Raw genomic sequence first — 56759 nt, forward strand, 5'->3', positions numbered from 1 at the left:
GCTTCATCGCTCCAGCAAGCGCGATTCAAACTCGCGCTCGTCAATCGTTAGCCGTTAGCCGTTACGCAAGGTTGGATCGACCGCCGCACGCCAGCTTATTGCCTTGGCGCGCTGATCGGTGAAGAAGGCCACCCATTGATTGCGCACCTGCGGATCCGTGCTAGTGCCCTGGCTCGTGTAGCGCTGCGCGAACGCCGCCTGGAAGCCGCAGAAATCGTCCTTCGAGAGCTTGCCGTGCCGATTCGCCACGTACGCGTCGAACAGCGCGGCGTAGACGCCTTGCGCATCGCTGCCGTAGTCGACCGTCTGGGCGCTGCACATTTGCTGCAGCGATACGAACGACGGTGCGCCCATCGTGCCGTTCAGGCTCGGCGAGCTGACGCATCCGGCAAGCATCGCCGCCGCGCCGATCATCAAAAGTCCACGCATGAATTCCCCTCGAAATGGCTGCTGCCGAGAGTATCGTCCGTGGCCGCGCGTTGCGCCACCATCCCGGTTCATGCGTTAGAGCTTTCCCTATGGGAACCGAACTTTACTTTTTCGAATATGTTCATTAAAGTTCGCAAACGAACACTATCGGTTCGATAGATTTTCCTAACAGCTCTTCGGACAGACGCAAAGGACACAGCAGGTGACGCAAGGCTCGAGATACGATTTGCTCGTCGTCGGCGGCGGGATCAACGGCGCAGGCATCGCTCGCGATGCGGCAGGCCGCGGCCTGTCCGTCCTGCTGTGCGAACAGGACGACCTCGCGGCGCATACGTCGTCGGCGAGTACCAAGCTGATCCACGGCGGTCTGCGCTACCTCGAGTACTACGAGTTCGGGCTGGTGCGCAAAGCGCTTCAGGAGCGCGAAACGTTGCTGCGCGCCGCCCCGCATATCATGTGGCCGCTGCGCTTCGTGATGCCGCACATGCCCGATCTGCGTCCGGCGTGGATGATCCGCGCGGGGCTATTCCTGTACGACCATCTGGCGAAACGCGAAATGCTGCCGGGTTCGCGCGGCATCGTGATGCGCAACCATCCGGCGGGCGCGCCGCTGGTCGATTCGATCAAGCGCGGCTTCGTCTATTCGGACGGCTGGGTCAACGACGCGCGTCTGGTCGTGCTGAATGCGCTCGATGCGCAGGAGCGCGGCGCGACCATCCTCACGCGCACCCGGCTGCAAAGCGCGGTGCGCGCCGGCGGCGAATGGCGCGCGCAACTCAAGCGCGGCGACGGCACGCTGCTCGACGTGCGGGCCGCCTCGATCGCGAACGCCGCCGGTCCGTGGGTCGGCGAACTGCTGCACGGCGCCCTCGGACGCGAAGCGACGCACAGCGTGCGGCTCGTGAAAGGCAGCCACATCGTCACGCGGCGCCTGTTCGATCACGATCACGCGTACATCTTCCAGAATCCGGACAAGCGGATCATCTTCGCGATTCCGTACGAACACGACTTCACGCTGATCGGCACGACCGACATCGAATACGGCGGCGATCCGTCGCAAGTCGCGATCACCGCCGACGAAACGCAGTACCTGTGCGACTCGATCAACCGCTATTTCAAGCAGAAGATCTCGCCTGCCGACGTGCGCTGGACCTACTCGGGCGTGCGTCCGCTGCTGGAGGAAGAAGGCGCGGACAACCCGTCGGCGGTGACGCGCGACTACTCGCTCGAACTCGACGCGCCGTCCGGCGAAGCGCCGCTGCTGTCGGTGTTCGGCGGCAAGATCACCACGTTCCGCAAGCTCGCGGAAGAAGCCGTCGACAAGCTCACGCAGGCGCTGCGCAAAAGCGCGCCGTCGTGGACTGCCGGCGCGGCGCTGCCCGGCGGCGACATGCCGAACGCGAACTTCGAACGCTTCCTCAGCGAATTCCGTCAGCAATATCCGTGGCTCGCGGCCGATCTCGCGCATCGCCTCGCCCGTGCCTACGGCACGCGCGTGCGCCAGGTGGTCGGCCAGGCGCGCTGCGTCGCGGACCTCGGCCGCGCATTCGCGCCGGGTCTCTACGAAGCCGAACTGACTTATCTGCGCGATACCGAATGGGCGCGCAGCGCGCAGGACGTGCTGTGGCGCCGCTCGAAACTCGGCCTGCACGTCGAACCCGGCACGCTCGACTCGATCACGCAGGAAATCGACGGCTGGTTCGCAAGAGAACCGTCGAAGCAAAGCGCCTAGCAGAGCCAGGCAAACCCAGGCGGGCATCAGCTTCGACGCCCGCGGCAAAACCGGTTTCTTTTACCCCTCGGCTGGACCAAGCCGGGACGCATCATCACAACTGTTGCAGCCCGCTTAAAACAAGAAGCCGTTCCCGTCGCCGGGCAACAGTCCGGCGATTCATAAAACGCATGGAGAAGAGACAATGCAGGATCAGTACATCCTCGCCCTTGACCAAGGCACCACCAGCTCGCGTGCCATGCTGTTCGACCGGCTCGGCAATGTCGTGTCGACGGCGCAGAAGGAATTCCAGCAAATCTATCCGCGTCCGGGTTGGGTCGAACACGATCCGCAGGAAATCTGGTCGACCCAGGCCGGCGTCGCCGCCGAGGCCGTCACGCGCGCGGGGATGAACGGCACGTCGATCGCCGCGATCGGCATCACGAATCAGCGCGAGACCACCATCGTGTGGGATCGCGAAACCGGTCACCCGATCTACAACGCGATCGTCTGGCAGGACCGCCGCACCGCCGACTTCTGCGACCAGCTCAAGGAGCAGGGTCTGGAGGAAAAAGTCCGCGCGAAAACCGGTCTGCCGATCGACTCGTATTTCTCGGCGACCAAGATCCGCTGGATTCTCGATAACGTCGAAGGCGCGCGCGAAAAAGCGAAGCAGGGCCGCCTCGCGTTCGGCACCGTCGATAGCTGGCTGGTGTGGAATTTCACCAAGGGCGGCCTGCACGTCACCGACGTGACCAACGCGTCGCGCACCATGCTGTTCAACATTCACACGCTGCAGTGGGACAACGAACTGCTCGAAGCACTCGACATTCCGCGCAACATGCTGCCGGACGTGCGCCCTTCGTCGGAAGTGTATGGGCCGACCAAGACCACCGTGTTCGCGTCGAAGATTCCGCTCGCGGGCATCGCCGGCGACCAGCACGCCGCGCTGTTCGGCCAGATGTGCACGCAGTCGGGCATGGTGAAGAACACCTACGGCACGGGCTGTTTCCTCGTGATGAACACCGGCGACAAGCCGATCGAATCGAAGAACAACCTCGTCACCACGATCGCCTGGCAGATCGGCGACAAGATCAACTACGCGCTGGAAGGCAGCATCTTCATCGGCGGCGCGGTGGTGCAGTGGCTGCGCGACGGTCTCGGCATCATCAAGAACGCTGCTGAAATCGAAACGCTGGCGCGCAGCGTGCCGCATACCGACGGCGTGTATCTCGTGCCCGCCTTCGCCGGCCTCGGCGCGCCGCACTGGAATGCCCGCGCCCGCGGCACGCTGTTCGGCGTGACGCGCGGCACGAGCTCCGCGCATATCGCGCGCGCCGCGCTCGATTCGATCGCTTATCAGTCGCTCGACGTGCTGAAGGCGATGGAAGCCGATTCGGGCATTCGCATCGGCGAATTGCGCGTGGACGGCGGCGCTTGCGCGAACAATCTGCTGATGCAGTTCCAGGCGGACATTCTCGGCGTCGACGCCGTGCGTCCGAAGGTCGCCGAAACCACCGCGCTGGGCGCCGCCTATCTGGCCGGTCTGGCAGTCGGCTACTGGAAAGATGTGGACGAACTGCAAAGCCAGTGGGCGCTCGACCGCCGCTTCACGCCCGCGCTGCCGCACGCCGAAGTCAAGTCCAACCTGGACGGCTGGCAACGCGCGATCCGTGCCGCGAAGGCCTGGGCCGACACGCCCTGATCCCGGCGACACAGCATTACTTCTCCAGACCCGCTTTCGACATAACGAAGCCGCCAATCCTGCGGCTTCCCTAACAACTATATTTCGGATACCCAACCATGCATCCTTATATTGCGGAATTCATCGGCACCGCGCTGCTCGTGCTGCTCGGCAACGGCGCGGTCGCCAACGTGCTGCTCGCGCGCACCAAGGGCAAGGGCGCGGACCTGATCGTGATCGTGATGGGCTGGGCGATGGCCGTGTTCATCGCCGTCTACGTCACCGCATCGTTCAGCGGCGCGCATCTGAATCCGGTCGTGACGATCAGTCTCGCGCTAGCCGGCAAATTCGCGTGGGCCAAGGTGCCCGGCTACGTCGCCGCGCAGATGCTCGGCGGCATGGCGGGCGCGTTGCTCGTGTGGCTCGCTTACCGTCAGCACTTCGAGAACGAAGCCGATGCCGACATCAAGCTCGGCGTGTTCTGCACGGCGCCGGCGATTCGCAGCATCCCGCATAACCTGCTCACCGAAATGATCGCCACCTTCGTGCTGATTCTCGGCGTGCTGTATCTGGCGTCGCCGCAAGTCGGCCTGGGTGCGCTCGACGCGCTGCCGGTCGGTCTGCTCGTGCTCGGCATCGGCATTTCGCTCGGCGGCCCGACGGGGTACGCGATGAGCCCGGCGCGCGATCTGTCGCCGCGTCTGATGCACGCGCTGCTGCCGATTCCGGGCAAGCGCGGCAGCGACTGGAGCTACGCGTGGATTCCGGTGCTGGGTCCGCTGCTCGGCGGCGCCGCCGCCGCGGCGCTGTACATGTATCTCCACAGCGCGCATTGAGCCGCGCGGCCTGGCCGCGCACTGAACCAGTTTGCGTACCACGCAATCTGCCCGCGCACCGCGTCTCACGCACGCGGACCGCGCGGGTCAGCGCCGGGACGACACACCCACGAGGGCCGTCCCGGCGTCGATGGAAAGCGGCGGCGCCGCGCACCCGGCGCCAAAGCACGTATCATGATGCTTTCCATCTACGCGCATGAACCGGCTATTGCCGTGTTCATGCGCGTTTCGCTTTCCGTTTTTCAGGCATGATCGACCACCTCATCTGTGACTGCGACGGCGTGCTCGTCGACAGCGAAATCATCGCCGACCGTGTGATGCTCGACACGCTCAGCGCCCACTTCCCCGGCCTCGACTTCGAACCCGTCGTCAAGACGGCCTTTGGCCAGCAGATGTCGCGCTTTCTCGAAGGCATCGAGAAGACCTTCGATATCGCGCTGCCCGCCGATTTCCTGAATACCGTCGAATACAACGTCGAGCTCGAACTCGCGGCGTCGCTCAGTCCGATCAACGGCGTGCGCGAGGCGCTGCAGCGCGTCGTGCTGCCGGCGGCCGTGGTGTCGAACAGCCGCATGGCGCGTGTGCATGCGTCGGTGCGGCGCGCGGGCCTGCAGCAGATTTTCGGCGAGCGTGTTTTCAGCGCCGAACAGGTCGCGCGGCCGAAGCCGTATCCCGACGTCTACCTGTTCGCCGCGCAGACGCTCGGCGTGGCGCCATCGCGTTGCGTGGTGGTGGAAGACAGCGTGGCGGGTTTGAACGCGGCGCGCGCGGCGGGCATGAAGACGATCGCCTTCGTCGGCGCGAGCCATATTCCCGACGGGTACGCGGACGCGCTGCGCAAGATGGGCATGACGCGCATCATGAAGCATATGGATGAACTGCCGGCGCTCGTCGAAGCGGGTGTGCGCGGTGATTTCGGCGACGTGCAGTCGTAGGGGATGACGCGTCAACGGGCTGATTTGATCAGCGCGCTGATTTGCATACAAAAAGGCCGGCTCTGATGTTGATCAGAGCCGGCCTTTTGCGTTGAAGCAGACGTCAACGCCGCGCGTCGCGTCAGCGTCGTGCCGCGTTGCCGTCTTGCAGCCAGGCCTGCGCTACTTCGCGGCACGCAGCCTGTGCGCCTACGCCTCGTCGGCCACGCATTCGCGCGCCTGCGCCAGCGCCCGGCGAAACTCCACCAGCTCGGCGATCGTCAGCATCGGCAGATTGTGTTGCGCGGCGAAGCGCTCCACTTCCGCGCCGCGCGTCATCGTGCCGTCGGCGTTCATCAATTCGCACAGCACGCCGGCCGGCTTCAGACCCGCGAGAATCGCGAGATCCACCGTGCCCTCGGTGTGGCCGCGACGTGCCAGCACGCCGCCCGGCATCGCGCGCAACGGGAACACGTGGCCCGGCCGGACGATGTCGGCGGGTTTCGCCGAGTCGGCGATGGCGGCGCGGATCGTCGTCACGCGATCGAGCGCCGACACGCCGGTGGTGACACCGTCGCGCGCTTCGATCGAGACCGTGAACGCGGTGCCGTGACGGCTCTCGTTGTTGACGGCCATGGGCGGCAACTCGAGCGCGCGGATCCTGTCGTCCGGCAGACACAGACAGACGATGCCGCTGCATTCGCGGATCAGCAACGCCATGGTTTCGACGGAGAGACGCTCGGCCGAAACGATCAGATCGGCTTCGTTCTCGCGGTCATGGTCGTCTTGCAGGACCACGGCGCGGCCATCGCGCATGGCTTGCAATGCGGCGGCGATACGCGGCGGAACGGGTTCGGTGGCGAGCAGCGGGAGGTCGGCGAATGCATCTTCGGCAATCGTCGATGGAGCAGGAAAAGTAGCAAAGGTCATGATTGAAACGCTCATCGCAAAAGTTGGGCGAAAAACGTTTCAGGGCATTGCAAACAGACAAAGACGCGCCGGCGAACGCCGCACGCAGCGACGCTCGCGCACCGCTCCAACCCGCGAGCGGCGCAACGGAAACGCAGATGACTATCTGCACATCTTCTTCCATCCGGACTGTGACCGTCGGCTCTGGCTTCTCACCAGATCTGCTGACCCCGCTGCGTGTTTTTCGATTCGTTGCCGACTCGAACGATCACGCGATGCGGGCGCTCGCGGGCTCACCGGCTCGCGCTTGTCGCGCTGCCGGCATACCGCCGGTGGGGAATTTCGCCCCGCCCTGAAGACGCACTGATTGCCGGATCGACCGGCCGGCAAAGCATACAGGAGTCACACCGCGCCTGCAGCGCAACCCCCACGGTTCAGACGGATATCTCTAAATGCTCGCGAGCGTATCCGTCCGGGTTAAAACGAGAAGATAGCGATCAGACGGGTGCAACCTCGCGCGCCGGTTCGCGGATCGCGTCGTGCGATGCCGGCGCTTCCCTGACCGGGTTCGGGGCAACCTCGCGCGCTGCTTCGCGCGCGCTTTCCTGCGATGGCGGCACATCCCAGCGCGGCGGCGTTTCCGCCTTCAAGGTCACGCGAAACGCGCGCGCTTCGGTGTCGCCGGGATTGCGTAGGCTATGCGGCTGGTCGGCGTCGAACACGATCGCGTCGCCGGTGGCGAGCAACTGGCGCTGATCGTGCACGCTGACTTCGAGCGTGCCCTCGCTGACGACGAGGTTCACCGTCGTGCCCGGCGCGCGGCGCGTGCCGGCTTCGGTGTGCAACGGCGCAATGCGCAACTCGTGGAACTCGGCGGCGGTCGGTTCGGCGTCCGGATACAGCGGGCGGGCCGAGTAGCGTCCATTCGAACTGACGACACGCGACGAGCGGTCGGCCGGCAAATGCTCGAAACCGTTGGTCGCGTGACGCCGCAGGAACGCGGCCACCGACACTTTCAACGCGGCCGCGACCTTGCACAGCACCTTGATGGACGGCACGCTGCGCGCCGACTCGATCTGCGCGAGCATTGCACGCGACACGCCGGAAGCACGGGCGAGCGCATCGAGCGACAGTTGGCGCTCGGCGCGCAATCGGGCGAGATTCACGCCCACCAGATGTTCGAGTGCATCGAAAGGTTCGGCGGCACGCGGCGACGCTGCGGGATCAGCCGCGGGATCGCGAACCAGCGCAAGCGGGGAATGCATGTTTGCCTCCAGGAGCGCCGCCGGACGGCGGGCAAAGCGATTGGTGGAAGCAAGATAGCACCGCGATTCGCCATGCCCAACGAAGTTATCTTCACACTGTTATCAGCATTGCGGAGGATGACAAATCCTCAAGCCCCCTGCGCCACTGCCGCGCGCGGCGCATCCATCCGCGCGGCGAACCACGTCAGCAACAGCGCCGCCACGCTGACCGCTGCCGCGACCCACGGCAGCGTATCCAGCGCATAACCGTGGTTGATCACCAACCCGCCCAGCCACGCGCCGCCCGCGTTACCCACGTTGAATGCGCCGATATTCAGCGTCGATGCCAGATTCGGCGCGGCCGCCGCTTTCTCCACCACGCGCATCTGCAACGGCGGCACGGTCGCGAACGCCGCGATCCCCCACACGAAAATCGTGATCGCCGCCGCCACCTGCGAATGGCTGGTGCGCGCGAAAATCGCCATCACCACCGCGAGCGCGACCAGAATGCCCATCAGCGAAGGCATCAGCGTGCGGTCGGCCAGCTTGCCGCCCACCGTGTTGCCGACCGTCAGCCCCACGCCGAACAGCACCAGAATCAGCGTCACGCCGCGCGGCGAAAAACCGCTCACCTGTTCGAGGATCGGCGCGATGTACGTGAACACCACGAACACGCCGCCGAAGCCGAGCACCGTCATCGCGAGCGCGGTCCAGACTTGCGGGTCCTTCAGCACGCGCACTTCGTGGCCGAGCCCCACCGGGCCGGCGTCGTGCCGGTTCGGCACCAGCGCCGTCACGCCCGCCAGCGACAACACGCCGAACGCGCTGACAATCCAGAACGCCGCGCGCCAACCGAATTCCTGCCCGACGAAGGTGCCGAACGGCACGCCCAGCACGTTCGCCAGCGTCAGCCCGGTAAACATCAACGCGATCGCGCTGGCGCGCTTTTCGGCCGGCACCAGCGAAGCCGCCACCACCGCGCCGATCCCGAAGAACGAGCCATGCGCGAACGACGTGACGACGCGCGCGATCATCAGCACGGAATAGCTGGACGCGATCGCACACAGCGTATTGCCGACGACGAACACGCCCATCAGCAATTGCAACGCGAGCTTGCGCGGCATCTTGCTGGTCACGACGGCAAGCAGCGGCGCGCCGACCGCGACACCGAGCGCATAACCGCTCACCAGCAGACCCGCCGAGGGAATCGACACCGCCAGATCGCGCGCGACGTCGGGCAGCAAGCCCATGATCACGAACTCCGTGGTGCCGATGGCAAAGGCGCTGATCGCCAGCGCCAGTAATGGGATGGGCATTTTTTAACTCCAGATTCAAAGGTTGTGCGTGTTGTCTTTGCGCGCCGTCATGCGTTCTGCAACGCGGTCACGAATTCGATGACGACACCCGGCGCGAGCGCCACGAAAAGCTGCACCTCGGCGGCTTGCGGCCCCATCGGCGGAACGCGCGCGCTCTGGTAGGCGACGCCGGCCGCCTGCAGACGCGCCAGCAGCGCTTGCCATTCCTCCGCGCTCTCCAGCCGGAACGCGATGTGGTCGATTCGCGGCGCCGACCTGCCGGGCGCGGCGGGCGCCGTCGCGTCGATCAGGTGCAGCACCGGCCGGCCGTTCGCGTACAGCCAGTAGCCGTCGATCGAAAACGGCGGGCGGGCGCCCTCGTCCAGACCCGCGATATCGACGAAAAAACGTCGCGCGGTTTCAAGGTCGGCGGTGACGATCGTTGCGTGATCGAGGTGCATGGCGTGGTCGGCTGAAGGCAGCGCATCAGGGTTTTCAAGGAGGCGATTGTCGGCGCGAAGCGGTGTTTTGATAATTGGCGTAGCATTTGAAGCATTTTCAAATAATTTTTGAAAGTTATTTTCTAAAGACACGTCATGGACAATCTCGGCGACATCCGTCTCTTCGTCGAAGCCGCGCAGCAGGGCAGCCTGTCGGCCGCGGGCCGCAAGATGGGCCTGACGCCCGCCGCCGCGAGCGCGCGTCTCGCCAAGCTGGAAACCGGCCTGAAAGCGCGTCTCTTCGAGCGCACCACCCGGCAGTTGCGGCTCACCGACGAAGGCCGTCTCTACCTGAACTGCTGCCGCCAGGCGCTGCAATCGCTCGACGACGCCGAAGCCGCGCTGCAGGCGGGTCAAGGCGTGGTGCGCGGCAAGGTACGGATTTCCGCGACCTCGGACTTCGGCCGCAATCTGCTGATGCACTGGCTCGACGAGTTCAACGCGCTCTACCCGGACGTGACCTTCGGGCTGACGCTCTCGGACTCGCTGTCGAACCTCGTGCAGGAGGACATCGATCTGGCGATCCGCTTCGGCGTGCCGCAGGACAGCTCGCTGGTGGCCCGCAAGCTGGCGCCGAACCGGCGCGTGCTGTGCGCGTCGCCGGACTACATCGCGCGCAAGGGCGAGCCCAAGGATCCGCTGGATCTCGCCAACTTCGACTGCATCGTGCTGGGCACCGCGACCGGCCTCGCGAACGAATGGCGCTTCACGCGCGGCGACGAGACGCAGCACTACACGGTGCCGTTCGAAACCGCGCGCGAAACCAACGACGGCGCGGTGGCCCGCGAATGGGCGCTGCGCGGCTACGGCATCGTGATCAAGTCGATGTGGGACGTGGAGGCGGATCTGCGCGCCGACGGGCTGAAGGTGCTGCTGCCCGACTGGCGCTATCCGGACGCGCCGCTGCACGCGCTCTACCATCGCAACCGCTTCATGGCGCCGCGCGTGCGCGTGCTGCTGGATTTTCTGAGCGAGCGTTTCGCGCAGGTGTCGGACGAACTGGAAAGCCTGCTGGGCCTGCCGCAGACGCGCCCGCACGGCGCGGCGGGCACGGCAGGCGCCGCCGCCGAGCGGCTATAATGATGAGTTCCGCAGCCGGCCCGCGCGAGCACCACGTGCACCCCCCTGCACCTGCGGCCAGCCCACGCGCGCTACGGCACGCCGACACGCGGTCGGCCCCCACTTCACCTTTAAAAGACGCCCCCAGGTTAACCACTGCGACCGGCGAAATTCGATGACCAAGAAAGTTTATGTAAAGACCTTTGGCTGCCAGATGAACGAGTACGACTCCGACAAGATGGTCGACGTACTCGGCGCGGCTGAAGGCCTCGTCAAGACCGACACGCCGGAAGACGCCGACGTGATCCTGTTCAACACCTGCTCGGTGCGCGAAAAAGCGCAGGAGAAAGTCTTCTCCGACCTCGGCCGCGTGCGCGAACTGAAGGAAGCGAACCCCAATCTGATCATCGGCGTGGGCGGCTGCGTGGCGAGCCAGGAAGGCGCGGCGATCGTCGCGCGCGCACCGTATGTCGACGTCGTGTTCGGCCCGCAAACGCTGCACCGTCTGCCGCAGATGATCGACAAGCGCCGCGAGAGCGGCCGCGCCCAGGTGGACATTTCGTTCCCCGAAATCGAGAAGTTCGATCATCTGCCGCCCGCGCGCGTCGACGGTCCGAGCGCGTTCGTGTCGATCATGGAAGGCTGCAGCAAGTACTGCAGCTACTGCGTCGTGCCGTACACGCGCGGCGAGGAAGTGTCCCGCCCGCTCGACGACGTGCTGACCGAAATCGCCGGTCTCGCCGACCAGGGCGTGCGCGAAGTGACGCTGCTCGGCCAGAACGTGAACGCGTATCGCGGCGGCCTGACGCTCGGTTCGCCGGAGATCGCCGACTTCGCGACGCTGATCGAATACGTCGCCGACATTCCGGGGATCGAGCGGATTCGCTACACCACGTCGCATCCGAAGGAATTCACGCAGCGGCTGATCGACACCTACGCGAAAGTGCCGAAGCTGGTCAGCCACCTGCATCTGCCGGTGCAGCACGGTTCCGACCGCATCCTGATGGCCATGAAGCGCGGCTACACCGTGCTCGAATACAAGTCCGTGATCCGCAAGCTGCGCGCGATCCGCCCGGACCTGTCGCTGTCCACCGACATGATCGTCGGCTTCCCCGGCGAGACCGAGGAAGACTTCGACAAGATGATGGCGCTCGTGCACGAGATGCAGTACGACACCAGCTTCTCGTTCATCTACAGCCCGCGTCCCGGCACGCCGGCCGCGAATCTGCACGACGACACGCCGCGCGAAGTGAAGCTCAAGCGGCTGCAGCATCTGCAGGCCACCATCGAGGAAAACGTGCAGCGCATCAGCGATTCGATGGTCGGCAAGGTCGAGCGCATTCTGGTCGAGCGCCCGGCGCGCAAAGACCCGAACGAACTCGCGGGCCGCACCGAGAACAACCGGGTGGTGAATTTCCCGGCGCCGGTCGCATCACACGCGCGGTTGATCGGCCAGATGGTGGACGTGAAGATCGTCCACGCGTACCCGCATTCGTTGCGCGGCGAACTCGTGCTGGTGCACGACGACGCCAACGCAAGCACCCACTGAGCGACGGCAAGCCGCGCCCGCCACTCGCGTATCGAAACCGACAGGATCGAACTACCGCCTTGAAGACCACTCAGCAGCACCTGGAATTCACCGCACCGCGCGACGACAACGCGCGGCTCGCCAACCTCTGCGGCCCGCTGGACGAAAATCTGCGGCAGATCGAGCAGGCGCTCGACGTCACGCTGCAACGCCGCGGCCATCGCATCACGATTCGCGGACGCGGCGCGAAGCTCGCGCTCACCGCGCTCGAAAACTTCTACAACGTCGCGCGCGAGCCGCTGTCGGTGGACGACATCCAGCTCGCGCTCGTCGAAGTGCGGCATCCGGCGCGGCATCGGCCGAATGGCAATGGAAACGGCAACGGCAACAGCGACGAAGCCGCCGACCCGCGTTTCGCGGGCAACCCCGACCACCCGTTCGACCAACCGGCCGACCCCGCCGGCGACGACCTCGAAGAACTCGGCCCGAAGCTGTACACGCGGCGCGCCGACCTGCGCGGCCGCACGCCGGCGCAGCGCGAGTATCTGAAGCAGATCGTGTCGCACGACGTGACTTTCGGCATCGGCCCGGCCGGCACGGGCAAGACCTACCTCGCGGTCGCCTGCGCGGTGGACGCGCTCGAACGCGATCAGGTCAAGCGCATCGTGCTGACGCGTCCGGCCGTCGAAGCGGGCGAGCGGCTCGGCTTCCTGCCGGGCGATCTCGCGCAGAAGGTCGATCCGTATCTGCGGCCGCTGTACGACGCGCTGTACGATCTGCTCGGTTTCGACAAGACCGCCAAGATGTTCGAGCGGCAGATGATCGAAATCGCGCCGCTCGCGTACATGCGCGGCCGCACGCTGAACCACGCGTTCATCATCCTCGACGAGGCGCAGAACACCACGCCCGAGCAGATGAAGATGTTCCTCACGCGGATCGGCTTCGGCTCGAAGGCGGTCGTCACCGGCGACACGACCCAGGTCGACCTGCCGCGCGGCCACAAGAGCGGGCTGATCGAGGCACAGCAGGTACTCACCGACGTACGCGGCATCGCGCTCACGCGCTTTACCAGCGCCGACGTGGTGCGGCATCCGCTGGTCGCGCGCATTGTGGAGGCGTACGATGCGCATGCGCAGAAAAACACCGCATCGACGGATTCGCGCTGATCCGATGCCGCAGCCCAAACCGCTAGATATTCAAACTGCATGAGCCGCGCCCCGAAACTGACGTTGAATCTGCAATTCCCCGCCGCCAAGGCCTGGCCGGAACACAAGGCGCTGCTGCCGCGCGCCACGGTGGCCGGCTGGATCAAGGCGGCGCTGTTCGCGGACGGCGAGTTGACCGTGCGTTTCGTCGATGCCGAAGAAGGCCGCACGCTGAACCGCACCTATCGCGGCAAGGATTATTCGACCAACGTGCTGACGTTCGCGTATGCCGAAACGGAAGACGATCCGGTGACGGGCGATTTGATCCTGTGCTGCCCGGTGGTCGAGAAAGAAGCCGCCGAACAAGGCAAGCCGCTGCTCGCGCACTACGCGCATCTGCTCGTGCACGGCACGCTGCACGCGCAGGGCTACGACCACGAAGTCGAGGAAGAAGCCGAGGAAATGGAAGCGCTCGAAACCGGGATTCTCGGCAAACTCGGGTTTCCCGATCCTTATCTTTAACGGCCACCCGCGCCTGCCGCCCCTCTGATCGAAACCAGACCGTGAGCACCTCGTCCCCTGAAGCCGCCACCCGCATGCCCTGCCCCGACTACCCGCCGGCGCTCGGCGAATCGAGGCTGCTGACGGACGAGGAATTGCGCGCGTCGCTCGACTGCACGCTGCGCGACTGGGATCGCCGGGGCGATCTGTGGCTGTTCGGCTATGGCTCGCTGATCTGGAATCCCGGCCTGCCGACCGTCGAGGCCAGCCGCTCGAAAGTGCATGGCTATCATCGCGGGCTGTACCTGTGGTCGCGCGTGAATCGCGGCACGCCGGAACAACCGGGCCTCGTGCTGGCGCTCGACCGTGGCGGCTCGTGCACCGGCATCGCGTTTCGCGTCGCGGCGGAAGGCGCGATGCCGCATCTCGAAGCGCTGTGGCGCCGCGAAATGGCGATGGGCTCCTACCGTCCGGCATGGCTGCCGTGCAATCTCGCGGACGGACGGCGCGTCGACGCGCTGGCCTTCGTGATGCGCCGCGACGTGCCCACCTACACCGGCAAGCTGCGCGACGAGATCGTCAAGACGGTGTTCGGTTGCGCGAGCGGACGCTACGGCACCACCCTCGACTACGTCAGCCGCACCGTGCAGGCGCTGCGCGAAAGCGGCATGCCGGATCGCGCGCTCGAAGCGCTGCTCGCGCGCTGCCGCGAGCAAGGCTGCGAAGACGAACGCGAGGCGCAACGTCGAGCCGATACGCCCTCGACCGGCACGCGATCGGCATGAAACCCGGCAGGGTTTTTTGCTTCGCGACGCTCATCGCCACGTAATCAGTTAGGATGGACCCACGCGCGAGGCCGTGACTCTCCGCGGCTCAGGCCGCCTCGCCGCGGTTTCACCCCAGCGTCACCCATCGCCCAGCCCGGCGGGACACGGTCCTGCCATGTGCCTGGTGTATCCTTAATGCTCCGCAACAGCGCGCCCAGACTCGTCGGGCGCACTACCATGAACGACACGTATCCCAGTCGACGCCAACTCGACAAACCGCAAGAAAAACGCTCACTCCTCGAGCGTCTGACCGACTTCATCTCGCCCGAGCCCGACTCGCGCGCAGAACTTCTGGAAATCCTGCAGGACGCGCACGAGCGCAACCTGATCGACGCCGACTCGCTGTCGATGATCGAAGGCGTTTTCCAGGTCTCCGAACTCAGTGCCCGCGACATCATGGTGCCGCGCGCGCAGATGGACGCGATCAACATCGCGGACAGCCCCGCCGAATTCATCCCCTACGTGCTGGAAAAGGCGCACTCGCGCTATCCGGTGTACGAGGGCAATCGCGACAACATCATCGGCGTGCTGCTCGCGAAAGACCTGCTGCGCTACTACGCCGAGGAAGAGTTCGACGTGCGCGGCATGCTGCGCCCCGCCGTGTTCATCCCCGAATCGAAGCGGCTGAACGTGCTGCTGCACGACTTCCGCGTGAATCGCAATCACCTCGCGGTGGTGGTCGACGAATACGGCGGCGTGGCCGGCCTGATCACGATCGAAGACGTGCTGGAACAGATCGTCGGCGACATCGAGGACGAATACGACTTCGACGAGGAAAGCGGCAACATCATCGCGTCGCCGGACGGCCGGTTCCGCGTGCGCGCGCTGACCGAGATCGAACAGTTCAACGAAGCCTTCGGCACCGACTACCCGGACGACGAAGTCGATACGATCGGCGGCCTCGTCACGCATCATTTCGGGCGCGTGCCGCATCGCGGCGAGAAGGTGCGCCTAGACGACCTGATTTTCGAAATCCTGCGCGGCGACGCGCGCCAGATTCACATGCTGCTGGTACGCCGCGATCCGCTCGCCGGTCAGCGCGAGCGCGAAGCGCAGCACGTGCAGACCTGAGTCCGAACTGAGTCGAACTGACTCGAACCCGAGCCGGCAAATCGCCGGCTTACTTTTGGCGCGATGCTCGACCGCGCGCTGTGTTTCCTTCTCACGACCTCACGCCGACCACGCAACAATGGCCGACCCGACGACATCCCGTTCGCGCGCCGACGAGCGCACTTCCGCCGCCGGCGCACGCCGCGCCCGCACGCTGCCCCGCTGGCACTACCTCGTGGCGCTGGCCGCCGGCGCGGCCAACACGCTGTCGTTCGCACCGACACCGCACGGCGGCTGGCTCGAACTCGCGCTCTTCGCGTTCTTCTTCGCGTGGCTCACGCGCAGCACCGGCTGGAAAAGCGCGGCGTTGACGGGCGGCGCGTTCGGCTTCGGCAACTTCGTCACCGGCGTGTGGTGGCTGTACGTCAGCATGCATTTCTATGGCGGGATGGCTGCGCCGCTCGCGGCCGCGGCCGTCGTGCTGTTCTCGTTGTATCTCGCGATCTATCCGGCGTTCGCCGCCGTGCTGTGGTCGTTCTGCGCCGGTCACGCGCGCAACGGCACGGCCGACGACCGCGCGCCGTTCTCGCCGACCTGGCATGGCGCGCTAGCCTTCGCGAGCGCGTGGGCGATCGGCGAATGGCTGCGCGGCACGGTGTTCACCGGCTTTCCGTGGCTCGCGAGCGGGTACGCGCAGGTCGACGGTCCGTTCGCCGGCTTTGCGCCGGTGGCGGGCGTATATGGCGTGGGCTGGATGCTGGCACTCACGGCCGCGCTGATCGTGCAGGCGTTCACGCAACTGGCGGCACTGCGCCGCGCGAGCGTAGCGGGCAAAGCACGACCGGGCGGTGCGGGCGGTACGGCCGGTGTGTCCGGCGCCGCAGCCGGTACGCAGCTCACCAATGCACGCGCCGCGTTGCCCGGTGTCTTTGCGCTCGCCCTGATCGCGGCCGGCCTGCTGCTGCAACTCGCGCACTGGACCCTGCCGGCCAACGCGCCGCTGACCGTGCGCCTCCTGCAAGGCAACGTCAAACAGGAAATGAAGTTCGAGGAATCGGGCATGCGCGCCGCCATCGACATGTATCAGCAGATGATCACGTCGAAGCCCGCCGATCTGATCGTCACGCCCGAAACCGCGATTCCCGTGTTCGTGCAGCAATTGCCGGCGCCGTTCGCATCGGCGGTGCGCAACTTCTCGGATTCCACCGGCAGCGCGGTGCTGTTCGGCGCGCTCGGCGCGACCGTCACGCCGGAAGGTCAACTGGTCGACTACACGAACAGCCTGTTCGGCGTCACGCCCGGCTCGCGCGACGTGTACCGCTACGACAAACACCACCTCGTGCCGTTCGGCGAGTTCGTGCCGTGGGGCTTCCGCTGGTTCGTCAATCTGATGAACATCCCGCTCGGCGATTTCTTCCGGGGCGCGCCGGTGCAGAAGCCGTTCATCGTGCATAACCAGCCGGTCTCGGTCGACATCTGCTACGAGGATATCTTCGGCGAGGAAATCGCCCGCAGCATCCGCGAGAGCGCGACGCCGGCCGGCGTGCTGGTCAACTCGACCAACCTCGCCTGGTTCGGCGACACGATCGCACTCGACCAGCATCTGCAGATCGCGCGCATGCGCTCGCTGGAAACCGGCCGCCCGATGCTGCGCGCGACCAACACCGGCATGACCGCCGCAATCGATGCGGACGGCAAGGTGCTCGGCCGTCTCAAGCCGTACACGATCGGTTCGCTCGACGTGACCGTGCAAGGCACGTCGGGCAGCACGCCGTATGTGACGAGCGGCAACAATACGGTGCTGGCGGTATCGCTGCTGTTGCTGGCGTTTGGTTTCGCGTTCGGGCCGGGCATCAAGAGGCGCCGGGATACGGATAAATAGCCGCTGCTAAAGGCGGCTAATGGCTGCTAGCGCGGCTAATGGCAGCGCCCCGCCGTAACTCGCCGCGGCGTGCCGGTGCGCCGCGCCGCCTATAAACCGGTGGCGAATCGCAAAACGATCCGCCGCATTTAACCGCCGCAACAAATAACCTCAAAACAAAACGCGCGCCACTGACATGCCAGAGCGCGCGTTTTTCACGGGCGAAGCCTTATTGCATTACTGATTCGAAGCGATACGCTGCTGAATATGCTGCGCACGCGCCGGCGATGCCGGATGCGAACTCAGCATGCTCGATTTACCGCCATCCAGTTGCGACAGCTTGTTGAATGCGGTCACGAGACCCGACGGATCGAGATTCTTCTTTTTCTGCAAATCGAACGAATAATCGTCGGCTGCGCTTTCCTGGGTTTGCGAGAATTGTGCGTTAATCAGCTTCTCGGAGAAATCGCCCAGTTCCGAACCCGACAGCGCGCCCGCCAGACCGCCCGCCGACGACGCCACGCCGCGCACCGCCGAGGTCGCGTACGCCACCTGCATCGCTTTCTTCGTATGGCCGAGCGCCACGTGGCCCATTTCATGGCCGACCACGCCGCGCACTTCGTTGTCGTTCATCATGTCCATCAGGCCGCTATAGACGCGGATGCAGCCGTTGGCCATGGCCCATGCATTGACGTCCTTGGTCATGTACACCTTGTAGTTGACCGGCGTGCCGTTGATGTTGTCGCCCAGTTGCGCGGCGATCTTGTTCAGGCGCTTCTGGTACTTGCTGTTCGCGGCGGCGATCTTGTTCTCGCTGTCGAGTTGCGCGCATGACTTGTCGGTGAGCGCACGCACGTCGGCGTCGCTCAGCGTGGCGGCCTGCGTGGCCGCCTGGCCGGATTTGATCAGCGCGGACGGATCCACGCTGCCGACATTACTGACATTCGAACACGCGGCGAACAACGTGCAGGCGGCAGCGGCAATGACAAAGCGATTCGTTTTCATGGTGACAGTCTCTCTACTGTGTTTATTAATCTGAGCGACGCATTTTTACCTGCGACGCTGATTCGCAATGGCCGCAACCCGGCTGAAATTACCTGTTATGACGGCTGCATAAACCACTACGCCACGCGACAGACAAAAAAGAATGCGCCTGACGGGCAGGCGCATTTTTACCACAAACGAAAGCTTTAATTCATGCTTTTGGAAGGCGCATCGACATCATTTTGCAATCTTCCATGAATCACCTTAATCGCGCGGCACCGTATCGATAAACGACTGACGCAGCGACAATTTCTGGAAATGCTTATCCAGATTCGGATACGGCTCGCGCCAGTTCAGATCCGGCATGCGGAAATCCAGATAGCCGAGCGCGCAACCCACCGCGATATCAGCGAGCGTGTAGTGATTGCCCGCGCACCACGTCTTGCTGCCCAGACCTTGCGACATCGCGATCAGCGCTTCGTCGATCTTGCGCTGCTGGCGTGCAACCCACGCATCGACGCGCTGTTCGGGCGCGCGCTGCGTGGTTTCGAGACGAATCAGCACGGCGGCGTCGAGAATGCCGTCGGCGAGCGCCTCCCAGCAGCGCACTTCGACGCGCTCGCGCCCGGACTGCGGAATCAGCTTGCCGACCGGCGACAGCGTGTCCACGTATTCGCAGATCACCCGCGAATCGAACACCGCTTCGCCGTCTTCCATCACGAGACACGGCACCTTGCCGAGCGGATTGAAGGTGTGAATCGCGGTGTCGGGCGCCCAGACGTTCTCGGGCACCAGTTCGTAGTCGATCTTCTTGTCGGCCAGCACCACGCGCGCCTTGCGCACGAACGGGCTGGCGAGCGAACCGATGAGTTTCATCATTACCATCTGCCTTTTCCTGAATCCGGCGAAAGTATAAGTGCTGGCGGCCTTCGTGAGCAGGCCCGCGCAGCGTCGCGAGCCGCGCGCAGCCTGCCTGTAGCCGAATCATGGACGAACCGTGGCCGAGCCGTGGCCAGATTCGTGGACGGATTGCAACACCGCCGCGGCCGCGCTTTCCCCAGTATCCGCGCAAAATAAGTCCGCGCATTGGGCGCTACAATCGCACGATGAACCAGCCGACCGAACCCACCCTCGCCCTCGACGTCTACCGCACGCGCCGCGAGCGCGTCCTCGCCGCGCTGCGCGCGACGGGTGGCGGCGTCGCCATCGTTCCCACCGCGCCCGAAGCGCTGCGCAATCGCGACGCCGACTACCCGTACCGGCACGACAGCTACTTCTACTATCTGACCGGCTTCACCGAACCGGAAGCGCTGCTGGTGCTCGACGCCAGCGCGGCCGACCGCGAGCCGGCGTCGATCCTGTTCTGCCGCGAGAAGAATGTCGAGCGCGAGACATGGGAAGGCTTCCGCTTCGGCCCGGAGGGGGCACGCACGGCGTTCGGCGTCGACGCGGCATTCGCCATCGGCGAAATCGACGTGCAGTTGCCGCGGGTGCTCGCCGACAAACCGTCGCTGCACTACGCGCTCGGCAGTTCCGCGCAACTCGACGAACAGGTGCGCGGCTGGCTCGACGCGGTGCGCGCGCAAGGCCGCAGCGGTGTGGCGACGCCCACCGCCGCCGGCGATCTGATTCCGTTGCTCGACGAGATGCGGCTGGTGAAGGACGACCACGAACTCGCGATCATGCGCCGCGCCGGGCAGATTTCCGCGCAAGCGCATCGCCGTGCGATGGCCGCCTGCCGGCCAGGCGTGCGCGAATACGAACTCGAGGCGGAACTGCTTTACACGTTCCGCAAATTCGGTGCGCAGGCGCCGGCTTATACCTCCATCGTCGCCGCCGGCGCGAATGCGTGCGTGCTGCATTACCCGGCCGGCAACGCGATCGCCCAGGACGGCGACCTGATCCTGATCGACGCAGCCTGCGAACTCGACGGCTATGCGTCCGACATTACCCGCACGTTTCCCGCCAGCGGCCGCTTCACGCCCGCGCAGCGCGAGCTGTACGACATCGTGCTGGCCGCGCAGCAAGCCGCCGTCGACGCCACGCGCGCCGGCGCGACTTTCGACGAGCCGCACCAGGCGGCCGTGCGCGTGCTGTCGCAAGGCTTGCTGGACACCGGCATCATCGACCGCACGAAGTTCGCGTCGGTCGACGACGTGATCGCCGAGCGCGCCTACGCGCCGTTCTATATGCACCGTACCGGCCACTGGCTCGGCATGGACGTGCACGACGTCGGCGATTACCGCGAGCGCGGCGCGCCGCGCGACGAGGCGGGCGTGCTGCCGTGGCGCACCTTGCAGGCGTCGATGACGCTGACCATCGAGCCCGGTCTCTACATTCGCCCGGCGGAAGGCGTGCCCGAGCGTTACTGGCACATCGGCATCCGCATCGAGGACGACGCGATCGTCACGCCGACCGGCTGCGAGCTGATCACCCGCGACGTGCCGGTGGCCGCCGACGAGATCGAGGCATTGATGCAGGAAGCCCGCGCGGCCCACGACACAAGGAAGTAATCCGCAATGAACGAAGTTTCCCCGTCGACGGTGATTCTGAAGCCGGCCTCGGCCGCGCATCCGTACGATTTCGACGTGACGATCGTCGGCGCCGGTCCGGTCGGGCTCGCGCTGGCCGGGTGGCTCGCCCGCCGCAGCGCGACGCGGGCGCTGAAGATCGCGCTGATCGACGCGCGCGAGCCGGAGGATTCGATCGCCGATCCGCGCGCGATCGCCGTATCGCACGGCAGCCGGATGATTCTCGAACCGCTGCGCTGGCCCGCCGATGCCACCGCGATCCAGCGCATTCACGTGTCGCAGCGCGGGCACTTCGGGCGCACATTGATCGATCACGCCGAGCATGGACTGCCGGCGCTCGGCTACGTGCTGCGTTACGGATCGATCGTGCATGGTCTGGCCGAGGCGGTGCACGCCACACCGGTGCACTGGTTCCGCTCGACGTCGGCCGCCGCGCCGGTTCAGGAACACGACGGCGTGACGCTGCCGATCGAAACCGCGGGCGTCGCGCGCACGCTGCGTACGCGGATTCTGGTCAGTGCCGAGGGCGGCTTGTTCGGCGATCAGAAGACGGGGAAAGGAACGGGGGTTGGTGCGAATGCGGGTGCGGATGGGGATACCGGCAAGCGCGCCGAAGAAGCATCCGACGACACTGCGCCCACGCCTCGCCGCCAACCCGCCACGAAGAACGGCTCACGCGACTACGGCCAAACCGCGCTGGTCGGCACGGTGACGGTATCCGCACCGCAACCGCACGTCGCCTGGGAACGCTTCACCTCGCAAGGCCCGATCGCGTTGCTGCCGATGGGCGGCGTACGCGGCGCGGACTACGCGCTGGTGTGGTGCTGCGCGCCGGAAGAAGCCGCGCGCCGCGCGCAGCTTGCCGACGCCGATTTCCTGCGCGAGCTCGGCGCGGCGTTCGGCGACCGCATGGGCCGTTTCACGCAGATCAAGGGGCGCGCGTCGTTCCCCTTGGGCCTGAACGCGGTCGATACGCAAGTGAACGGCCGCGTCGTCTCGATCGGCAACGCGGCGCAGACGCTGCATCCGGTGGCGGGCCAGGGCCTGAACCTCGGTCTGCGCGACGCCCACTCGCTCGTCGACGCGTTGTCCACCGAAGGCCCGACCCCGCTCGCGCTGGCTACCTTCGCACAACGCCGCGCGCTCGACCGGCGCCTGACGATCGGCGCCACCGACACGCTCGCGCGCCTGTTCACCGTCGATTTCGCGCCGCTCGCGATCATGCGCGGCCTCGCGCTGACCGCGCTCGAATTCGTGCCGCCGGTCAAAACCGCGTTGGCGCGTCAGATGATGTTCGGCCAGCGCCGCTGAATCTGCCCGAGCCTGATTCAGCAGCTTTAGCCGGCCGAGCCGGTCCATCACGCACGCGCCGCGCCGTCTTTTCAGGCGGCGCGGCGCGCTCCCGCAGTGAGACGCCGGGTCTATGAACCGGCCCACTTTCATAGAAGATTTAATGGGTTACGACGGCTACATGTCGGGTGCCGGCAATCCGTTAACGCTAAAATAGCGGTTTTCCCTCGCAATTCGCGAACGCTCCGATTGACACTTTCGGCAATCGGCCGCATCGCACGTCCACGTCATGCCCACTCTCGGCTCCCACAATCTGCGCAACAACCTGTTCGTCGCGCCCATGGCGGGGGTGACCGACCGTCCGTTCCGGCAACTCTGCAAGCGTCTCGGCGCGGGCTACGCGGTGTCGGAAATGGTCGCCTCGAACGCGCAGCTGTGGAAAAGCGAAAAGACCATGCGTCGCGCGAACCATACCGGCGAGGTCGAACCGATCGCCGTGCAGATCGCCGGCGCCGATCCGGCCATGATGGCCGAGGCCGCGCGCTACAACGTGGCGAATGGCGCGCAGATCATCGACATCAATATGGGTTGTCCGGCCAAGAAGGTCTGCAACGTCGCGGCCGGCTCCGCGCTGTTGCAGAACGAACCGCTGGTGCAGCGCATCGTCGAGGCGGTGGTGGGCGCGGTGGGCATCGGGCCCGACGCGGTGCCCGTCACGCTGAAAATCCGCACCGGCTGGAATCGCGAGAACAAGAACGCGCTGAACGTCGCGCGCCTCGCCGAAAACGCCGGCATCTCGATGCTGACCGTGCATGGCCGCACCCGCGCCGATCTCTATCACGGCGACGCCGAATACGAGACCATCGCCGCGGTGAAAGCCGCCGTGCGCATTCCGGTGGTGGCCAACGGCGACATCACGTCGCCGCGCAAGGCGCGCGAAGTGCTCGCCGCCACCGGCGCCGACGCCATCATGATCGGCCGCGCCGCGCAGGGGCGCCCGTGGCTGTTCCGCGAGATCGAGTACTTCCTGCAAACGGGCGAATTGCTGCCGCCGCCGCGCATCGACGAAATCCAGCAGGTGATGAACGAGCATCTCGAAGATCACTACGCGTTCTATGGGGAGTTTACCGGCGTGCGCACTGCGCGTAAGCACATCGGCTGGTACACTCGCGGCCTTTCTGGCGCCAATGTGTTCCGGCATCGCATGAATACGCTGGACACCACGCGCGAACAACTCCTCGCCGTCAACGAGTTCTTCGACGCACAGAAGGCGATCTCCGACCGCCTCGTCTACGTCGACGAAACGCTCAACGAGAACGGTGAGCCGGACCCAACCGACCGACTAGCAGCATGAGCAAGAACAATATCGAACAATCTGTCCGCGACAGCCTGGGCGTGTATTTCCAGGATCTCGACGGCTCCAATCCGCACGACGTCTACGACATGGTGATTTCGTGCGTTGAAAAACCCCTGCTCGAAGTGGTGCTCGAGCAGGCCGGCGGCAATCAGTCGCTGGCCGCCGAGTATCTCGGCATCAACCGCAATACGCTGCGCAAGAAGCTGCAACAGCACGGTTTGCTGTAGTTCCATCGCGTTTCGTTGCCGTTTCTTCGCGCCCTGCCACGTTTCCCCTTCGGCTTTTCGTCTTCATCATGATCAAGCAAGCGCTCATCTCCGTTTCCGACAAGTCCGGCATCGTCGACTTCGCCAAGTCGCTGTCAGACCTCGGCGTCAAGATCCTGTCGACCGGCGGCACCGCGAAACTGCTCGCGGACGCGGGTCTGTCCGTTACCGAAGTCGCCGATTACACGGGCTTCCCGGAAATGCTGGACGGGCGCGTGAAAACATTGCATCCGAAGGTGCACGGCGGCATTCTCGCGCGCCGCGATCTGCCGGAACACATGGCCGCGCTTGAAAAGCACGACATTCCGACCATCGACCTGCTGGTCGTGAATCTGTACCCGTTCGTGCAGACCGTGTCGAAGGAAGAATGCTCGCTGGAAGATGCGATCGAGAACATCGACATCGGCGGCCCGACCATGCTGCGCTCGGCCGCGAAGAATCATCGCGACGTGACGGTGGTGGTCGACCCGACCGACTACGCGGTCGTCCTCGAGGAAATGCGCGCGAACGGCAACGCGGTGTCGTACAAGACGAACTTCCGCCTCGCCACCAAGGTGTTCTCGCACACCGCGCAGTACGACGGCGCGATCACGAACTACCTGACGAGCCTGACCGACGAGTTGCAGCACAAGTCGCGCAACACGTATCCGGCCACCTTCAACCTCGCGTTCGACAAGGTGCAGGATCTGCGCTACGGCGAAAACCCGCACCAGAGCGCGGCGTTCTACCGCGATCTGGCGGTGCCGGCCGGCGCGTTGGCGAACTACAACCAGTTGCAAGGCAAGGAACTGTCGTACAACAACATCGCGGATTCCGATGCAGCGTGGGAATGCGTGAAGACGTTCGACGTGCCGGCCTGCGTGATCGTCAAGCACGCGAACCCGTGCGGCGTGGCGCTCGGCGCCGATGCGCACGACGCGTATGCGAAGGCGTTGCAAACCGATCCGACCTCGGCATTCGGCGGCATCATCGCGTTCAACCGCGAAGTGGACGAAGCGGCGGCGCAAGCGGTGGCGAAGCAGTTCGTCGAAGTGCTGATCGCGCCGTCGTTCAGCGCGGCGGCGCGTCAGGTGTTCGCGGCGAAGCAGAACGTGCGTCTGCTGGAAATCGCGCTGGGCGACGGTCATAACGCATTCGATCTGAAGCGCGTGGGCGGCGGCCTGCTGGTGCAATCGCTCGATTCGAAGAACGTGCAGCCGCACGAACTGCGCGTGGTCACGAAGCGTCACCCGACGCCGAAGGAAATGGACGATCTGCTGTTCGCGTGGCGCGTGGCGAAGTACGTGAAGTCGAACGCAATCGTGTTCTGCGGCAACGGCATGACGCTCGGCGTCGGCGCGGGTCAGATGAGCCGCGTGGACTCGGCGCGCATCGCCAGCATCAAGGCACAGAACGCCGGGCTGACGCTGACCGGTTCGGCGGTCGCGTCGGACGCGTTCTTCCCGTTCCGCGACGGCCTCGATGTGGTGGTGGCGGCGGGCGCGACCTGCGTGATTCAACCGGGCGGCTCGATGCGCGACGACGAAGTGATCGGCGCGGCGGACGAGCACAATATCGCGATGGTGCTGACGGGCGTGCGTCACTTCCGGCATTGAGCGATGGGGGACGGCGTTGGGCTGGACGGCTAGTAGTAGCTAGCGGTTGAAGCCGGCGCGACCCGAGCTTATCGAGGCCGATCTCTACAGACCGGCATCAGTCCATGTGTGTCGATGCCTGTCGATATAACGAGCCTTTCGTTAAACGGCCTGGCGGTTCATCCGCCAGGCCGTTTTCTTTTACGGCTTTTTTCTCACCCCGGACGCACCGAGGCGTTTCTTGCTGCTGTCACGCGACGCGCGTGCGGTAGTATCCAAGCACCTGGTTTTTACGGCATTCGCGGCACTTCATGAGAATTCTCGGTATCGACCCCGGCCTGCGCGTGACGGGCTTCGGCGTGATCGATCAACACGGCCATACGCTCAGCTACGTCGCGAGCGGCGTCATCAAAACCGCGGACGCCGATCTGCCGTCGCGCCTCGGCACGATCTTCGAAGGCATCTCGACGCTGATCCGTCAGCACTCGCCGGATCAGTCGGCGATCGAAAAAGTGTTCGTCAACGTCAACCCGCAATCCACGCTGCTGCTCGGGCAGGCCCGCGGCGCCGCGATCTGCGGACTGGTTGCCGGTGGCGTGCCGGTGGCCGAATACACCGCACTGCAGCTGAAGCAGTCCGTGGTGGGCTACGGCCGCGCGACCAAGGAGCAGATGCAGCAGATGGTGGTGCGGCTGCTCAACCTCTCCGGCGTGCCCGGCACCGATGCCGCCGACGCGCTCGGCATGGCGATCTGTCACGCGCACGGCGGCTCCACGCTGAGCACGCTGGGCGGCATCGCACCCGGGCTGGCGAAGAAGGGCTTGCGGGTGCGGCGCGGGCGGCTGGTGGGTTAAGCCCAGGCCAACTCGACCGGTTGGGCCCCTTCTTCACGCGACCGCGAGCCTGCCCGCTCCGGCCACGGCTTCTGGTACCACTGCGGCGGCACCGGCACATGATCCGCAGCCCGCGTTTGCTGCGCTACACTCGCCCTTTCTCTCCGGATTGACTCCTCCCCATGATCGGTCGCATCGCCGGCGTTCTGCTGGAAAAAAACCCGCCGCATCTGCTCGTCGACTGCAACGGCGTCGGCTACGAAGTCGACGTGCCGATGAGCACGTTCTACAACCTGCCGTCAAACGGCGAGCGCGTGGTGCTGCTCACGCAGATGATCGTGCGCGAGGACGCGCATCTGCTGTACGGCTTCGGTACCGCCGAGGAACGCGCGACCTTCCGCGAGTTGCTGAAGATCTCCGGCATCGGCGCGCGCATGGCGCTCGCGGTACTCTCCGGCATGAGCGTGCACGAACTCGCGCAAACCGTGACGATGCAGGACGCGGCACGCCTGACCCGCGTGCCGGGCATCGGCAAGAAGACCGCCGAACGCCTGCTGCTCGAACTGAAGGGCAAGCTCGGCGCCGACCTCGGCGCAATGGCGGGCGCGGCTTCCGCATCCGACCATGCGTCCGACATCCTGAACGCGCTGCTCGCCTTGGGCTACTCCGAAAAAGAAGCGCTGGCGGCCGTCAAGAACGTGCCGGCCGGCACCGGCGTTTCCGAGGGCATCAAGCTTGCGTTGAAGGCCTTGTCCAAGGGCTGAGGCGGTGTCGGTCGGTCAAGAGGCGGCCGCATCGAGCCAGTCACCTGGCGCCCGCTGGCATTCGACCCGCCAAGCTTCTCACAGCCCAGCGCCCTAACGCACCCTGGCCATTCGGCCGAGTTTCGCCACGAGGCCAGCGCGGTACAATGCCCGGATGATCGAAACCGACAAACTCGCCGCCGAGCGCATCATCGCGGCCACGCCCGTCTCGCCGAACGAAGAAGCGTTCGAGCGCGCGTTACGCCCGCGCCAGCTCGAAGAATATGTCGGGCAGGAAAAGGTGCGCGGCCAGCTCGAAATCTTCATCGAGGCTGCCAAGCGCCGTTCCGAATCGCTCGACCACGTGCTGCTGTTCGGGCCGCCGGGCCTCGGCAAGACCACGCTCGCGCACATCATCGCGCGGGAAATGGGCGTGAATCTGCGACAGACGTCAGGACCGGTGCTCGAACGCGCCGGCGACCTCGCCGCCCTGCTCACCAATCTCGAAGCCAACGACGTCCTCTTCATCGACGAAATTCACCGGCTCTCGCCGGTCGTCGAGGAAATTCTGTACCCGGCGTTGGAGGATTATCAGATCGACATCATGATTGGCGAGGGGCCGGCCGCGCGCAGCGTGAAGCTGGACCTGCAACCGTTCACGCTGGTCGGCGCGACCACGCGCGCGGGCATGCTGACCAACCCGCTGCGCGACCGCTTCGGGATCGTCGCGCGGCTCGAGTTCTATAACGCCGAGGAACTGGCGCGGATCGTCACGCGTTCGGCGTCGTTGCTGAATGCGCAGATTCATCCGGACGGTGCATTCGAAATCGCCAAGCGTGCGCGCGGCACGCCGCGGATCGCGAACCGCCTGCTGCGTCGCGTGCGGGATTTCGCCGAAGTGAAGGCCGACGGCAACATCACCGCGCAGGTCGCGGACGCCGCGTTGCGCATGCTCGACGTGGACGCGGTCGGCTTCGACCTGATGGACCGCAAGCTGCTCGAAGCGATCCTGTACAAGTTCGACGGCGGCCCGGTCGGCGTGGACAATCTGGCTGCGGCGATCGGCGAGGAGCGCGACACCATTGAAGACGTGCTCGAACCGTATCTGATCCAGCAGGGGTTTTTGCAGCGCACGCCGCGCGGTCGCGTGGCTACGCTGCTCACGTACCGGCATTTCGGGCTTGCGGCGCCGGACGCGTCGAGCGCGCTGCCGGGGTTGTGGGATTCGGCTTCGAGCTGAATCAAGCTGTAGCCGGAGCCGAAGCGCCTGGAGATCACGACAGGCCGGTGCGTGGCCTGGCGCGCTGCACGCATCTCTGCAACCAACCGCGCGTACGGGACACCCGATCTGTGCTCCGCGCGCGCCACACCTGCCCTCAGCGCGTGCCGGCCATCAACGGCCCGGTTCCGGCACCTTCTTGAAACTATCGTCCTCGCTGGGCGCGTCGAGGTGGGATACATCCGCCCACGACACGACCTTCGCACGGCCGTTATCGAAGTCCACCGCGTTCACGCTCGTGTTGAGCAGCGCGTAGTCGCGCGGCGCATCGAGCGATAGATCGCAGGCAAAACGGCGCACGCAATCCAGCACGCCGCCATGCGCGACCACCGCGATCCGGCCGCCAGCATGCGCCGCGACCAACGGCTCGATCGCGTGCAGCACGCGATGATAAAGCTCGCGCTGCGACTCGCCGCCCGGCGGCGCGAAGCCCGCATCGCGCGTTTGCCAGTGCGCGTATTCATCGGGAAAGCGCTGCGAAATCTCGTCGCTGTCGTGTCCCTGGAATGCGCCGTACGACCGCTCGCGCAGTGCTTCACGAAGCTGCAGCGTCAAGCCGAGCGCGTCGGCGATGGGTTGCGCGGTTTGCCGCGCGCGCTGCAGGTCGCTCGAATAGATCGCGTCGAGCCGCGCGCCGCGGCTGGCTTCATCCGCGAAACGGCGCGCGAGGCGTTGCGCCTGCGCGAGGCCCGTCGTGGCCAACGGAATGTCGATGTGCCCCTGAATGCGTTTGATGCGGTTCCAATCGGTCTCGCCGTGCCGGATGAACAGAATCTGCGTGGTCATGAAATTGGAGTGGGCGCCATTCGCCGGTTATGCCGAGGCGCTATTGTCGCAAAAAGCGGTGAAAGGATGAGGCGCGCGCAAACGCCGATGCGTTGCGTCGACTACCTCGAGAATGGAGCGGCTCAGTGAGGGATCACGGGTCGCAAGAAGCTCACGTAACGGCGAAAAACCGCCCGCCGTTCACGCGTTCGTCTGCAACCAGAACGTCACCGGCCCGTCATTGACCAGCGATACCTGCATGTCGGCGCCGAACTCGCCGGTCTCGACAATCGCGTGCTTCGCGCGCGCGGCCGCGACGAAGTAGTCGAACAGACGTTTGCCCTCGTCCGGCGGCGCGGCCGGCGTGAAGCTGGGGCGCAGGCCGCTGTTCGTGTCGGCAGCCAGCGTGAACTGCGACACGAGCAGCAAGCCGCCCGCGCGCCCCGCGCCGTCCAGATTCTGCACGGACAGGTTCATCTTGCCGGCCGCGTCGCTGAAGACGCGATAACCGAGCACCTTGGCGAGCAGCTTGTCCCCGGCCGCCTCGGTGTCGCCACGCTCCGCGCAAACTAGCGCGAGCAGACCGGCCTCGATCGCGCCCGTCACGCGGTCCGCCACGCGCACTTCCGCGCGCCGCACGCGCTGGATCAGCGCGATCACCGGTGAACTCCGCGACGGCGCGTGCGCATCATCGTCATGGGTTGTTCCGGGCGATCAAGCCGTCAGCGTGACGCGTGCAAAACGGCGCTTGCCGACCTGCACCACATACTCGCCTGCCTCGACCTTCAAACCCTTGTCGGACACGGTTGTACCGTCGATCTTGACGCCGCCCTGCTCGATGTTGCGCAGCGCTTCGCTGGTCGACGGCACCAGGTTCGCCTGCTTGAGCAGTTGGCCGATCGCGAGCGGCGCGCCCGCGAGTGCGACTGCCGGAATGTCGTCCGGCACGCCGCCCTTCGCACGATGATTGAAATCCTCGAGCGCTCGCTCGGCGTCCGCCGGCGAATGGAAGCGCGCGACGATCTCCTGGCCGAGCATCACCTTGAAATCGCGCGGGTTGCGGCCTGCTTCGATTTCCTTTTTAAAGCCCGCGATCTCGTCCATCGGACGGAACGACAGCAGTTCGAAATAACGCCACATCAGAACGTCGGAAATGCTCATCAGCTTGCCGAACATGTCGGTCGGCTTTTCGCTGATGCCGATGTAGTTGTTCTTCGACTTCGACATCTTCTCGACGCCATCGAGCCCTTCGAGCAGCGGCATCGTCAGGATGCACTGCTGTTCCTGGCCGTACTGCTTCTGCAACTCACGACCCACCAGCAGGTTGAACTTCTGGTCGGTGCCGCCGAGTTCGAGGTCGGCGTTCAGCGCGACCGAGTCGTAGCCCTGCATCAACGGGTACAGGAACTCGTGGATCGAGATCGGCACGCCGCCCTGAAACCGCTTGGTGAAATCTTCGCGCTCGAGAATGCGCGCCACCGTGTAGCGCGACGCGAGCTTGATCATGCCGTCGGCGCCGAGTGGCATCGACCACTCGCTGTTGTAGCGGATCTCGGTCTTGTCGCGGTCGAGCACCAGCGCGGCCTGCTCGAAATACGTTTTCGCGTTCGATTCGATCTGCTCGCGCGTGAGCGGCGGACGCGTAGCGTTGCGGCCCGACGGGTCACCGATCAGCGACGTGAAATCGCCGATCAGGAAAATCACCGTATGGCCGAGATCCTGCAACTGCCGCATCTTGTTCAACACGACCGTGTGGCCGATATGGATGTCCGGTGCGGTCGGATCGAGCCCGAGCTTGATGCGCAGCGGCTTGCCGGTCGCCGCGCTCTTCGCGAGTTTCTGCGCGAATTCGTCTTCGATCAGCAATTCGTCGACGCCGCGCTTGGTGACGGCGAGCGCGTGGCGGACTTCGTCGGTGATCGGGAAGGCGGCAGCGGGGTTGGGCTTGGTGGACTCGGTGCTCATGCTGGAAACGGGAGGTCGCGAAAAAAGGAGATTGTCCCATAGATGCGCGCCGCCGCGCCCACGGACCCCGTGATAAGCGCACCGAGCCGCGCCATCGCGCGCTTTATTCCCAGGCGCGCTTGGCCGGATAATCTGCTACAACGACAACGGTTCGCAACGATCTCTCGAAAGGAGCAGTAACGTGACGCATGACACCGCAGACGGCGTCTACCTTGGCCTGATGTCCGGCACCAGCATGGACGGCGTGGACGGCGTGGCCGTCCGGTTCGCCGAGGGCAAACCGCCGGTGGTGCTGGCCGAGGCGTTCGTCGGCTTCGCGGCCGGCCTGCGCGAGGCGCTGTTCGCGCTGCAACAGCCCGGCGACAACGAAATCGAACGCGAAGCGCTGGCGGCCAATGCGCTCGCCACCCGCTACACCGTGTGCTGCCACGAACTGCTACGCGAAAGCCGCGTGTCCGCCGAGGAAGTTCGCGCGATCGGCGTGCATGGGCAGACGGTGCGGCATCGGCCGGAAAAGGGCTACACCCGGCAGATCAACAATCCGGCGTTGCTCGCGGAAATGATGCACATCGACGTGATCGCGGACTTCCGCAGCCGCGATGTCGCCGCAGGCGGCCAGGGCGCGCCGCTGGTGCCCGCGTTCCACGCGACGGTGTTCGGCGCGAAGAACGAAACGCGAGTGGTCTGCAATCTGGGCGGCATCAGCAACATCACGATTCTCAACGCGACGGGCAGCGTGCGCGGCTTCGACTGCGGCCCGGCGAATGCATTGCTTGACGAATGGGCGCACCGCCATCTCAACAAACCGTTTGATGAAAACGGCCAGTTTGCAGCCAGCGGCCAGGTGGATCGCTCGCTATTGAATGCGTTGCTGGACGAGCCCTACTTCACGCTGCAACCGCCGAAAAGCACCGGCCGCGATCTGTTCAATGCCGAATGGCTGGACGCGAAGCTTCAACCGTTCGCCGCCCTCGCACCCGCCGACGTGCAGGCGACGCTCGTGGCCCTGACTGCCGTCTCGGTGGCGCGCGAAATCGAACGGCATGCGTCGGACGCGAAAGCGGTCTACGTGTGCGGCGGCGGCGCGCGCAATCCGGAGATTCTGAAGGCGTTGCAGCAGGCGCTGGAGGACAGCGGCGTGAGCGGCGTACCCGTGATGACCACCGATGCCCTCGGCGTACCGCCAAGCCAGGTGGAACCACTGGCGTTCGCGTGGCTGGCCATGCGCTGCGTCGGACGGCAACCGGGCAATTTGCCGGCCGTCACCGGCGCGGCTGCAGAACGGGTGCTGGGGGCGATTTATCCGCGATAGACGTGCCTCAAGCGCCGTGACCGGACGTTGCCGCGCTTGCCTAATGTACGCACGACCGATTACCTACCGGGCGGTATCCTTCGCCCACGGTTCGCGCGCCGCGCTACACGGAGCAGAACCGCCCGGACCATTCGTCGTCCGGCAGGTCAAATAAAAAACGGGGCTTGCGCCCCGTTTCTCATCCAACTCGCCGCTAACCCGTCATCAAACCGAGAACGACGAACCGCAACCGCAAGTGGTTGTGGCGTTCGGGTTCTTGATGACGAACTGCGCGCCGTTGATGTCGTCCTTGTAGTCGATCTCAGCGCCAACCAGATACTGGTAGCTCATCGAATCGATCAGCAGCTGGACGCCGCTCTTGTTCATGACGGTGTCGTCTTCATTGACGGCTTCGTCGAACGTAAAACCGTATTGAAAGCCCGAGCAGCCGCCGCCTTGCACGAAAACGCGCAATTTCAGGTCCGCATTGCCTTCTTCTTCGATCAGTTGCTTGACCTTGTCAGCCGCTGCGTCGGTAAAAACGAAGGGGGCGGGCATGTCGGTCACGGGTGTTTCGGTGACTGCGTTCATTCGGACTCTCCAGAAAGCTTCTAGCCGCTATTGTAGGGCTTGTCTTGATATCGTGCTTAACCCCACGAAATCAATGGGTTCTTTCCGCGGAAAACGTGGTGCCTACAAAGAAAAAGCCGCCTTCGCACGAGCGTTGGCGGCTTTTTGCAGCGAACCGGCCCAAGAGCCAGTTGGCGCCCGAAACGATTAACGCTTCGAGAATTGCTTCCGGCGACGTGCCTTGTGGAAGCCGACCTTCTTACGTTCGACTTCACGAGCGTCACGCGTCACGAAGCCTGCCTTCGACAGTTCCGGCTTCAGCGTTGCGTCGTAGTCCATCAGCGCGCGGGTGATGCCGTGGCGAACCGCGCCGGCTTGACCCGTTTCACCGCCACCGTTCACGTTGACCTTGATGTCGAACGTAGCAGCGTGGTTCGTGAGTTCCAGCGGCTGACGCACGATCATCAGCGACGTTTCGCGCGAGAAGTAATCGGCGATAGGCTTGCCGTTCACAATGATCTCGCCCTTGCCTGCCTTGATGAACACGCGTGCGACGGCGCTCTTGCGGCGGCCCGTGCCGTAATTCCAGTTACCGATCATATGGGCTCCCCTTAGATCTCGAGCGCTTTCGGCTGTTGTGCCGAATGCGGATGCGTTGCTTCAGCGTAGACCTTCAGCTTCTTGATCATCGCGTAGCCGAGCGGGCCCTTCGGCAGCATGCCCTTGACCGCTTTCTCGAGCGCACGGCCCGGGAAGCGTTCCTGCATCTTGCCGAACGTCGTTTCATAGATACCGCCCGGGTAGCCCGAGTGACGGTAGTACTTCTTGTCGGTAACCTTGTTGCCCGTGACCTTCAGCTTGCCGGCGTTGATAACGATGATGAAATCACCGGTGTCGACGTGCGGAGTGAATTCAGGCTTGTGCTTGCCGCGAAGACGGTGTGCCACTTCGCTGGCGACACGCCCGAGAACCTTATCCGTCGCGTCAATCACGTACCATTCACGCGTAACCTCATGGGCTTTTGCGGAAAACGTCTTCATGATCGATCCAAAAAAATTGCTGCGCCCAAAGTGTTTTTTCCTGCTTGTAGTGTGCGCATCGAGGCGCGTGCAGGCTCTCCCTGGTTCTTCCTCCGCGGGCGCGGATGCGGAAAAGCCCTGAATTATAAAGGAATTTGTACTGCCAAGTCAAAACGTCCGGTGGTCTGCCGGAAAAGTCTCGCGATCGGCGGCGCAAACCGGGCGCGAATCGACGTTTTTTGACTTCATGCACCGCCCAGAAACGGAAGTTCCGCGAGGCAAGCAGCGGACAAGATCGCTGGGCGAAAGATCGGCGGGACGGGCGAAAAAAAACCCGAACGAGCGGTTCGGGTTTAATCCACCAAAGGAGGAGGTGGAGGAGACAGCGGAGGTTGCACACTGCTGCAACCGATGAAGACGATTATATGAGTCACCCTTGTGCGACGCAAGAACATTTGCATTGCGAAATGCAATTTCACAATATGGGAATATCAAATATCAAGACAAATCCGAGATAACTTACGCAAAATCAAATACTTACAACAATAATCACCGTCCCCGCACAGACATATCCTAGAGTAAAACCCCTAAAGCGATCAGGGCATTCCCGAATTGTTAAATCATGCCGCAACGCAGCACGCAAGCCGTCATTGCGCATAAGTTCCGTAGAAAGTCGCCTCGGGCGGATACGCACGCACCGGGCTACAATGCCGTCTCGATATTGCGAAGCGCGGTGGAGCACAGCATGGAATGCAAAGTAAGCTGGATGGGTCAGGACGGCATGGCGTTCGCGGCCGAAACGGGCAGCGGCCATCTGGTCGCCATGGACGGCGCGCTGGAAGGCGGCGGCCGCAATCTGGCGCCGCGTCCGATGGAAATGGTGCTGCTCGGCACTGGCGGCTGCACCGCCTATGACGTCGTGATGATCCTGAAAAAGAGCCGTCAGGAAATCGCCGGCTGTTCGGTGACGCTGAAAGCCGAGCGCGCCAGCGAAGATCCGAAGGTTTTCACCAAAATTCACTTCCACTTCACGGTGACAGGCAAGAACCTGAACCCGGCCACGGTGGAGCGCGCGATCAATCTGTCGCACGACAAATACTGTTCGGCCTCGATCATGATCGCGAAAACCGCCGAACTGACGCATTCGTTCGACATCGTCGCGGGTTGATGGCGCGGGAATCAATGGGTTGTGAAAACAAAAATGCCGACGTCCTCGCGGACGCCGGCATTTTTTATTCAGGTGGCAAAGCAGGCCGATAAGCCGGATTCTGTGCACACGTCCCGTCCGAAGACGCGACGCGCGTAGCAGTCATTCCTCTAGGCGCGCCATTACTGACGCGCTCAAGCTTCCTACCCGCAGACGTGACGGGGGCCCCGCCCTGCATCTCGAAGATGCTAGCCTGCCTACTTGGAATTGCTCCGGGTGGAGGTTACCGTGCCGGTCTGCCTTGCAGCAGCCGCGGTGCGCTCTTACCGCACCGTTTCACCCTTACCTGATCCCGGCTTGCGCCGGGCCATCGGCGGTTTGCTTTCTGTTGCCCTGTTCCGCGTGTCGCCACGGATGGCCGTTAGCCATCACCCTGCCCTATGGAGTCCGGACTTTCCTCGCCCTCGTTGGCCGAAGCCGCAGAGGCCGCGACTGCCTGGCCTGCTTTGCTGGCGCGGATTTTAACATCTACCGCAGCGGCGCCGGGAAATGAAGCGGGTTCACCGCCCAATCCTGTCCCTAACGGATGGGGCGTACGCGTCGCCCGGAGCGGAAAACGGTGACATCGTCGTAGAACGCGGCGCTTTCGTTGTCGGGCCACCAGCCCGGAATGCCGAGCACGGGAAGCGGCGCAAACAGGCGGCTTGTCAGCGCGTCGGTCGTCAACAGCGCGGCGCTGACCGACGCGTCAAGCCAGGCATCGCGCGCGTCGGCATCCCAGTCAAAATACTCGGGCGGTACGTGGACAATCCACGCATGTCCCGTGCAAGCCTTGAACGGCACGATCAGCTTTTCCAGCAGCGCGTGCCCGAAACAGCGCACCTCGCAGGCCACGCCCCACGCGTCACGCCGCTCGACCAGCAACGTGCGCCAGTCGAAACCACGCAACGCGTCTCCCAACGAGGGATCGGCGCATGCGAACAGCAACGCGTTTTCATCGAACAAAGTCAGCATGTCGCGCACGCCGCCGCGCGTCGGGCCGACGCCCAGCACATCGATGGCCGCCGACTGCCGCGCATTCAACGCCGCCTTGATGCGCGGAAACGCGAACCACATCGACGCATTGAAGAAATCGTGCAGGTTGTGGCGCGTCGGCACGCAGCCGGTCGCGCCGATATGCGCCTCGTACGCCGCGCCGGGCGGCAGATCGTCCTGCGCGATGAACGCGAGGCGCTGGCCGCGTCCGGTCGTCTGGCCGAGCGCGGCGGCGTCGGCGTTCATCCCGGCGAGCAAGGCCGCATAGTTAGTGAGCGCGGCGTTCTGCCAGCGCGCGCCGCGCTGCGCGAATGGCGCGAACCACGGCCGCGACCAGTCGATATCGGCGAAACCCGGCCGACGGGCCTCGTCGATCTGCATCGGATGCACAACCAACCGGCCGGCCTTAAACGAGGCGCCAGCCGATCGATTCACCGCCGCGCAGCGGCACCACCGGCGTGTCGCCGACCGGCAGCTCGGCCGGCAGCGTCCATTCCTCGCGACGCAGCGTGACCTGTTCCGCGCTGCGCGGCAGACCGTAGAAGTCCGCGCCGAAGAAACTCGCGAAGCCTTCGAGCTTGTCCAGCGCGCCGGCCTTGTCGAACGCTTCCGTGTACAACTCAAGCGCGTGCAATGCCGTGTAGCAGCCCGCGCAACCGCATGCGTGCTCCTTCAAACCCTTCGGATGCGGCGCGCTGTCGGTACCGAGGAAAAAGCGCGGATTGCCCGACGTTGCCGCCTCGACCAACGCGAGACGATGCGTTTCACGCTTGAGCACCGGCAGGCAGTAGTAATGCGGGCGAATGCCGCCCTGGAAAATCGCGTTGCGGTTGTACAGCAAATGATGCGCGGTAATCGTCGCGCCCAGCAGCCCCGGCGCCACGCCGGCTTCGCGGATGTAGTCGACGGCGTCTTTCGTCGTGATGTGCTCGAACACCACCTTCAGCGCCGGAAACGCCGCGCGCAGCGGCGTCATCACGCGGTCGATGAACACCTTCTCGCGGTCGAACAGATCGATCGACGAATCCGTCACTTCACCGTGCACGAGCAGCGGCATGCCGACTTCCTGCATGACTTCGAGCGTTTTCGCGCACTTCATGATGTCGGTGACGCCCGCGTCCGAATTGGTCGTTGCGCCCGCCGGATACAGCTTCACGCCATGCACGAAGCCGCTTTCGCGCGCGCGGCGGATCTCGTCGGGCGGCGTGTTGTCGGTCAGGTACAAGGTCATCAGCGGTTCGAACTTCGCGCCGGCCGGGATCGCGGCGACGATGCGCCCGCGGTATGCCTCGGCCATCGCGGTGGTCGTGACCGGCGGCTTCAGGTTCGGCATGATGATCGCGCGGCCGAACTGGCGTGCGGTGTCCGGCAGCACGGCCGCGAGCATCTCGCCGTCGCGAACGTGCAGGTGCCAGTCGTCGGGACGGGCGAGCGTGATGGAGTCGAGGGCGGCGGAGGAGTTGGATGCGGTCATGGCGATCGAGGACGAGGAACGGAGCGAAAGTCGGAGCTCAGCGGCGGCGATGAAAGGTAATTGATGCGGTCAAACCGTCATTTGCGGCACAAATCCGCGTCAATTTTGCTATTTGGCGCTTCTGGCTCGGTGATATGCTTGGAGAATCATCATTGTAACGGCTCGTTCCGTTCACAGGCTTACCTGCAACATGTGCCAACTTCTCGGAATGAACTGCGCCGCGCCGACGGACGTCACCTTCTCGTTCACCGGCTTCGCGGCGCGCGGCGGCGTCACCGACCACCATGCCGACGGCTGGGGCATCGCCTTCTTCGAGGATAAAGCCTGCCGGTTGTTCATCGATCATCAGTCGTCGGCCACGTCGCCGATCGCCGAAATGGTCAAGCGCTATCCGATCAAGTCGAAGAACACCATCGCGCATATCCGCAAGGCGACGCAAGGGCACATCCTGCTGGAAAACTGCCACCCGTTCATGCGCGAACTGTGGGGACGTCACTGGATCTTCGCGCACAACGGCGATCTGAAGGACTATTCGCCGGTGCTGTCGGGCGTGTATCAGCCGGTCGGCACGACCGATAGCGAACTCGCGTTCTGCGCGCTGCTGGAAGGTTTGCGCAAGGCATTTCCCGGCGCGCAGCAACCGCCGCTCGACGAATTGTTCGCCACGCTGCAGACGCTCACGCGCGAAATCACGCAGTTCGGCGTGTTCAATTTCCTGATGTCGAACGGCCAGGCGCTGTTCGCGCATTGCTCGACGCATCTGCACTACATCGTGCGGCGCTGGCCGTTCTCCACCGCGCATCTGGTCGACGCGGACGTGTCGATCGACTTCGCCAAATACACCACGCCGGAAGACCGCGTCGCGGTCATCGCCACCAAGCCCTTGACCGACAACGAAGTGTGGAGCGCCTTCAAACCGGGCGATCTGATGATGTTCCAGCACGGCGAGGTGATTGGCCGCGTCAACGTGCCGGTGCCGGAATCCGTGCTGGAGAAGCTGCGTAATCCGGCGCTGGATGCGTCCGCATCGGCCACCACGATCGCCGCGAGCGTGGATGCCGAGGCGCCGTCGATCGCAGCCGAACTCGATCTCGAAGCCGCCGACGACACCGCCGCGTTCGAGTCATCCTGATCCAAAAGCAAAACCCCACGCTTCAGATAAAGCGTGGGGTTTTGTGATCTGCACGAAGCCGCTCCGGGGAGCGGCTTTTTTGTTTGCCGAGACTCCGAGACTCCGAGCCCGCTGGCCGAGCCCAATGCGCCCGGCCCGCAAAGCCCTTCCACCCTCAATGCAGAATCTTCGCCAGAAAATCCTTCGCTCGATCCGACTTCGGATTCGCGAAGAAATCTTCCTTGCGGTCGTCCTCCACGATCAAACCCTTGTCCATGAAGATGACCCGATGCGCGACCTTTTTCGCAAAGCCCATTTCGTGCGTCACGCACATCATGGTCATGCCTTCCTGCGCGAGTTCGACCATCACGTCGAGCACTTCGTTGATCATCTCCGGGTCGAGCGCCGAGGTCGGCTCATCGAACAGCATCGCGATCGGATCCATCGACAACGCGCGCGCAATCGCCACGCGCTGCTGCTGACCGCCCGACAGCTGCCCCGGAAACTTGTCCGCATGCGCGCGCAGGCCCACGCGCTCCAGCAGCTTGAGCCCCTTCGCGGTCGCCTCGTCCTTCGAGCGGCCGAGCACCTTGACCTGCGCGAGCGTCAGGTTCTGCACGATCGACAGATGCGGGAACAGCTCGAAGTGCTGGAACACCATGCCGACCTTCGAACGCAGCTTCGACAGATTGGTCTTTTTATCCGTCAGCGACTCGCCGTTGATCACGATCCCGCCCTTCTGGAACGGTTCGAGACCGTTGACCGTCTTGATCAGCGTGGACTTGCCCGAACCCGACGGTCCGCACACCACCACCACTTCACCCTTCCTGACTTCCGTCGTGCAGTCCGTCAGCACCTGGAACTGGCCGTACCACTTCGAAACATTCTTGATTGAGATCATCTTGCGACCTTTTTCTGAAGACCTTTGACGAGGCTCGACGCGATCACGCAGACCACGAAGTAACACGCGCCCGCGAACAGTACCATTTCGATATTCGTACCGTCACGGTCGCCAATATTGGTGGCGGTGCGGAAGAAATCGGCGAGGCTGATCACGTAGACGAGCGACGTATCCTGAAACAGCACGATGCCCTGCGTGAGCAGCAGCGGCACCATCGCGCGGAACGCCTGCGGCAGCACCACCAGACGCATCGCCTGCGCGTAGTTCATGCCGAGCGCGAACGACGCATTCACCTGCCCGCGCGGCACCGCCTGGATGCCGGCGCGGATGATTTCCGAGTAATAGGCCGCCTCGAACAGCGAGAACGCGACCATCGCCGACGCCAGACGGATGTCGATGTCCGGCGACAGACCCAGCACGTTCTGCAGCACCTGCGGCACGATCAGGAAGAACCACAGCAGCACCATCACCAGCGGGATCGAACGGAAGATCGTCACGTAGCCTTTGGCGAACCACTCGAAGGGCTTGAACGACGACAGCCGCATCATCGCGAGAAGGGTGCCCCAGATGATGCCGAACACGATCGCGATCAGCGTGATCTTGAACGTGACGATCGCACCGGTCCACAGCGTGGGCAGTGCGCCCGCAATACCGCTCCAGTCGAAATGGTGCATTACTTGCCTCCGATATAGCCGGGCAACCGGGTTTTCGCTTCGACCCAGCGCATCAGTTGCATCACGACCAGATTGATCAGCACGTAGGCGAGCGTGACCGCGATGAACGACTCGTACGTCTGCGACGTGTAGTCGACCAGCTGACGCGCCTGCGCGGACAGATCCAGCAGACCGATCGTCGAGGCGACCGCCGAGTTCTTGAAGATGTTCAGGAACTCCGACGTGAGCGGCGGCACGATGATCCGGTAGGCGACCGGCAGCAGCACGTAGCGATACGTCTGCCACTGCGTGAAGCCCATCGCGAGACCGGCCGCGCGCTGGCCCTTCGGCAACGCGTTGATGCCCGAGCGCACCTGCTCGCACACGCGCGCGGCGGTGAAGAGCCCCAGACACAGGATCGACGACGAGAAGAACTGCGCGCCCGGCGGCAACTGCTTGAACCAGTTGCCGATGGAAACGGGCAGCAGCTCCGGAATCACCAGATACCAGATGAAGAACTGCACGATCAGCGGGATGTTGCGGAACACCGCGACGTACACCGTGCCCGCGCCCGACGCCCATTTATTCGGCACCGTGCGCAACACGCCAAAAATCGAACCGACGATCAGCGCGATCACCCATGCCGACAGCGACACGGTAATCGTCACCCAGAAGCCCGACAGCAGCCAGCCCAGATAGGTGGTCGGCTCGCCGGTGGAGACGGGGCTGAGCAGAATGCCCCAGTTCCAGTGATATGACATGACCAGGACTCCAGCAAAAACCAGCAAAAACCGGCAAAAAAAAGCGGAAGAAGCACGCGCCCCTTCCGTTCCTTGCAGCGTTTCAGAAAAACCGCCCGGATTTAGTCGATAGCCTTGTCATTCGGGCTCTTGAAGAGCGCCTTCATGTTATCGCTTTCCGGGAAGTTCAGGTTCAGGCCCTTCGGCGGAATCGGCGATTCGAACCACTTCTTGTAGATCGCGTCCGCTTCGCCCGAGGTTTCGACCTTGGCAATCGCGTCGTCCACGACCTTCTTGAATTCCGGATCGTTCTTGCGGATCATGCAGCCGTACGCTTCGTGCGATTGCGGTGCGCCGACAATCACGAAATCGCCCGGGTTGTTCGACTTGGCGCGTTCGCCCGCGAGCAGCGCGTCGTCCATCATGAACGCGGCGGCGCGGCCGGTGGACAGCGTCAGGAACGACTCGCCGTGGTCCTTCGCGCTGATGATGTTCATGCCCATGCTCTTGTCCTGGTTCATCTTGCGAAGCAGGCGCTCGGAGGTGGTGCCGGCGGTCGTGACGACCGTCTTGCCCTTCAGGTCCGCGAAGTCCTTGATGCCGGAGTCTTTCTTGGTCATCAGACGCGTGCCGATCACGAAGATCGTGTTCGAGAACGCGGCCTGTTGCTGGCGCTCGGCGTTATTCGTGGTGGAGCCGCATTCCATGTCGACGGTACCGTTCTGCACCAGCGGAATGCGGTTCTGCGACGTGACCGGCGTGAGCTTCACCTTCAGGTTCGGCATGTTCAGCTTCTGCTTGACGGCTTCCACCACCTTCAGCGCGAATTCCTGCGAGTAGCCGATGACATTCTGCTTGTCGTCGTAATACGAGAACGGGATCGACGATTCGCGATGACCCAGCGAAATGACGCCCGTGTCCTTGATTTTCTTCAGCGTGCCGGCGTCCTGCGCATGCGCGCCAACCGTGAACAGTCCGAGAGTCGCGAGCAGCAGTGCAGCTTTTTTAACCTTCATGTGGTGATCTCCTTGGCAAGAACCGGCGCCAGTTTAGCAAAGTAATTATTCTGAAAGTATCGCGATAAACCATGGTGTTGCGTGCATCCCAAGACCCCGTTTTTTGGAGCGGGAAAAGACGTTTCACCGCGACTTTCGTGACAGTTTCGCGGCAGTGCGAAGATGCCGCGGACATGCAAAGGCGGGCGGCATCGATCCGATGCCGCCCGCCGGGTCAAACACGCCGTCTTGTGAACCGCGTTGAAGCAAACGATTTGAAGCTGAAACAGCCAGCGGGCCCGCTAAAAAAGCAGGCCCGCCATGTCAGACTGAACAGACAGAACGATCAGGGATACAGACCGCGCAGTTCGCGCGCTTCGAGAATCCGCTTACACGCGACGATAAACGCCGCCGTCCGCACGGACACCTTCTGCTCGCTCGACACTTGCCACACCGCGGCAAACGCTTCGCGCATCACGCGTTCGAGACGCTGGTTGATTTCGTCTTCGGTCCAGAAGAAGCTCGAGAAGTCCTGCACCCACTCGAAGTACGACACGGTCACGCCGCCGGCGTTGGCCACGACGTCCGGGATCACGAGGATGCCGCGATCATGCAGGATGTCGTCCGCTGCCGTGGTGGTCGGGCCGTTCGCGCCTTCCACGACGATCTTCGTCTTGATCTTGCCGGCGTTCTTTTCGGTGATCTGGTTTTCCAGCGCCGCCGGAATCAGGATGTCCGATTCGACATTCCAGAACTCTTCGTTCGTGACGGCGTCCGCTTCCGCGAAACCGCCCACGCCGCCCGTCTTCGCGACGTGATCGAGCAACGCGACCGCGTCGATACCCGTCGACTTGTACAGCGAGCCGGTGTGATCCTGCACCGCGACCAGCTTCGAACCCGCTTCCTGGAACAGACGCGCGGCGATCCCGCCGACGTTGCCGAAGCCCTGCACGGCAATCCGCGCACCTTCGATTTCGACGCCGATGCGGCGTGCCGCTTCGCTCGCCACCACGAACACGCCACGGCCGGTCGCTTCGCGACGGCCCAGCGAACCGCCGAGCGTGATCGGCTTGCCGGTCACGACGCCCGTGGCCGTTTGGCCCTGGTTCATCGAGTACGTGTCCATCATCCACGCCATGATCTGCTCGTTCGTGTTCACGTCCGGCGCGGGAATGTCGGTGTTCGGTCCGATGATGATGCCGATTTCGCTGGTGTAGCGGCGCGTCACGCGCTCCAGCTCACCACGCGACAGCGTGCGCGGATCGACGCGGATACCGCCCTTCGCGCCGCCGTACGGCACGTTCACCGCCGCGTTCTTCACCGACATCCATGCGGACAGCGCCATCACTTCCGACAGCGTCACGTCCTGGTGATAGCGCACGCCACCCTTGCCCGGACCACGCGATACGTTGTGCTGCACGCGATAACCCTCGAAGTGCGCGACGGTGCCGTTATCGAGTTCGATAGGCACATCGACCACCAGAATGCGCTTCGGGCGCTTCAGGGTTTCGAGCCAGCGGGACAGGGAGCCAAGGTACGGCGCGACGCGGTCGACCTGACGCAGGTAGTTACCCCACGGGCCGAGATCGTCTTTATTGAGGTAGGAAGGAACCGACTGCAACGTTGATGCGGATTGTGCGACTTGCTGCTGGGAAGACATGAACGCTCCGGCGTTGATCGAATAGCAGCATTGTCGAAAAACGCCGATTTGAAATCCAATGCCGTTTCCTTATCCGATTATGTTTTTTATGCATAACGTTCAGGAAGTCGCAATTTTGCGTCGTGGCGGCACAGGACATTTCGTCCAGGTCAAGCCGCGCCTTGCGCGAGTTCCTCGGCGACGACATCCCACAACTGCCGCACGAGGATCTGCCGGGCATCGTCGCTCTTCGCGGCGAGTTTGTCGCGATACAGGCGGATTTCCATCGTCAGCGTTAGCTGACCTTCGGCGGTGCCGCGCGTTGCGCGGTCAAGGCGGATCAGCTTGCCGTCGGCGACCGCGTCTTCCACCGCGCTATGCGGCAGGAAGGCGATGCCGTGGCCGGCCAGCGCCATCGCCTTGAGACCTTCGGCCATGTCGGTTTCGTAGAGACGGTCCAGAAAAAGACGCTGCGGGGCATTCGCGAGAATCACCTCGGTCATCCGGCCCAGATAGGCGTTCGGCGTGTACGACAGATACGGTGCGGGCGCCTCGCCAGTGCCCGGCAACGTATAGCGCGGACGGCCCGCGCGGCCCGGCGCCGAGAACGGACTGATCGGCTCGTTGCCGAGCGTCAGCATGTCGTAGCGGCCCGGATCGAGCGCGACCGGATGGCTCGGGTGGTGATAGCCCATCATCAGATCGCAGCCGCCCTCCACCAGCGAGAGCGCCGCGTCGTGCACGTTCAGCGCACGCAGCCGCGTGTGGATCGGGCCCATCTGCGCTTCGATGCGTTGCAGCCAGCGCGGGAAATAGGTGAGCGACAACGTGTGCGGCACCGCGAATTCGATGGTGGCCTGCGGCGTCGCGGTATGGCCGCGCAGCAGCGCGCGCGCCTCGTGGAACTGCGACAGCATGGCGAGGGCCTGCTCGTTGAACACCTGGCCGGCCGCCGTGAGCCGCGTCGGATAAACCGAACGGTCGATCAGTTCGGTGCCGAGCCACGCTTCCAGCGCCTGAATGCGTCGCGAGAAGGCGGGCTGGGTGACGTGGCGCAGTTCGGCCGAGCGGCTGAAACTACGCGTTTCCGCGAGCGAAACGAAGTCTTCGAGCCATTTCAGTTCCATGCGGGGCCTGCTGCCGGCGGGTGGGAGGAACTCAGCATTCTAGCGGCGCGGCCGGGGCTCGCCCCCGCACAGTGGTAAAATTCGCGGTTCCCTCCGCTCCCCAAGCGCCCCTTAGCGCTCTCCGAGCGCTCAACGCTTCGACCCGGTCCTCATCATGTCCGACACCCGCCCCGACACCCTCTTCGCGCTGAACGCGCTTTCCCCGCTCGACGGCCGTTACGCGTCGAAAACCGAAGCCCTGCGCGAATGGCTGTCCGAAGCCGCTTTCATGCGCAATCGCGTGACGGTTGAAATTCACTGGCTGATCGCGTTGTCGCGTGCCGGTTTCGCCGAAGTGCCGCGCTTTTCCGAAGCGTCCGAACAGTTCCTGCTGCAACTGGCCGAGCGCTTCACCGCGCACGACGCCGCGCGCATCAAGGACATCGAGCGCGTGACGAATCACGACGTGAAGGCCGTCGAATACTGGTTGAAGGAATCGGTGAAAGGTCAGGAAGAACTGGAGCGCGCGAGCGAGTTCATCCATTTCGCCTGCACGTCGGAAGACATCAACAACACGTCGCACGGGCTGATGCTGGCCGGCGCACGTGAGCATGTGATCCTGCCGGCGCTGCGCTCGGTGCATCAGCGTCTCGTCGCGCTTGCGCACGCGCACGCCGCGCAGCCGATGCTGTCGCGCACGCACGGCCAACCGGCCAGCCCGACCACGCTCGGCAAGGAACTCGCGAACGTGGCCGCGCGTCTGGAACGCGCGATCGACCGTATCGCGAAGGTCGAACTGCTCGGCAAGATGAACGGCGCGGTCGGCAACTTCAACGCGCATCTGTCCGCGTATCCGGAATTCGACTGGGAAGCGTTCTCGCGCGAAGTCGTCGAGCAGCGTCTGAAGCTGACTTTCAATCCGTACACGATCCAGATCGAGCCGCACGACTACATGGCCGAACTGTTCGACGCGGTGTCGCGTGCGAACACGATCCTGCTGGATCTGGACCGCGACGTGTGGGGCTACATTTCGGTCGGGTACTTCAAGCAGCGCACGAAGGCCGGCGAAATCGGTTCGTCGACCATGCCGCACAAGGTCAATCCGATCGACTTCGAAAATTCGGAAGGCAATCTCGGCCTGGCGAACGCCACGCTGCGTCACCTCGCCGACAAGCTGCCGGTGTCGCGCTGGCAGCGCGATCTGACCGACTCGACGGTGCTGCGCAATATCGGCGTCGCGTTCGGTTATTCGCTGCTCGCATACGACTCGCTGATCCGCGGTCTGGACAAGCTCGAAGTGAATGCGCAGCGTCTGAACGAAGACCTCGACAACTGCTGGGAAGTGCTGGCCGAGCCGGTGCAAACGGTCATGCGCCGTTACGGCATCGAAAACCCGTACGAGCAGTTGAAGGAGTTGACGCGTGGCAAGGGCATCACGCGCGAAGCGCTGCAGACCTTCGTCAGCGGTCTCGCGATTCCGCAGGACGCGAAGGACCGCTTGCTGGCCATGACGCCGGGTTCGTATATCGGCAAGGCGGTGGAACTGGCGAAGCGGATTGCCTGATAAAGGCCGCATCGTCATCGTTCGATGAATGCCTCGCTGGCCGAGGAGGCATGAAAAAGGAAAAAGCCGCTCCAGAAAACGTGGAGCGGCTTTTTTTCGTCCCGCGATTTCAGCGTTGCTCGACCTGCTTCAACACTTCGTCGACGATTTCCTCCGGCGTCAACTCGATGCTCACCGTGATCGCTTCATCCGCGCCCGGCTCCTCGAGCGTATCCAGTTGACTCTGCAGCAGCGACGGATCGAAGAAGTGACCGGTGCGCGTAGTCAGCCGCTCCTCCAGCACCTCGCGCGAACCCTTCAGATAGACGAAGCACACGTCCTTGTCGCCGTCGCGCAGCACGTCGCGATACGAACGCTTGAGCGACGAACACGTGAACACCGCCGTCTCGCCCGCCTTCTGCTTCTCGACGATCGCCGCGCGGATGGTTTGCAGCCACGGCCAGCGGTCCTCGTCGGTCAGCGGAATGCCGTGATGCATCTTTTCCTTGTTGGCGGCGCTGTGGAACGCGTCGCCGTCGGTGAACGCGCAGTGCAGGCGTTCCGCCAGCATTTCGCCGATGCGGGTCTTGCCGGCGCCCGACACGCCCATTGCGATCAGAATCATTCGATACTCCTTACACGACCGCCGCGAGTGCGAAGGTCAAACCCAAACCCATCAGCGAGATGATGGTTTCCAGCAGCGACCATGTCTTGAAGGTCTGCCCCACCGTCATCCCGAAGTATTCCTTGATCAGCCAGAAGCCGCCGTCGTTGACGTGCGAAAAGATCAGCGAGCCCGAACCGGTGGCGAGCACCAGCAACTCCGGCTGAACCTGCACGGCGCCGGCCGCCGCGATCGGCGCGACGATGCCGCAAGCGGTGGTCATCGCAACCGTGGCCGATCCCGTCGCGAGACGGATCAGCGCCGCGACCAGCCAGCCGAACAGCAGCGGCGACAGATGCGCGGAAGTCGCCGCGTTGACGATCTCTTTCGAAATGCCGCTGTCCATCAGCACGCGGCCGAACCCGCCGCCCGCGCCGACGATCAGCGTGATGCCCGCGATCGGCGCGAGACATTCGCCGCAGAATTTCTGGATCTGATCGCGCGTGAAACCGCGGCTCGCGCCGAAGGTCCAGAAACTGACCAGCACCGCGATCAACAGTGCGACGTCCGAATTGCCGATGAAGCGCAGCAGATCGTTCGGCAGCGTTTTCGGCTCGGTGATCAGATCGGCCCAACTGCCGACCAGCATCAGAATCACCGGCAGCAGCACGGTGAACAGCGTGATGCCGAAGCTCGGCAATTCACGCTTCGGCGCGGTGCTTTGCGTGCTGTCCTTCGCGCCGTCCTTCGCGCCATCTTTCGACCCATCGGCCGCGCCGAGAAACTGCGCGGCGAGCGCGTTATCTTTCGGCAGCTTGATATAGCGGCTGATCAGCAACGCGAACAGCGGCCCCGCGACGATTGCCGTCGGCACCCCGACCATCAGACCGTAGGCGATCGTCTTGCCGATATCCGCGTGATAAGCCTGCACCGCGAGCATCGCGGCCGGATGCGGCGGAATCAGACCGTGCACGACGGAGAGCCCCGCGACCATCGGCAGGCCGACCAGCAGCAATGACTTGTTGGTGCGCTTCGCGACGTTGAACGCGATCGGAATCAGCAGCACGAAACCGACTTCGAAGAACACCGGCAAGCCGACGATGATCGCGACGACCATCATCGCCCAATGAATGTTCTTCTCGCCGAACCAGTCGATCAGCGTGGTGGCGATCCGCTCCGCGCCGCCGGACTCGGCCATCATCTTGCCGAGCATGGTGCCGAGGCCGACCACGATCGCGATGTGACCGAGCGTGTTGCCGTTACCCGTCTCGAACGATTTGACGATGGTCGACATCGGCATGCCGGACGCGAGTCCCAGCAGCAGCGACACGATGATCAGCACGAGGAACGGATAGACCTTGTAGCGCGTGATCAACAGGATCAGCAGCGCGATGGCGATCACCGCGAAGACCAGCAGCAGGCTGCCGTGGGTAGCTCCCATGAAGCTCCTCCTTTGCGTTGTAGATTCTGGAGTGCAGGAAAAAAGCGGCCAGCACCATGTCTCACGGCGACCTGCGCGACGCCTGAAAACCGGGCTGACCGCGCGGACGCTGAATTTTACTGTCTGTCGTCTTAAAACGCCTGCCAATCGGGCGATGCGCGATCAAGGCACGAACTGCAGGCCGTCATTCGAACGACGCATCGGCGAAACTCACCAGCAAAAAAGAAGCCTCGCCGCGACAGCCTGAACGGCTGGTTCGACGAGGCTCCTTCGGTTCGGGCCCGGTGGACGGATTAATGCGTGCGCGTCAGTTAGTGCGCCGGCGCGGCCAACTGGCTCGCGGCCCGCGCGAGACGCGTGACTTCGTCCCAGTTCTGCGCGGCCAGTGCCGCCTTCGGCGTGAGCCACGAACCGCCCACGCACACCACGTTCGGCAGCGACAGGAAGTGGGTCGCGGTTTCCGCGGTGATGCCGCCGGTCGGGCAGAACTTCAGCGTCGGGAACGGACCGTGGAACGCCTGCAGCATCGGCACGCCGCCGGCCTGCTGCGCCGGGAAGAACTTGACGATTTCATAGCCGAGTTCCAGTGCCTGGATGATGTCGCTCGGCGTCATCACGCCCGGCAGCAACGGCAGGCCGGCGTCCTGGGCGGCCTTGTGCATGTCTTTCGTGAGGCCCGGCGAGACGCCGAACTGCGCACCCGCTTTCTTCGCCTGCGCGCAATGCTCGGGCTTCGTGATCGTGCCGACGCCGACCACGATGTCGTCGGCCAGATGGCTCGCGCGTTCGATCGCTTCCAGGCCGGCCGCCGTGCGCAGCGTGATTTCGAGCACTTTCACGCCGCCCGCGTGCAGCGCGCGCGACACGTGTTCGCCCTGTTCGGCCGAGTCGAATGCGAGCACCGGAATCACCGGGCCGAGGCGCACGATATCGCTTACTGTTTTCGCCGTCATAGTCAGACTCCTTGTTTGCGCAGCATTCAGCTGGCTTGGGTGGTGCTTGTTTGTGTGTGGCGGTGCGCCGCCGCGGCTTCCGCCTGATGTCCAGCGTGATGCGCGGGACGCTCGCCCACCATCGCACCGAACACCGACGCGCCCTGCTCCGCCGGCGCGGCCGCCGCGCGGAACACGCCGAACAGCTCGCGGCCGAAGCCGACTTCGTTGTCCGCCTGATGCTGCGGCGCGGCGCCCTCACGCGCCGCCCATTGCGCGGCGTCGATCTCGATGTCGAGCACGCCCGCTTCGGCGTCGATCACCAGCATGTCGCCGGTGCGCACCTTGCCGATCGGCCCTTGCAGCAACGCTTCCGGCGACAGATGAATCACCGCCGGCACCTTGCCGGACGCGCCCGACATGCGGCCGTCGGTAACCAGCGCGACATGGAAGCCTTGATCCTGCAACACACCGAGCAGCGGCGTCAAACGGTGCAGCTCGGGCATCCCGTTTGCCCGTGCGCCCTGGAAGCGCACCACGGCGATGAAGTCGCGCTTCAACTCGCCCTTGTCGAACGCTTCCTGCACCGCTTCCTGCGAATCGAACACGATCGCGGGCGCCTTGACCTTGCGATGCTGCGCCGCCACCGCCGAAATCTTGATCACGCCGCGGCCGAGCTTGCCCTGCATCAGACGCAAGCCGCCGTCTGGCTGGAACGGTTCCGCGATGCCGCGCAGCACCGTCGTGTCGCCGCTCGCCGGTGCGCCCGGCACCCATTGCAGCTTGCCGTCGATCAGCTTCGGCTCTTCGGTGTAGTGCTTCAGACCCTTGCCCGCGACGGTGTTGACGTCTTCGTGCAACAAGCCGCCTTCCAGCAGATTGCGCACCAGGAACGCGACGCCGCCCGCCGCGTGGAAGTGATTCACGTCCGCCTTGCCGTTCGGATAGATCTTGGCGAGCAGCGGCACGGCCTGCGACAGCGTGTCGAAATCGTCCCAGTCGATCACGATGCCAGCCGCGCGCGCAATCGCGACGAGGTGCAGCGTGTGATTGGTCGAGCCGCCCGTCGCCAGCAACGCGACGATGCCGTTGACGATCGCTTTCTCGTCGACCACATGGCCGATCGGCATGTAGTGACCGCGCTCCACCGTGAGGTCGAGCACGCGGCGCGCGGCCTGCGCGGTCAGCGCGTCGCGCAGCTCGGTATGCGGATGCACGAAGGCCGAGCCCGGCAGATGCAGGCCCATCACTTCCATCAGCATCTGATTGCTGTTGGCGGTGCCGTAGAACGTGCAGGTGCCGTGGCTGTGATAGGCGGCGGCTTCCGCTTCGAGCAGCGCGTCGCGGCCGCACTGGCCGGTCGCGAAGAGCTGGCGGGTCTTGGCTTTGTCGTCGTTGGACAGGCCGCTGCCCATCGGGCCGGCCGGCACGAAGATGGTCGGCAGATGGCCGAATTGCAGCGCGCCGATCAGCAGACCCGGCACGATCTTGTCGCAGATGCCCAGGCACAGCGCCGCGTCGAACATGTTGTGGGTCAGCGCGACCGCCGTGCTCATCGCGATCACTTCACGCGAGAACAGCGACAGTTCCATGCCCGCGTTGCCCTGCGTGATGCCGTCGCACATGGCCGGCACACCGCCCGCGAATTGCGCGACACCGCCGTTTTCGCGCGCGGCCTGCTTGATGATGTCCGGGTAGTTTTTGTACGGCGCGTGGGCCGACAGCATCTCGTTGTACGAGGACACGATGCCGATGTTCGGCTCGCGGATCTGCTTGATGACGAGTTTGTCGTTGCCTTCCATGCCCGCGAAGCCGTGGGCCAGGTTCGCGCACGACAGCGCGCCGCGCGCCGGGAACTTGCCCTGCGCCTGATGGATGCGGGCCAGGTAGGCCTCGCGCGTGGGCTTGCTGCGCTCGATCACGCGTTGCGTGACCTTCAACAATTGCGAATGCGGGGAAACCATCGGAGCTCCTTCGTCGCTGGCATTCAGGCGTGCGCGCACGTGGCCAGGTAGGTATCGCAGGGGATGTCGGATCAGTCGACAAACGCGATGTTAGTAGAAAAACTACATGATCGCAACGCGCTTTCCTGCTGCAGCGCCACATCCCATCCATTCCCACCGAGCCATACTGGCGGCCGGTCAACGAGAAATGGAGCAAACCTAGGGATTACACCTAGCTGCGAATCTGTAGTTTTTGTAGCTTTTTCTACAATCGGCTATAGTCCACGCATTCTTCAGCATAGTGCGAGTTTTCCGATGATGCTGTCCCAGGTGGAAGCGATGCGCGAGCAATTGCGCCCGTCCGAGCGCAAGCTCGCGGATTACATCGTCGAGGCGCCGCGCGAGGTGCTCGACCTCTCGATGACGGAAGTGGCCGCCCGCGCGGGCGTGAGTCAGCCGACCATCGCGCGGTTCTGTCATGCGCTCGGTTTTTCGGGGTTTCGCGAGTTCAAGATCCGGCTCGCGCAGGGCATCGCGGCCGAGGTGCCGGCGGTGTACCGCGATGTGCGGCCCGACGAGCCGACGCCGGGCGTGGCCGCGAAGGTGCTCGACCGGACCATCGGCGCGCTGATCCAGGTGCGCAACAATCTGTCGTCGGACAGCGTGGCGGCGGCGATCGCGCTGCTGGCGCAGGCGCGCCGCATCGAGTTCTACGGTGCGGGCGGGTCGGGCATCGCCGCGCTCGATGTGCAGCACAAGTTTTTCCGGCTCGGCATGCCGAGCGTCGCGTATTCGGACCCGCACACGTTTCTGATGTCGTCGGCGTTGCTGGGGCCGGGCGACGTGGTGGTGGCGATCTCCAACACCGGCCGCACGCGCGATATCCTCGACGCGGCCAAAGCCGCACTCGCGGCGGGCGCGAAAGTGATCGCGATCACGCACGGCAATTCGCCGCTCGCGCGGCTCGCCTCGGTGGGACTGTTCGCCAATGTCGACGAAGACACGGATATCTTTTCGCCGATGACCTCACGCGTGTCGCACCTGGCGATCGGCGACATTCTGGCGGTGGGCGTGGCGCTAAGCCGCGGGCCCGAGCTGGTGGAGAAGCTCGCGCAGACGAAGGAAGTGATTCATCGGCGCCGGGTGGATTCGCACGGATAGCGAACGCGGCGTGTCGGGACGGCCGTCGCAAAAAAAGGCGGGTTGCCGAAATCGGCAACCCGCCTTTTTTATCGTCCCGTCAATCTCGTGGGCTCAGCCTCAGAACGGCTTGATCACCACCAGCGCCACCGCTGCCAGCATGCCGAGCACCGGCAATTCGTTGAACATCCGGTACCACTTGTCCGAGCGCTTGTTCTCGCCGCGCTCGAAGGTGCGCAGCAGCACGCCGCAGTAAGCGTGATAGACGATCAGCAACACGACGACGCCGACCTTCGCGTGAATCCAGCCCTGCCCGCGACCGATGCCGATCACGAGCCACAACCACAGCCCGCAGGCCAGCGCCGGCACCGCGATAAACGACATGAAGCGGAACAGCTTGCGCGCCATCGTCAACAGACGCGCGGTCGCGGCGGGCTCCGTTTCCATCGCCAGATTGACGAAGATGCGCGGCAGATAGAACAGGCCGGCGAACCAGGAAGCAATCAGGACGATGTGAAACGTTTTTACCCAGAGCATCAGTAGTACCTGTACCTGTGCGGATGGTTGATGGTGCGATCGCGCGCCACGCGTTTACTGGCGGCCTTCGCCGTGTCCCAGCACCACGTACTTCAGCGACGTCAGGCCTTCCAGTCCGACCGGACCGCGTGCGTGCAGCTTGTCGTTCGAAATGCCGATTTCGGCGCCGAGGCCGAATTCGAAGCCATCGGCGAAACGCGTGGACGCGTTGACCATCACGCTCGCCGAGTCCACTTCGCGCAGGAAGCGCATCGCGCGGTCGTGATCTTCGGTGACGATCGCGTCGGTGTGATGCGAGCCGTATTCGTTGATGTGCCCGATCGCCGCGTCGAGGTTGTCGACCACCTTGATCGCCAATACCGGCGCGAGGTATTCGGTGCGCCAGTCTTCTTCCGTCGCGTCGACCAGCGGCGTCACGCCTGCATCGGCCAGCTCCGCGCGCGCCGCCGCGTCGACGCGCAACTCGACGTCTTTCTCGCGATACAGCTTGCCCAGCGCGGGCAGCACTTCAGCCGCGATACCGCGCGCCACCAGCAGCGTTTCCATCGTGTTGCAGGTGCCGTAGCGGTGCGTCTTCGCGTTGTCGCAGACGTTCAGCGCCTTCGCCACGTCGGCGCGATCGTCCACGTACACGTGGCAGATGCCGTCGAGGTGCTTGATCATCGGCACGCGGCCTTCCTCGATCAACCGCGCGATCAGGCTCTTGCCGCCGCGCGGCACGATCACGTCGACAAATTCGGTCATCGTGATCAGCTTGCCGACCGCCGCGCGGTCTGCTGTGCCGACCACCTGCACCGCGTCCTGCGGCAGACCGGCGGCTTGCAAGCCTTCGCCGATCAGCTTCGCGAGCGCGGTGTTGCATTCGAGCGCTTCCGAACCACCGCGCAGAATCGTCGCGTTGCCCGACTTCAGGCACAGCGCGGCAGCGTCGATCGTCACGTTCGGCCGCGATTCGTAGATGATGCCGATCACGCCGAGCGGCACGCGCATCTGCCCGACCTGAATGCCGCTCGGACGGAACTTCATGTTGCTGATTTCACCGATCGGATCGGCCAGCGCGGCCACCTGCCGCAGCCCTTCGACCATCGTCTTCAGCGCCTTGTCCGACAGCGTCAAGCGATCGATGAACGCCGCGTCGTGCCCTTTGTCGCGCGCCTTCGCAAGATCGCGCGCGTTGGCTTCCTTGAGCAACGCGGCGTCGCGCTCGATCGCGTCCGCGACAGCCGCGAGCGCGGCATTCTTCGCCGCCGTCGACGCTCGCGCCATCGCGCGCGAAGCGTGACGCGCGCGGCGGCCGAGGTCGGTCATGTACTGGTCGATATCCATGGTGATTCTCTTGGTGCCGCGCACATTCGCGTGCGGCGGACTGGCAGAAATTAGCGAAACATCAAACGATTGTAAGGCGAGTGCCGTGGCCTCGCTCAGGCAGGCCTGCGCACGGAGGTGGCAGCGGCGCCCGATCCGCCGACGCGTGGCCGTGGCGGCGATACGGCCGCCGTTTTCGGCGACGCCACCGTCATCGCGAGCTCGAACAAACCGTCCCACGGATCGGGCGGCGGATCGTTACGATGATTGCCGGGCGTCCCGCCCGACAGGCCCTTGACCTGCCGGTCGAGCTTCGCCGCCAGCGCCAGCGCTTTTTCCAGCGCGGCTTCCGTGACACGCGACAACGCCGGGCCGATCAGACGCTCGCGCGGACCCCACACGCGGTTCTCGCGCACCAGCATGGCGAGCGGCTTGCCCGCCGCGACGCCGCGCTTGATCCGCAGCAGGGTGCGCACTTCCTCGACGACCGCCCACAGCACCAGCACGGCGGCCTCGCCCTCGCCGCGCAACCCGTCGAGCATGCGCGACAAACGGCCGACGTCGCCCGCCAGCATCGCTTCGTTCAGTTTGAAAACGTCGTAACGCGCGACGTTCAGCACGGCGTCGTGAATCTGTTCGAAGCTCAACGCGCCGGCCGGATAAAGCAGCCCGAGCTTCTGGATTTCCTGATGCGCGGCGAGCAGATTGCCCTCCACGCGCTCGGCGATAAATGCCAAGGCGCGGCGCCCTTCCTCGCCAGCCGCAACGCGCTGCCCTTGCGCGGCGAGCCGTTGGCCGACCCAGTTCGGCAACTGTGCGCGCTCGACCGGATCGATCTTCAACGCGACCCCGGCATCGGCAAGCGCGCTGAACCACGCCGACTTCTGCGTGGCCGCATCGAGGCGCGGCAGCGTGACGATGGTCAACACGTCGTCGTTGACGGCGCCGGCGAGCGTCTTCAGTGCCTCGCCGCCTTCCTTGCCGGGCTTGCCCGACGGAATCCGCAGCTCGACCAGTTGACGGTCGCCGAACAGCGACATCGACTGACTGGCGCCGAGCAAGGAACTCCAGTCGAAACTGCGCTCGACGGTGAACACCGAGCGATCGGTGAAGCCGGCCGCGCGCGCCGCCGCACGGATGCGGTCGCACGCTTCCTGAGCGAGCAGATGCTCGTCGCCATACACGACGTAGAGCCCGGCGAGCCCCTTGGCGAGATGCGCTTCGAGCGCGTCAAGTCGCAGTTGCATGGCTACCGGCTGGCGAAGTGGATCGGATGAGACGTGTCGGACACGGCATCGCGCTCACAGCGGCGGCGGCGGCAACGGTGCGCGCGGCACCACCGCAGGCGCTTCCTGTCCAGGCGCCGGATGCAGCGAACGGACAATCGACAGACGCCGCGTGAGCTGATCGATCGCGTCGCTTTCCATGTCGTTGAACAGGATGTCGCTCTCGGCCACCTTGGCCTGCGAGTACTGGTCGCTATACGTCATCGCGCGATTCAGCGAGATCACGCTGCTCGGGATCAACACGGTGCCGTCCTTGCCGACCAGCGAGTAACTCATGGAGAGGTTGATCTGATACTCCTCGACCACGCCCAGCGAATTCAGCGTCAGGGTGCTGAGCCCGCGGCCCTCGGCCAGCGTCAGCGTGGCATCCGCGTTCGCCACCGAACTGACGACCACCGTGTCGCTGCCGCCCTGCACCAGGCGCGTGAGGCGCGCGTTGGCCGCCGGCGAACCGCCGGCAATGAAGAGGCGTTTAAACGCGTAGTCCTGCTGACCGCGCAACTGGAAGCCGCACGCGGACAACATCAGCACGCTGCACGCCAGCGTCAATAACATTCTGCGAGTCACATTCGCTCCTGGTTCGCAGTGGATTCCGTCGCGACAAACGGACGCCGCAGGTGGCTGCGCCCGTTCGCCGCGAGGCTGTGGTGTACCGTCAGACGACCACGTTCACGAGACGGCCCGGCACCACGACGATCTTCTTCGGCGCCCGGCCTTCGCTGAACTTCGCGACCATTTCGTGCGCGGCCGCGAGCTGTTCGATCGCTTCGCGCGTGGCTTCCTTCGCGACCGTGATCGCGCCGCGCACCTTGCCGTTCACCTGCAGCACGAGTTCGATCTCCGACTGCTCCAGTGCCTGTTCGTCGACCTTCGGCCACGGCGCGTCGAGCAGCGAACCGTGGGCATCGGCATAACCGAGTTCCTGCCAGAGCTGGAACGTCAGATGCGGCACGACCGGATACAGCACGCGCAGCATCACGCTGCAGGTTTCGCGCAGCACGGCCGGCTGGGCACCCTTCGCGCCGTCGAGCGCGTTGAGCATCTTCATCGCGGCCGACACCACCGTGTTGTATTGCAGACGCTGATAGTCGAAGTCCGCCTGCTTCAGCACGGTGTAGATCTCGCGGCGCAGCGTCTTGTCGACATCGCCGAGTTGCGCGACATCGAGCGCGCCCGCCGAGCGCAGCGCCGCTTCGTTCGACTGGCAGAAGCTCCATACGCGACGCAGGAAGCGGCTCGCGCCCTCCACGCCCGAACCCGACCATTC

Annotated in this window: 53 protein-coding genes, 1 other RNA gene, 1 pseudogene and 1 riboswitch (1 of these 56 running past the window's edge); of the genes and pseudogenes, 24 read left to right on the forward strand and 31 right to left on the reverse strand. The window is 64.3% G+C overall.

Annotated features, from left to right (window positions below; translation table 11 throughout):
- Positions 1-54: 54 nt before the first annotated feature.
- Positions 55-429 (reverse strand): hypothetical protein, encoded by a 375-nt coding sequence (locus LFL96_RS16395; protein WP_280996242.1) that lies wholly within the window; start codon positions 427-429, stop codon positions 55-57.
- 202 nt (positions 430-631) lie between these two features.
- Between LFL96_RS16395 and glpD the strand changes: the two genes are divergently transcribed.
- The 4 genes from glpD (at position 632) to LFL96_RS16415 (ending at position 5595) form a co-directional block, all read left to right on the forward strand.
- Positions 632-2161: a glycerol-3-phosphate dehydrogenase gene (gene glpD / locus LFL96_RS16400; protein WP_280996243.1), complete on the forward strand. Its 1530-nt coding sequence runs from the start codon at positions 632-634 to the stop codon at positions 2159-2161.
- Positions 2162-2345: 184 nt separating this feature from the next.
- Entirely contained in the window at positions 2346-3845 is a 1500-nt protein-coding gene (glpK, locus tag LFL96_RS16405; RefSeq protein ID WP_280996244.1) for a glycerol kinase GlpK, read from the forward strand.
- 98 nt (positions 3846-3943) lie between these two features.
- Positions 3944-4660, forward strand: a complete 717-nt coding sequence (locus tag LFL96_RS16410) for an MIP/aquaporin family protein (protein ID WP_280996245.1) — start codon at positions 3944-3946, stop codon at positions 4658-4660.
- A 248-nt stretch (positions 4661-4908) separates the two neighbouring features.
- The gene (locus LFL96_RS16415; RefSeq protein ID WP_280996246.1) at positions 4909-5595 is read left to right on the forward strand and encodes an HAD family hydrolase; all 687 of its coding nucleotides are present in this window, start codon (positions 4909-4911) and stop codon (positions 5593-5595) included.
- A gap of 189 nt (positions 5596-5784) precedes the next feature.
- Here LFL96_RS16415 and ribB read toward each other — a convergent pair whose 3' ends face one another.
- From ribB to LFL96_RS16435, 4 genes and pseudogenes are all read right to left on the reverse strand, one after another.
- Complete coding sequence (gene ribB, locus LFL96_RS16420; protein ID WP_280996247.1) at positions 5785-6504, reverse strand: 3,4-dihydroxy-2-butanone-4-phosphate synthase; 720 nt, start codon at positions 6502-6504, stop codon at positions 5785-5787.
- Positions 6505-6651: 147 nt separating this feature from the next.
- A riboswitch (FMN riboswitch) is annotated at positions 6652-6847 on the reverse strand.
- Between the two features lie 250 nt (positions 6848-7097).
- Positions 7098-7748 (reverse strand): annotated as a pseudogene (locus LFL96_RS16425) (XRE family transcriptional regulator); the annotation flags it as partial.
- Positions 7749-7876: 128 nt separating this feature from the next.
- A complete protein-coding gene (locus LFL96_RS16430) occupies positions 7877-9043 on the reverse strand; it encodes an MFS transporter (protein WP_280996249.1) in 1167 nt (388 codons plus the stop codon).
- Positions 9044-9090: 47 nt separating this feature from the next.
- Positions 9091-9483 carry a VOC family protein gene (locus LFL96_RS16435; protein WP_281000800.1) on the reverse strand — a complete coding sequence of 131 codons (393 nt, stop codon included), beginning with the start codon at positions 9481-9483 and terminating at the stop codon, positions 9091-9093.
- A 135-nt stretch (positions 9484-9618) separates the two neighbouring features.
- On the opposite strand from LFL96_RS16435, the gene LFL96_RS16440 reads away from it, so the two are divergent.
- The 7 genes from LFL96_RS16440 to lnt all read left to right on the forward strand — a co-directional run bounded on the left by LFL96_RS16440 (position 9619) and on the right by lnt (position 17514).
- Complete coding sequence (locus tag LFL96_RS16440) at positions 9619-10602, forward strand: LysR family transcriptional regulator (RefSeq protein WP_280996250.1); 984 nt, start codon at positions 9619-9621, stop codon at positions 10600-10602.
- Positions 10603-10756: 154 nt separating this feature from the next.
- On the forward strand, positions 10757-12130 hold the full coding sequence (miaB, locus tag LFL96_RS16445) for a tRNA (N6-isopentenyl adenosine(37)-C2)-methylthiotransferase MiaB (protein ID WP_280996251.1): 1374 nt from the start codon (positions 10757-10759) through the stop codon (positions 12128-12130).
- 59 nt (positions 12131-12189) lie between these two features.
- On the forward strand, positions 12190-13275 hold the full coding sequence (locus LFL96_RS16450; protein ID WP_280996252.1) for a PhoH family protein: 1086 nt from the start codon (positions 12190-12192) through the stop codon (positions 13273-13275).
- A gap of 39 nt (positions 13276-13314) precedes the next feature.
- Positions 13315-13776 (forward strand): rRNA maturation RNase YbeY, encoded by a 462-nt coding sequence (gene ybeY / locus LFL96_RS16455; protein ID WP_280996253.1) that lies wholly within the window; start codon positions 13315-13317, stop codon positions 13774-13776.
- Positions 13777-13817: 41 nt separating this feature from the next.
- Positions 13818-14540 carry a gamma-glutamylcyclotransferase gene (locus LFL96_RS16460; protein ID WP_280996254.1) on the forward strand — a complete coding sequence of 241 codons (723 nt, stop codon included), beginning with the start codon at positions 13818-13820 and terminating at the stop codon, positions 14538-14540.
- Positions 14541-14759: 219 nt separating this feature from the next.
- Entirely contained in the window at positions 14760-15653 is an 894-nt protein-coding gene (locus LFL96_RS16465) for a transporter associated domain-containing protein (RefSeq protein WP_280996255.1), read from the forward strand.
- Between the two features lie 118 nt (positions 15654-15771).
- Complete coding sequence (lnt, locus tag LFL96_RS16470; RefSeq protein ID WP_280996256.1) at positions 15772-17514, forward strand: apolipoprotein N-acyltransferase; 1743 nt, start codon at positions 15772-15774, stop codon at positions 17512-17514.
- 216 nt (positions 17515-17730) lie between these two features.
- On the opposite strand, the gene LFL96_RS16475 is transcribed toward lnt, so the two are convergent.
- Both LFL96_RS16475 and LFL96_RS16480 read right to left on the reverse strand, forming a co-directional pair.
- Positions 17731-18498, reverse strand: coding sequence for a M48 family metallopeptidase (locus LFL96_RS16475; RefSeq protein WP_280996257.1), 768 nt, complete (start codon positions 18496-18498; stop codon positions 17731-17733).
- A gap of 243 nt (positions 18499-18741) precedes the next feature.
- Positions 18742-19356: a glutathione S-transferase C-terminal domain-containing protein gene (locus LFL96_RS16480; RefSeq protein ID WP_280996258.1), complete on the reverse strand. Its 615-nt coding sequence runs from the start codon at positions 19354-19356 to the stop codon at positions 18742-18744.
- Positions 19357-19583: 227 nt separating this feature from the next.
- Between LFL96_RS16480 and LFL96_RS16485 the strand changes: the two genes are divergently transcribed.
- From LFL96_RS16485 to ruvB, 8 genes are all read left to right on the forward strand, one after another.
- Positions 19584-20990, forward strand: a complete 1407-nt coding sequence (locus LFL96_RS16485; protein ID WP_280996259.1) for an aminopeptidase P N-terminal domain-containing protein — start codon at positions 19584-19586, stop codon at positions 20988-20990.
- A 6-nt stretch (positions 20991-20996) separates the two neighbouring features.
- Positions 20997-22319 (forward strand): UbiH/UbiF/VisC/COQ6 family ubiquinone biosynthesis hydroxylase, encoded by a 1323-nt coding sequence (locus LFL96_RS16490; RefSeq protein WP_280996260.1) that lies wholly within the window; start codon positions 20997-20999, stop codon positions 22317-22319.
- Positions 22320-22587: 268 nt separating this feature from the next.
- On the forward strand, positions 22588-23652 hold the full coding sequence (gene dusB, locus LFL96_RS16495; RefSeq protein ID WP_280996261.1) for a tRNA dihydrouridine synthase DusB: 1065 nt from the start codon (positions 22588-22590) through the stop codon (positions 23650-23652).
- Positions 23649-23882 carry a Fis family transcriptional regulator gene (locus LFL96_RS16500; RefSeq protein ID WP_020069294.1) on the forward strand — a complete coding sequence of 78 codons (234 nt, stop codon included), beginning with the start codon at positions 23649-23651 and terminating at the stop codon, positions 23880-23882. Before dusB ends, LFL96_RS16500 begins: the two co-directional genes overlap by 4 nt.
- Positions 23883-23950: 68 nt before the next feature.
- Positions 23951-25516: a bifunctional phosphoribosylaminoimidazolecarboxamide formyltransferase/IMP cyclohydrolase gene (gene purH / locus LFL96_RS16505; protein WP_280996262.1), complete on the forward strand. Its 1566-nt coding sequence runs from the start codon at positions 23951-23953 to the stop codon at positions 25514-25516.
- A gap of 290 nt (positions 25517-25806) precedes the next feature.
- Complete coding sequence (gene ruvC, locus LFL96_RS16510; protein ID WP_280996263.1) at positions 25807-26349, forward strand: crossover junction endodeoxyribonuclease RuvC; 543 nt, start codon at positions 25807-25809, stop codon at positions 26347-26349.
- Positions 26350-26510: 161 nt separating this feature from the next.
- Positions 26511-27092, forward strand: a complete 582-nt coding sequence (ruvA, locus tag LFL96_RS16515; protein ID WP_280996264.1) for a Holliday junction branch migration protein RuvA — start codon at positions 26511-26513, stop codon at positions 27090-27092.
- Positions 27093-27246: 154 nt separating this feature from the next.
- Complete coding sequence (gene ruvB / locus LFL96_RS16520) at positions 27247-28311, forward strand: Holliday junction branch migration DNA helicase RuvB (protein ID WP_280996265.1); 1065 nt, start codon at positions 27247-27249, stop codon at positions 28309-28311.
- Positions 28312-28464: 153 nt separating this feature from the next.
- Here ruvB and LFL96_RS16525 read toward each other — a convergent pair whose 3' ends face one another.
- From LFL96_RS16525 to tyrS, 3 genes are all read right to left on the reverse strand, one after another.
- Positions 28465-29136, reverse strand: coding sequence for a histidine phosphatase family protein (locus LFL96_RS16525; RefSeq protein ID WP_280996266.1), 672 nt, complete (start codon positions 29134-29136; stop codon positions 28465-28467).
- A gap of 180 nt (positions 29137-29316) precedes the next feature.
- Positions 29317-29775, reverse strand: a complete 459-nt coding sequence (gene dtd / locus LFL96_RS16530) for a D-aminoacyl-tRNA deacylase (RefSeq protein WP_280996267.1) — start codon at positions 29773-29775, stop codon at positions 29317-29319.
- Between the two features lie 54 nt (positions 29776-29829).
- Entirely contained in the window at positions 29830-31080 is a 1251-nt protein-coding gene (tyrS, locus tag LFL96_RS16535) for a tyrosine--tRNA ligase (protein ID WP_280996268.1), read from the reverse strand.
- Between the two features lie 181 nt (positions 31081-31261).
- On the opposite strand from tyrS, the gene LFL96_RS16540 reads away from it, so the two are divergent.
- On the forward strand, positions 31262-32392 hold the full coding sequence (locus LFL96_RS16540; protein WP_280996269.1) for an anhydro-N-acetylmuramic acid kinase: 1131 nt from the start codon (positions 31262-31264) through the stop codon (positions 32390-32392).
- A gap of 204 nt (positions 32393-32596) precedes the next feature.
- On the opposite strand, the gene erpA is transcribed toward LFL96_RS16540, so the two are convergent.
- The 3 genes from erpA to rplM all read right to left on the reverse strand — a co-directional run bounded on the left by erpA (position 32597) and on the right by rplM (position 33981).
- On the reverse strand, positions 32597-32962 hold the full coding sequence (gene erpA, locus LFL96_RS16545) for an iron-sulfur cluster insertion protein ErpA (protein ID WP_280996270.1): 366 nt from the start codon (positions 32960-32962) through the stop codon (positions 32597-32599).
- Positions 32963-33148: 186 nt separating this feature from the next.
- Positions 33149-33541: a 30S ribosomal protein S9 gene (gene rpsI, locus LFL96_RS16550; protein WP_280996271.1), complete on the reverse strand. Its 393-nt coding sequence runs from the start codon at positions 33539-33541 to the stop codon at positions 33149-33151.
- Between the two features lie 11 nt (positions 33542-33552).
- A complete protein-coding gene (gene rplM, locus LFL96_RS16555; protein WP_027198819.1) occupies positions 33553-33981 on the reverse strand; it encodes a 50S ribosomal protein L13 in 429 nt (142 codons plus the stop codon).
- Between the two features lie 724 nt (positions 33982-34705).
- On the opposite strand from rplM, the gene LFL96_RS16560 reads away from it, so the two are divergent.
- Entirely contained in the window at positions 34706-35128 is a 423-nt protein-coding gene (locus LFL96_RS16560) for an OsmC family protein (RefSeq protein ID WP_280996272.1), read from the forward strand.
- A gap of 73 nt (positions 35129-35201) precedes the next feature.
- On the opposite strand, the gene rnpB is transcribed toward LFL96_RS16560, so the two are convergent.
- The 3 genes from rnpB to pyrC all read right to left on the reverse strand — a co-directional run bounded on the left by rnpB (position 35202) and on the right by pyrC (position 37616).
- An RNA gene (gene rnpB / locus LFL96_RS16565) (RNase P RNA component class A) lies at positions 35202-35615 on the reverse strand.
- Between the two features lie 71 nt (positions 35616-35686).
- Positions 35687-36523, reverse strand: coding sequence for a DUF3025 domain-containing protein (locus tag LFL96_RS16570; protein WP_281000801.1), 837 nt, complete (start codon positions 36521-36523; stop codon positions 35687-35689).
- Positions 36524-36548: 25 nt separating this feature from the next.
- Entirely contained in the window at positions 36549-37616 is a 1068-nt protein-coding gene (gene pyrC, locus LFL96_RS16575) for a dihydroorotase (RefSeq protein ID WP_280996273.1), read from the reverse strand.
- Between the two features lie 190 nt (positions 37617-37806).
- Between pyrC and LFL96_RS16580 the strand changes: the two genes are divergently transcribed.
- Positions 37807-38748, forward strand: coding sequence for a class II glutamine amidotransferase (locus LFL96_RS16580; protein ID WP_280996274.1), 942 nt, complete (start codon positions 37807-37809; stop codon positions 38746-38748).
- Between the two features lie 154 nt (positions 38749-38902).
- Here LFL96_RS16580 and LFL96_RS16585 read toward each other — a convergent pair whose 3' ends face one another.
- The 6 genes from LFL96_RS16585 to LFL96_RS16610 form a co-directional block, all read right to left on the reverse strand.
- Positions 38903-39628, reverse strand: coding sequence for an amino acid ABC transporter ATP-binding protein (locus LFL96_RS16585; protein WP_280996275.1), 726 nt, complete (start codon positions 39626-39628; stop codon positions 38903-38905).
- Positions 39625-40302 (reverse strand): glutamate/aspartate ABC transporter permease GltK, encoded by a 678-nt coding sequence (gltK, locus tag LFL96_RS16590; RefSeq protein WP_280995350.1) that lies wholly within the window; start codon positions 40300-40302, stop codon positions 39625-39627. Before gltK ends, LFL96_RS16585 begins: the two co-directional genes overlap by 4 nt.
- Positions 40302-41042, reverse strand: a complete 741-nt coding sequence (locus tag LFL96_RS16595; RefSeq protein ID WP_280995349.1) for an amino acid ABC transporter permease — start codon at positions 41040-41042, stop codon at positions 40302-40304. The genes gltK and LFL96_RS16595 overlap by 1 nt, the downstream gene beginning before the upstream one ends.
- Positions 41043-41143: 101 nt before the next feature.
- Entirely contained in the window at positions 41144-42037 is an 894-nt protein-coding gene (locus LFL96_RS16600) for a glutamate/aspartate ABC transporter substrate-binding protein (RefSeq protein WP_280996276.1), read from the reverse strand.
- A 325-nt stretch (positions 42038-42362) separates the two neighbouring features.
- On the reverse strand, positions 42363-43676 hold the full coding sequence (locus LFL96_RS16605) for a Glu/Leu/Phe/Val dehydrogenase (RefSeq protein ID WP_280996277.1): 1314 nt from the start codon (positions 43674-43676) through the stop codon (positions 42363-42365).
- Between the two features lie 149 nt (positions 43677-43825).
- Entirely contained in the window at positions 43826-44782 is a 957-nt protein-coding gene (locus LFL96_RS16610) for a LysR family transcriptional regulator (protein ID WP_280996278.1), read from the reverse strand.
- A 154-nt stretch (positions 44783-44936) separates the two neighbouring features.
- Here LFL96_RS16610 and purB point away from each other — a divergent pair, with 154 nt between their 5' ends.
- Positions 44937-46325 (forward strand): adenylosuccinate lyase, encoded by a 1389-nt coding sequence (gene purB / locus LFL96_RS16615; RefSeq protein WP_280996279.1) that lies wholly within the window; start codon positions 44937-44939, stop codon positions 46323-46325.
- A gap of 109 nt (positions 46326-46434) precedes the next feature.
- Here purB and LFL96_RS16620 read toward each other — a convergent pair whose 3' ends face one another.
- The 4 genes from LFL96_RS16620 to edd all read right to left on the reverse strand — a co-directional run bounded on the left by LFL96_RS16620 (position 46435) and on the right by edd (position 51245).
- Positions 46435-46929, reverse strand: coding sequence for a gluconokinase (locus LFL96_RS16620; RefSeq protein WP_280996280.1), 495 nt, complete (start codon positions 46927-46929; stop codon positions 46435-46437).
- 10 nt (positions 46930-46939) lie between these two features.
- Positions 46940-48349 (reverse strand): GntP family permease, encoded by a 1410-nt coding sequence (locus tag LFL96_RS16625; protein WP_280996281.1) that lies wholly within the window; start codon positions 48347-48349, stop codon positions 46940-46942.
- Between the two features lie 311 nt (positions 48350-48660).
- Positions 48661-49302 carry a bifunctional 4-hydroxy-2-oxoglutarate aldolase/2-dehydro-3-deoxy-phosphogluconate aldolase gene (gene eda / locus LFL96_RS16630; protein ID WP_280996282.1) on the reverse strand — a complete coding sequence of 214 codons (642 nt, stop codon included), beginning with the start codon at positions 49300-49302 and terminating at the stop codon, positions 48661-48663.
- A 26-nt stretch (positions 49303-49328) separates the two neighbouring features.
- On the reverse strand, positions 49329-51245 hold the full coding sequence (gene edd / locus LFL96_RS16635) for a phosphogluconate dehydratase (RefSeq protein WP_280996283.1): 1917 nt from the start codon (positions 51243-51245) through the stop codon (positions 49329-49331).
- A 294-nt stretch (positions 51246-51539) separates the two neighbouring features.
- Between edd and LFL96_RS16640 the strand changes: the two genes are divergently transcribed.
- On the forward strand, positions 51540-52385 hold the full coding sequence (locus LFL96_RS16640) for a MurR/RpiR family transcriptional regulator (RefSeq protein ID WP_280996284.1): 846 nt from the start codon (positions 51540-51542) through the stop codon (positions 52383-52385).
- Positions 52386-52484: 99 nt separating this feature from the next.
- On the opposite strand, the gene LFL96_RS16645 is transcribed toward LFL96_RS16640, so the two are convergent.
- The 5 genes from LFL96_RS16645 to leuS form a co-directional block, all read right to left on the reverse strand.
- Entirely contained in the window at positions 52485-52901 is a 417-nt protein-coding gene (locus tag LFL96_RS16645; protein WP_280996285.1) for a CopD family protein, read from the reverse strand.
- A 54-nt stretch (positions 52902-52955) separates the two neighbouring features.
- Positions 52956-54227 (reverse strand): glutamate-5-semialdehyde dehydrogenase, encoded by a 1272-nt coding sequence (locus tag LFL96_RS16650; protein ID WP_280996286.1) that lies wholly within the window; start codon positions 54225-54227, stop codon positions 52956-52958.
- 95 nt (positions 54228-54322) lie between these two features.
- Entirely contained in the window at positions 54323-55453 is a 1131-nt protein-coding gene (holA, locus tag LFL96_RS16655) for a DNA polymerase III subunit delta (RefSeq protein WP_280996288.1), read from the reverse strand.
- Between the two features lie 54 nt (positions 55454-55507).
- Positions 55508-56047, reverse strand: a complete 540-nt coding sequence (lptE, locus tag LFL96_RS16660) for an LPS assembly lipoprotein LptE (RefSeq protein ID WP_281000803.1) — start codon at positions 56045-56047, stop codon at positions 55508-55510.
- Between the two features lie 100 nt (positions 56048-56147).
- On the reverse strand, positions 56148-56759 hold the end of the coding sequence (gene leuS / locus LFL96_RS16665; RefSeq protein ID WP_280996290.1) for a leucine--tRNA ligase. The gene runs 1980 nt beyond the window's last position; only the last 612 of its 2592 coding nucleotides appear in the window; its start codon lies beyond the right edge, outside the window — the gene reads right to left on this strand; its stop codon occupies positions 56148-56150.

It is taken from the genome of Paraburkholderia sp. D15, assembly GCF_029910215.1.
Lineage (GTDB): Bacteria > Pseudomonadota > Gammaproteobacteria > Burkholderiales > Burkholderiaceae > Paraburkholderia.

Excerpts from the sequence above, each read along its gene's own strand:
- LFL96_RS16395 (WP_280996242.1), bottom strand. The coding sequence starts at position 429 with ATGCGTGGACTTTTGATGATCGGCGCGGCGGCGATGCTTGCCGGATGC.
- glpK (WP_280996244.1), top strand. The coding sequence starts at position 2,346 with ATGCAGGATCAGTACATCCTCGCCCTTGACCAAGGCACCACCAGCTCG.
- LFL96_RS16410 (WP_280996245.1), top strand. The coding sequence starts at position 3,944 with ATGCATCCTTATATTGCGGAATTCATCGGCACCGCGCTGCTCGTGCTG.
- LFL96_RS16415 (WP_280996246.1), top strand. The coding sequence starts at position 4,909 with ATGATCGACCACCTCATCTGTGACTGCGACGGCGTGCTCGTCGACAGC.
- ribB (WP_280996247.1), bottom strand. The coding sequence starts at position 6,504 with ATGACCTTTGCTACTTTTCCTGCTCCATCGACGATTGCCGAAGATGCA.
- LFL96_RS16430 (WP_280996249.1), bottom strand. The coding sequence starts at position 9,043 with ATGCCCATCCCATTACTGGCGCTGGCGATCAGCGCCTTTGCCATCGGC.
- LFL96_RS16435 (WP_281000800.1), bottom strand. The coding sequence starts at position 9,483 with ATGCACCTCGATCACGCAACGATCGTCACCGCCGACCTTGAAACCGCG.
- LFL96_RS16440 (WP_280996250.1), top strand. The coding sequence starts at position 9,619 with ATGGACAATCTCGGCGACATCCGTCTCTTCGTCGAAGCCGCGCAGCAG.
- miaB (WP_280996251.1), top strand. The coding sequence starts at position 10,757 with ATGACCAAGAAAGTTTATGTAAAGACCTTTGGCTGCCAGATGAACGAG.
- ybeY (WP_280996253.1), top strand. The coding sequence starts at position 13,315 with ATGAGCCGCGCCCCGAAACTGACGTTGAATCTGCAATTCCCCGCCGCC.
- LFL96_RS16465 (WP_280996255.1), top strand. The coding sequence starts at position 14,760 with ATGAACGACACGTATCCCAGTCGACGCCAACTCGACAAACCGCAAGAA.
- lnt (WP_280996256.1), top strand. The coding sequence starts at position 15,772 with ATGGCCGACCCGACGACATCCCGTTCGCGCGCCGACGAGCGCACTTCC.
- LFL96_RS16475 (WP_280996257.1), bottom strand. The coding sequence starts at position 18,498 with ATGAAAACGAATCGCTTTGTCATTGCCGCTGCCGCCTGCACGTTGTTC.
- LFL96_RS16480 (WP_280996258.1), bottom strand. The coding sequence starts at position 19,356 with ATGATGAAACTCATCGGTTCGCTCGCCAGCCCGTTCGTGCGCAAGGCG.
- LFL96_RS16485 (WP_280996259.1), top strand. The coding sequence starts at position 19,584 with ATGAACCAGCCGACCGAACCCACCCTCGCCCTCGACGTCTACCGCACG.
- LFL96_RS16490 (WP_280996260.1), top strand. The coding sequence starts at position 20,997 with ATGAACGAAGTTTCCCCGTCGACGGTGATTCTGAAGCCGGCCTCGGCC.
- dusB (WP_280996261.1), top strand. The coding sequence starts at position 22,588 with ATGCCCACTCTCGGCTCCCACAATCTGCGCAACAACCTGTTCGTCGCG.
- LFL96_RS16500 (WP_020069294.1), top strand. The coding sequence starts at position 23,649 with ATGAGCAAGAACAATATCGAACAATCTGTCCGCGACAGCCTGGGCGTG.
- purH (WP_280996262.1), top strand. The coding sequence starts at position 23,951 with ATGATCAAGCAAGCGCTCATCTCCGTTTCCGACAAGTCCGGCATCGTC.
- ruvC (WP_280996263.1), top strand. The coding sequence starts at position 25,807 with ATGAGAATTCTCGGTATCGACCCCGGCCTGCGCGTGACGGGCTTCGGC.
- ruvA (WP_280996264.1), top strand. The coding sequence starts at position 26,511 with ATGATCGGTCGCATCGCCGGCGTTCTGCTGGAAAAAAACCCGCCGCAT.
- ruvB (WP_280996265.1), top strand. The coding sequence starts at position 27,247 with ATGATCGAAACCGACAAACTCGCCGCCGAGCGCATCATCGCGGCCACG.
- LFL96_RS16525 (WP_280996266.1), bottom strand. The coding sequence starts at position 29,136 with ATGACCACGCAGATTCTGTTCATCCGGCACGGCGAGACCGATTGGAAC.
- tyrS (WP_280996268.1), bottom strand. The coding sequence starts at position 31,080 with ATGAGCACCGAGTCCACCAAGCCCAACCCCGCTGCCGCCTTCCCGATC.
- erpA (WP_280996270.1), bottom strand. The coding sequence starts at position 32,962 with ATGAACGCAGTCACCGAAACACCCGTGACCGACATGCCCGCCCCCTTC.
- rpsI (WP_280996271.1), bottom strand. The coding sequence starts at position 33,541 with ATGATCGGTAACTGGAATTACGGCACGGGCCGCCGCAAGAGCGCCGTC.
- rplM (WP_027198819.1), bottom strand. The coding sequence starts at position 33,981 with ATGAAGACGTTTTCCGCAAAAGCCCATGAGGTTACGCGTGAATGGTAC.
- LFL96_RS16560 (WP_280996272.1), top strand. The coding sequence starts at position 34,706 with ATGGAATGCAAAGTAAGCTGGATGGGTCAGGACGGCATGGCGTTCGCG.
- LFL96_RS16570 (WP_281000801.1), bottom strand. The coding sequence starts at position 36,523 with ATGCAGATCGACGAGGCCCGTCGGCCGGGTTTCGCCGATATCGACTGG.
- pyrC (WP_280996273.1), bottom strand. The coding sequence starts at position 37,616 with ATGACCGCATCCAACTCCTCCGCCGCCCTCGACTCCATCACGCTCGCC.
- LFL96_RS16580 (WP_280996274.1), top strand. The coding sequence starts at position 37,807 with ATGTGCCAACTTCTCGGAATGAACTGCGCCGCGCCGACGGACGTCACC.
- LFL96_RS16585 (WP_280996275.1), bottom strand. The coding sequence starts at position 39,628 with ATGATCTCAATCAAGAATGTTTCGAAGTGGTACGGCCAGTTCCAGGTG.
- gltK (WP_280995350.1), bottom strand. The coding sequence starts at position 40,302 with ATGCACCATTTCGACTGGAGCGGTATTGCGGGCGCACTGCCCACGCTG.
- LFL96_RS16595 (WP_280995349.1), bottom strand. The coding sequence starts at position 41,042 with ATGTCATATCACTGGAACTGGGGCATTCTGCTCAGCCCCGTCTCCACC.
- LFL96_RS16600 (WP_280996276.1), bottom strand. The coding sequence starts at position 42,037 with ATGAAGGTTAAAAAAGCTGCACTGCTGCTCGCGACTCTCGGACTGTTC.
- LFL96_RS16605 (WP_280996277.1), bottom strand. The coding sequence starts at position 43,676 with ATGTCTTCCCAGCAGCAAGTCGCACAATCCGCATCAACGTTGCAGTCG.
- LFL96_RS16610 (WP_280996278.1), bottom strand. The coding sequence starts at position 44,782 with ATGGAACTGAAATGGCTCGAAGACTTCGTTTCGCTCGCGGAAACGCGT.
- purB (WP_280996279.1), top strand. The coding sequence starts at position 44,937 with ATGTCCGACACCCGCCCCGACACCCTCTTCGCGCTGAACGCGCTTTCC.
- LFL96_RS16620 (WP_280996280.1), bottom strand. The coding sequence starts at position 46,929 with ATGATTCTGATCGCAATGGGCGTGTCGGGCGCCGGCAAGACCCGCATC.
- LFL96_RS16625 (WP_280996281.1), bottom strand. The coding sequence starts at position 48,349 with ATGGGAGCTACCCACGGCAGCCTGCTGCTGGTCTTCGCGGTGATCGCC.
- eda (WP_280996282.1), bottom strand. The coding sequence starts at position 49,302 with ATGACGGCGAAAACAGTAAGCGATATCGTGCGCCTCGGCCCGGTGATT.
- edd (WP_280996283.1), bottom strand. The coding sequence starts at position 51,245 with ATGGTTTCCCCGCATTCGCAATTGTTGAAGGTCACGCAACGCGTGATC.
- LFL96_RS16640 (WP_280996284.1), top strand. The coding sequence starts at position 51,540 with ATGATGCTGTCCCAGGTGGAAGCGATGCGCGAGCAATTGCGCCCGTCC.
- LFL96_RS16645 (WP_280996285.1), bottom strand. The coding sequence starts at position 52,901 with ATGCTCTGGGTAAAAACGTTTCACATCGTCCTGATTGCTTCCTGGTTC.
- LFL96_RS16650 (WP_280996286.1), bottom strand. The coding sequence starts at position 54,227 with ATGGATATCGACCAGTACATGACCGACCTCGGCCGCCGCGCGCGTCAC.
- holA (WP_280996288.1), bottom strand. The coding sequence starts at position 55,453 with ATGCAACTGCGACTTGACGCGCTCGAAGCGCATCTCGCCAAGGGGCTC.
- lptE (WP_281000803.1), bottom strand. The coding sequence starts at position 56,047 with ATGTTATTGACGCTGGCGTGCAGCGTGCTGATGTTGTCCGCGTGCGGC.